The organism is Neisseria gonorrhoeae, assembly GCF_003315235.1.
Lineage (GTDB): Bacteria > Pseudomonadota > Gammaproteobacteria > Burkholderiales > Neisseriaceae > Neisseria > Neisseria gonorrhoeae.
In genome coordinates this window covers 1-57,457 of sequence record NZ_QNRU01000003.1, presented here as the reverse complement: position 1 = coordinate 57,457, position 57,457 = coordinate 1, and the positions used below count along the sequence as shown (strand labels likewise).

Annotated in this window: 54 protein-coding genes, 1 other RNA gene and 8 pseudogenes (1 of these 63 cut by a window edge); 40 read left to right on the top strand and 23 right to left on the bottom strand. The window is 52.2% G+C overall.

Annotated features, from left to right (window positions below; genetic code table 11):
- The 8 genes from bioB to DFR77_RS02340 form a co-directional block, all read right to left on the bottom strand.
- Positions 1-561 carry the 5' portion of a biotin synthase BioB gene (gene bioB / locus DFR77_RS02380; RefSeq protein ID WP_010358160.1) on the bottom strand. The gene continues 492 nt to the left of window position 1, outside the view, so the window shows 561 of its 1,053 coding nt (coding positions 1-561); its start codon is at positions 559-561; its stop codon lies off the left edge, out of view.
- Positions 562-767: 206 nt separating this feature from the next.
- The gene (gene mpl, locus DFR77_RS02370; RefSeq protein ID WP_003688594.1) at positions 768-2,144 is read right to left on the bottom strand and encodes a UDP-N-acetylmuramate:L-alanyl-gamma-D-glutamyl-meso-diaminopimelate ligase; all 1,377 of its coding nucleotides are present in this window, start codon (positions 2,142-2,144) and stop codon (positions 768-770) included.
- Positions 2,145-2,205: 61 nt separating this feature from the next.
- Positions 2,206-2,511: a DUF4124 domain-containing protein gene (locus DFR77_RS02365; protein WP_003688593.1), complete on the bottom strand. Its 306-nt coding sequence runs from the start codon at positions 2,509-2,511 to the stop codon at positions 2,206-2,208.
- 11 nt (positions 2,512-2,522) lie between these two features.
- Positions 2,523-2,876: a hypothetical protein gene (locus tag DFR77_RS02360; RefSeq protein ID WP_003688592.1), complete on the bottom strand. Its 354-nt coding sequence runs from the start codon at positions 2,874-2,876 to the stop codon at positions 2,523-2,525.
- A gap of 261 nt (positions 2,877-3,137) precedes the next feature.
- Positions 3,138-3,335: a hypothetical protein gene (locus tag DFR77_RS02355; RefSeq protein ID WP_012503601.1), complete on the bottom strand. Its 198-nt coding sequence runs from the start codon at positions 3,333-3,335 to the stop codon at positions 3,138-3,140.
- 9 nt (positions 3,336-3,344) lie between these two features.
- Complete coding sequence (locus tag DFR77_RS02350) at positions 3,345-4,130, bottom strand: TrmH family RNA methyltransferase (RefSeq protein WP_003688590.1); 786 nt, start codon at positions 4,128-4,130, stop codon at positions 3,345-3,347.
- Positions 4,131-4,203: 73 nt separating this feature from the next.
- Complete coding sequence (gene tilS, locus DFR77_RS02345) at positions 4,204-5,514, bottom strand: tRNA lysidine(34) synthetase TilS (RefSeq protein ID WP_003688589.1); 1,311 nt, start codon at positions 5,512-5,514, stop codon at positions 4,204-4,206.
- Between the two features lie 66 nt (positions 5,515-5,580).
- Positions 5,581-6,540 (bottom strand): acetyl-CoA carboxylase carboxyltransferase subunit alpha, encoded by a 960-nt coding sequence (locus tag DFR77_RS02340; RefSeq protein WP_003691155.1) that lies wholly within the window; start codon positions 6,538-6,540, stop codon positions 5,581-5,583.
- A gap of 211 nt (positions 6,541-6,751) precedes the next feature.
- Between DFR77_RS02340 and DFR77_RS02335 the strand changes: the two genes are divergently transcribed.
- The gene (locus DFR77_RS02335) at positions 6,752-7,153 is read left to right on the top strand and encodes an RNA-binding S4 domain-containing protein (RefSeq protein ID WP_003693238.1); all 402 of its coding nucleotides are present in this window, start codon (positions 6,752-6,754) and stop codon (positions 7,151-7,153) included.
- A gap of 67 nt (positions 7,154-7,220) precedes the next feature.
- On the opposite strand, the gene iscX is transcribed toward DFR77_RS02335, so the two are convergent.
- Positions 7,221-7,418, bottom strand: coding sequence for a Fe-S cluster assembly protein IscX (gene iscX, locus DFR77_RS02330; RefSeq protein WP_003688584.1), 198 nt, complete (start codon positions 7,416-7,418; stop codon positions 7,221-7,223).
- A gap of 212 nt (positions 7,419-7,630) precedes the next feature.
- Between iscX and DFR77_RS13245 the strand changes: the two are divergent.
- Positions 7,631-8,171: pseudogene (locus DFR77_RS13245) on the top strand (amino acid permease).
- 59 nt (positions 8,172-8,230) lie between these two features.
- On the opposite strand, the gene fdx reads toward DFR77_RS13245, so the two are convergent.
- From fdx to hscA, 4 genes and pseudogenes are all read right to left on the bottom strand, one after another.
- Positions 8,231-8,572 (bottom strand): ISC system 2Fe-2S type ferredoxin, encoded by a 342-nt coding sequence (fdx, locus tag DFR77_RS02310; protein WP_003688580.1) that lies wholly within the window; start codon positions 8,570-8,572, stop codon positions 8,231-8,233.
- Between the two features lie 55 nt (positions 8,573-8,627).
- The gene (locus tag DFR77_RS02305) at positions 8,628-9,389 is read right to left on the bottom strand and encodes a DUF2314 domain-containing protein (RefSeq protein ID WP_003691147.1); all 762 of its coding nucleotides are present in this window, start codon (positions 9,387-9,389) and stop codon (positions 8,628-8,630) included.
- Between the two features lie 35 nt (positions 9,390-9,424).
- A pseudogene (locus DFR77_RS02300) lies at positions 9,425-10,197 on the bottom strand (GIY-YIG nuclease family protein).
- A 61-nt stretch (positions 10,198-10,258) separates the two neighbouring features.
- Positions 10,259-12,121, bottom strand: a complete 1,863-nt coding sequence (gene hscA / locus DFR77_RS02290; RefSeq protein WP_025456113.1) for a Fe-S protein assembly chaperone HscA — start codon at positions 12,119-12,121, stop codon at positions 10,259-10,261.
- A 170-nt stretch (positions 12,122-12,291) separates the two neighbouring features.
- Between hscA and hpnD the strand changes: the two genes are divergently transcribed.
- From hpnD to DFR77_RS02240, 10 genes and pseudogenes are all read left to right on the top strand, one after another.
- On the top strand, positions 12,292-13,164 hold the full coding sequence (gene hpnD, locus DFR77_RS02285; RefSeq protein WP_003688576.1) for a presqualene diphosphate synthase HpnD: 873 nt from the start codon (positions 12,292-12,294) through the stop codon (positions 13,162-13,164).
- Between the two features lie 74 nt (positions 13,165-13,238).
- Complete coding sequence (gene hpnE / locus DFR77_RS02280) at positions 13,239-14,552, top strand: hydroxysqualene dehydroxylase HpnE (protein WP_003688575.1); 1,314 nt, start codon at positions 13,239-13,241, stop codon at positions 14,550-14,552.
- Positions 14,553-14,633: 81 nt separating this feature from the next.
- On the top strand, positions 14,634-15,353 hold the full coding sequence (locus DFR77_RS02275) for an SDR family oxidoreductase (protein WP_003688574.1): 720 nt from the start codon (positions 14,634-14,636) through the stop codon (positions 15,351-15,353).
- Positions 15,354-15,518: 165 nt separating this feature from the next.
- Positions 15,519-16,190: a CsgG/HfaB family protein gene (locus DFR77_RS02270; protein WP_003693243.1), complete on the top strand. Its 672-nt coding sequence runs from the start codon at positions 15,519-15,521 to the stop codon at positions 16,188-16,190.
- A 133-nt stretch (positions 16,191-16,323) separates the two neighbouring features.
- Positions 16,324-16,488, top strand: coding sequence for a hypothetical protein (locus DFR77_RS14740; RefSeq protein WP_465119384.1), 165 nt, complete (start codon positions 16,324-16,326; stop codon positions 16,486-16,488).
- Complete coding sequence (locus DFR77_RS13940) at positions 16,433-16,567, top strand: DUF4810 domain-containing protein (protein WP_349814389.1); 135 nt, start codon at positions 16,433-16,435, stop codon at positions 16,565-16,567. Before DFR77_RS14740 ends, DFR77_RS13940 begins: the two co-directional genes overlap by 56 nt.
- Positions 16,564-17,211: a DUF799 domain-containing protein gene (locus DFR77_RS02260; protein WP_003688570.1), complete on the top strand. Its 648-nt coding sequence runs from the start codon at positions 16,564-16,566 to the stop codon at positions 17,209-17,211. The genes DFR77_RS13940 and DFR77_RS02260 overlap by 4 nt, the downstream gene beginning before the upstream one ends.
- 392 nt (positions 17,212-17,603) lie before the next feature.
- A pseudogene (locus DFR77_RS02250) lies at positions 17,604-19,367 on the top strand (ABC transporter ATP-binding protein/permease).
- A gap of 103 nt (positions 19,368-19,470) precedes the next feature.
- Positions 19,471-20,139 (top strand): DnaA regulatory inactivator Hda, encoded by a 669-nt coding sequence (gene hda, locus DFR77_RS02245; RefSeq protein WP_003693249.1) that lies wholly within the window; start codon positions 19,471-19,473, stop codon positions 20,137-20,139.
- Entirely contained in the window at positions 20,136-20,804 is a 669-nt protein-coding gene (locus DFR77_RS02240; RefSeq protein ID WP_003688561.1) for a histidinol-phosphatase, read from the top strand. Before hda ends, DFR77_RS02240 begins: the two co-directional genes overlap by 4 nt.
- Before the next feature lie 552 nt (positions 20,805-21,356).
- On the opposite strand, the gene argB is transcribed toward DFR77_RS02240, so the two are convergent.
- Complete coding sequence (gene argB, locus DFR77_RS02225) at positions 21,357-22,253, bottom strand: acetylglutamate kinase (protein WP_003688559.1); 897 nt, start codon at positions 22,251-22,253, stop codon at positions 21,357-21,359.
- A gap of 169 nt (positions 22,254-22,422) precedes the next feature.
- Between argB and DFR77_RS02220 the strand changes: the two genes are divergently transcribed.
- Positions 22,423-23,553 carry a M14 family metallopeptidase gene (locus tag DFR77_RS02220; protein WP_003691128.1) on the top strand — a complete coding sequence of 377 codons (1,131 nt, stop codon included), beginning with the start codon at positions 22,423-22,425 and terminating at the stop codon, positions 23,551-23,553.
- 73 nt (positions 23,554-23,626) lie between these two features.
- The gene (lgt, locus tag DFR77_RS02215) at positions 23,627-24,478 is read left to right on the top strand and encodes a prolipoprotein diacylglyceryl transferase (protein ID WP_003688557.1); all 852 of its coding nucleotides are present in this window, start codon (positions 23,627-23,629) and stop codon (positions 24,476-24,478) included.
- An 84-nt stretch (positions 24,479-24,562) separates the two neighbouring features.
- Here the strand turns inward: lgt and DFR77_RS02210 are convergent, their stop codons facing one another.
- Positions 24,563-25,225, bottom strand: a complete 663-nt coding sequence (locus DFR77_RS02210) for a YecA/YgfB family protein (protein ID WP_003688556.1) — start codon at positions 25,223-25,225, stop codon at positions 24,563-24,565.
- 33 nt (positions 25,226-25,258) lie between these two features.
- Between DFR77_RS02210 and DFR77_RS13635 the strand changes: the two are divergent.
- Positions 25,259-25,365, top strand: a pseudogene (locus DFR77_RS13635) (IS5/IS1182 family transposase); the annotation flags it as partial.
- 58 nt (positions 25,366-25,423) lie between these two features.
- Here the strand turns inward: DFR77_RS13635 and DFR77_RS02205 are convergent.
- Complete coding sequence (locus DFR77_RS02205) at positions 25,424-27,217, bottom strand: 2-isopropylmalate synthase (protein WP_010358189.1); 1,794 nt, start codon at positions 27,215-27,217, stop codon at positions 25,424-25,426.
- 245 nt (positions 27,218-27,462) lie between these two features.
- Between DFR77_RS02205 and proB the strand changes: the two genes are divergently transcribed.
- Together proB and DFR77_RS02190 are read left to right on the top strand one after the other, a co-directional pair.
- Positions 27,463-28,572 carry a glutamate 5-kinase gene (proB, locus tag DFR77_RS02195; protein WP_003691125.1) on the top strand — a complete coding sequence of 370 codons (1,110 nt, stop codon included), beginning with the start codon at positions 27,463-27,465 and terminating at the stop codon, positions 28,570-28,572.
- A gap of 12 nt (positions 28,573-28,584) precedes the next feature.
- Positions 28,585-29,847: a glutamate-5-semialdehyde dehydrogenase gene (locus tag DFR77_RS02190; RefSeq protein WP_003693256.1), complete on the top strand. Its 1,263-nt coding sequence runs from the start codon at positions 28,585-28,587 to the stop codon at positions 29,845-29,847.
- A gap of 175 nt (positions 29,848-30,022) precedes the next feature.
- On the opposite strand, the gene DFR77_RS02180 is transcribed toward DFR77_RS02190, so the two are convergent.
- Positions 30,023-33,067 carry a DNA translocase FtsK gene (locus DFR77_RS02180; protein WP_003688550.1) on the bottom strand — a complete coding sequence of 1,015 codons (3,045 nt, stop codon included), beginning with the start codon at positions 33,065-33,067 and terminating at the stop codon, positions 30,023-30,025.
- Positions 33,068-33,231: 164 nt separating this feature from the next.
- On the opposite strand from DFR77_RS02180, the gene DFR77_RS02170 reads away from it, so the two are divergent.
- From DFR77_RS02170 to DFR77_RS13630, 3 genes and pseudogenes are all read left to right on the top strand, one after another.
- The gene (locus tag DFR77_RS02170; protein WP_003691122.1) at positions 33,232-33,912 is read left to right on the top strand and encodes a membrane protein; all 681 of its coding nucleotides are present in this window, start codon (positions 33,232-33,234) and stop codon (positions 33,910-33,912) included.
- 28 nt (positions 33,913-33,940) lie between these two features.
- Positions 33,941-34,300 carry a CrcB family protein gene (locus DFR77_RS02165; RefSeq protein ID WP_003688548.1) on the top strand — a complete coding sequence of 120 codons (360 nt, stop codon included), beginning with the start codon at positions 33,941-33,943 and terminating at the stop codon, positions 34,298-34,300.
- A gap of 77 nt (positions 34,301-34,377) precedes the next feature.
- Positions 34,378-34,511 (top strand): annotated as a pseudogene (locus DFR77_RS13630) (IS5/IS1182 family transposase); the annotation flags it as partial.
- A 393-nt stretch (positions 34,512-34,904) separates the two neighbouring features.
- On the opposite strand, the gene DFR77_RS02155 reads toward DFR77_RS13630, so the two are convergent.
- Positions 34,905-35,441: an NUDIX hydrolase gene (locus tag DFR77_RS02155; RefSeq protein ID WP_003688546.1), complete on the bottom strand. Its 537-nt coding sequence runs from the start codon at positions 35,439-35,441 to the stop codon at positions 34,905-34,907.
- Positions 35,442-35,474: 33 nt separating this feature from the next.
- Complete coding sequence (gene folB, locus DFR77_RS02150; RefSeq protein ID WP_003688545.1) at positions 35,475-35,831, bottom strand: dihydroneopterin aldolase; 357 nt, start codon at positions 35,829-35,831, stop codon at positions 35,475-35,477.
- Between the two features lie 55 nt (positions 35,832-35,886).
- Between folB and plsY the strand changes: the two genes are divergently transcribed.
- Positions 35,887-36,489, top strand: coding sequence for a glycerol-3-phosphate 1-O-acyltransferase PlsY (gene plsY / locus DFR77_RS02145; protein ID WP_003691121.1), 603 nt, complete (start codon positions 35,887-35,889; stop codon positions 36,487-36,489).
- Between the two features lie 91 nt (positions 36,490-36,580).
- The gene (locus tag DFR77_RS02140; RefSeq protein WP_003698377.1) at positions 36,581-37,426 is read left to right on the top strand and encodes a 23S rRNA (adenine(2030)-N(6))-methyltransferase RlmJ; all 846 of its coding nucleotides are present in this window, start codon (positions 36,581-36,583) and stop codon (positions 37,424-37,426) included.
- 108 nt (positions 37,427-37,534) lie between these two features.
- Here DFR77_RS02140 and DFR77_RS02135 read toward each other — a convergent pair whose 3' ends face one another.
- Complete coding sequence (locus DFR77_RS02135; protein ID WP_003688540.1) at positions 37,535-37,867, bottom strand: NGK_0946 family protein; 333 nt, start codon at positions 37,865-37,867, stop codon at positions 37,535-37,537.
- Between the two features lie 49 nt (positions 37,868-37,916).
- Entirely contained in the window at positions 37,917-38,165 is a 249-nt protein-coding gene (locus tag DFR77_RS02130; protein ID WP_003688538.1) for a hypothetical protein, read from the bottom strand.
- 242 nt (positions 38,166-38,407) lie between these two features.
- Here DFR77_RS02130 and DFR77_RS02125 point away from each other — a divergent pair, with 242 nt between their 5' ends.
- Complete coding sequence (locus tag DFR77_RS02125; protein ID WP_003691115.1) at positions 38,408-39,382, top strand: class 1 fructose-bisphosphatase; 975 nt, start codon at positions 38,408-38,410, stop codon at positions 39,380-39,382.
- Between the two features lie 158 nt (positions 39,383-39,540).
- Here the strand turns inward: DFR77_RS02125 and DFR77_RS02120 are convergent, their stop codons facing one another.
- Positions 39,541-39,759, bottom strand: a complete 219-nt coding sequence (locus DFR77_RS02120) for an HP1242/YdcH family protein (RefSeq protein WP_003688536.1) — start codon at positions 39,757-39,759, stop codon at positions 39,541-39,543.
- A 193-nt stretch (positions 39,760-39,952) separates the two neighbouring features.
- On the opposite strand from DFR77_RS02120, the gene DFR77_RS02115 reads away from it, so the two are divergent.
- The 5 genes and pseudogenes from DFR77_RS02115 (at position 39,953) to glyA (ending at position 43,856) form a co-directional block, all read left to right on the top strand.
- Complete coding sequence (locus DFR77_RS02115; RefSeq protein ID WP_017146830.1) at positions 39,953-40,216, top strand: glutaredoxin family protein; 264 nt, start codon at positions 39,953-39,955, stop codon at positions 40,214-40,216.
- Positions 40,217-40,338: 122 nt separating this feature from the next.
- A pseudogene (ggt, locus tag DFR77_RS02110) lies at positions 40,339-42,124 on the top strand (gamma-glutamyltransferase).
- A 63-nt stretch (positions 42,125-42,187) separates the two neighbouring features.
- The gene (locus DFR77_RS13240) at positions 42,188-42,352 is read left to right on the top strand and encodes a hypothetical protein (RefSeq protein ID WP_162098117.1); all 165 of its coding nucleotides are present in this window, start codon (positions 42,188-42,190) and stop codon (positions 42,350-42,352) included.
- Positions 42,297-42,539 carry a hypothetical protein gene (locus DFR77_RS02105; protein WP_003704095.1) on the top strand — a complete coding sequence of 81 codons (243 nt, stop codon included), beginning with the start codon at positions 42,297-42,299 and terminating at the stop codon, positions 42,537-42,539. The genes DFR77_RS13240 and DFR77_RS02105 overlap by 56 nt, the downstream gene beginning before the upstream one ends.
- A gap of 66 nt (positions 42,540-42,605) precedes the next feature.
- On the top strand, positions 42,606-43,856 hold the full coding sequence (gene glyA / locus DFR77_RS02100) for a serine hydroxymethyltransferase (RefSeq protein ID WP_003691112.1): 1,251 nt from the start codon (positions 42,606-42,608) through the stop codon (positions 43,854-43,856).
- Between the two features lie 72 nt (positions 43,857-43,928).
- Here glyA and DFR77_RS02095 read toward each other — a convergent pair whose 3' ends face one another.
- On the bottom strand, positions 43,929-44,318 hold the full coding sequence (locus tag DFR77_RS02095) for a helix-turn-helix domain-containing protein (RefSeq protein ID WP_003688532.1): 390 nt from the start codon (positions 44,316-44,318) through the stop codon (positions 43,929-43,931).
- Positions 44,319-45,257: 939 nt separating this feature from the next.
- Between DFR77_RS02095 and DFR77_RS02085 the strand changes: the two genes are divergently transcribed.
- The 12 genes and pseudogenes from DFR77_RS02085 (at position 45,258) to ssrA (ending at position 57,077) form a co-directional block, all read left to right on the top strand.
- Positions 45,258-46,049: an outer membrane beta-barrel protein gene (locus tag DFR77_RS02085; RefSeq protein ID WP_003688530.1), complete on the top strand. Its 792-nt coding sequence runs from the start codon at positions 45,258-45,260 to the stop codon at positions 46,047-46,049.
- A gap of 150 nt (positions 46,050-46,199) precedes the next feature.
- Positions 46,200-46,844 (top strand): DedA family protein, encoded by a 645-nt coding sequence (locus tag DFR77_RS02080; RefSeq protein ID WP_003688528.1) that lies wholly within the window; start codon positions 46,200-46,202, stop codon positions 46,842-46,844.
- Positions 46,845-46,862: 18 nt separating this feature from the next.
- Positions 46,863-48,773, top strand: coding sequence for an ATP-binding cassette domain-containing protein (locus tag DFR77_RS02075; RefSeq protein ID WP_003691108.1), 1,911 nt, complete (start codon positions 46,863-46,865; stop codon positions 48,771-48,773).
- A gap of 21 nt (positions 48,774-48,794) precedes the next feature.
- Positions 48,795-49,161: pseudogene (locus tag DFR77_RS02070) on the top strand (hypothetical protein).
- A 111-nt stretch (positions 49,162-49,272) separates the two neighbouring features.
- Positions 49,273-50,748, top strand: coding sequence for an anthranilate synthase component I (trpE, locus tag DFR77_RS02065; protein WP_010360232.1), 1,476 nt, complete (start codon positions 49,273-49,275; stop codon positions 50,746-50,748).
- An 83-nt stretch (positions 50,749-50,831) separates the two neighbouring features.
- Complete coding sequence (locus tag DFR77_RS02060; protein ID WP_003693270.1) at positions 50,832-51,770, top strand: DNA cytosine methyltransferase; 939 nt, start codon at positions 50,832-50,834, stop codon at positions 51,768-51,770.
- The gene (locus DFR77_RS02055; RefSeq protein WP_003699882.1) at positions 51,771-52,631 is read left to right on the top strand and encodes an NgoMIV family type II restriction endonuclease; all 861 of its coding nucleotides are present in this window, start codon (positions 51,771-51,773) and stop codon (positions 52,629-52,631) included.
- 16 nt (positions 52,632-52,647) lie between these two features.
- A complete protein-coding gene (locus DFR77_RS02050) occupies positions 52,648-53,784 on the top strand; it encodes a 5-(carboxyamino)imidazole ribonucleotide synthase (RefSeq protein ID WP_003688516.1) in 1,137 nt (378 codons plus the stop codon).
- 46 nt (positions 53,785-53,830) lie between these two features.
- Positions 53,831-54,313, top strand: coding sequence for a GNAT family N-acetyltransferase (locus DFR77_RS02045; RefSeq protein ID WP_003688513.1), 483 nt, complete (start codon positions 53,831-53,833; stop codon positions 54,311-54,313).
- A 105-nt stretch (positions 54,314-54,418) separates the two neighbouring features.
- Positions 54,419-55,467: pseudogene (locus DFR77_RS02040) on the top strand (sulfate ABC transporter substrate-binding protein).
- 579 nt (positions 55,468-56,046) lie between these two features.
- A complete protein-coding gene (locus DFR77_RS02025; protein WP_003688503.1) occupies positions 56,047-56,652 on the top strand; it encodes a Smr/MutS family protein in 606 nt (201 codons plus the stop codon).
- A 62-nt stretch (positions 56,653-56,714) separates the two neighbouring features.
- Positions 56,715-57,077: a transfer-messenger RNA gene (gene ssrA / locus DFR77_RS02020) on the top strand.
- The last annotated feature ends 380 nt before the right edge of the window (positions 57,078-57,457 follow it).

Genomic DNA, 57,457 nt, shown 5'->3' with positions numbered 1-57,457 from the left:
TTCGTGCCGGCGTGTGTGGATGATGTCGTTGTAGCGGTCGGGGTCGGTGTCGAGGTTGTGGTTGTAATAATCCAAGCCCGCCTCTTTCAAGTCTTCCGCCATACCTTCTTCGAGCATACCGAACGTGCCGCAGGTTTCCATACCTAAGCCCTTGACGGCTTTGATGATTGCGGAAACCGTCTCCACGTCTTTGGGTTTGGGGCCGCGCCATGCCGCGCCCATACAAAACCGGCTTGCGCCGCGCGATTTGGCGATTTTGGCTTTTTCGACGATTTCATCCACATCCATCATCTGCTCTTTGCCCAAATTGGTGTTGTGGTGCGCTGATTGCGGACAGTAGGCGCAATCTTCGGGACAACCGCCGGTTTTGATGGACAACAGCGTGGAAAGCTGGATTTCGCGCGGGTTGAAATTTTGGCGGTGGACTTCTGCCGCCTGATAGACAAGTTCTAAAAACGGCAGTCCGAAAAGTGCCTCGACATCGCATTTTTTCCAATAGCGCGCGGTGGGATGAGGCTTGCACTCGGTCTTACGGCGCAAGGCGACGGGGGATACGGTCATAATGTGTTCTTTCGTATTTACAGCGGCGCAATGACGCTGACAGGCAAACCGCCGGCGCAATGACGGCGGTTGCGGGTAATCAAATGGCTGAAAACAGCGGCGGCAAGTGTAACGCGTTTGAAAATACGGGGCAAACGGTTTTTCCGCCTTTGTGCCGCGCAGCCGGGCAATGCCGTCTAAAGGGCTTTCAGACGGCATTGCCCGGGCTATCTCAAAGCGTCCAGCAGTTTGGTGTGTATTCCGCCGAAACCGCCGTTGCTCATCACCAAAATATGGTCGCCGGTTCGGGCGTTTTTCACAATTTCGGCAACGAAGGTATCGAAATCTTTACCGACGCGCAGCCTGCAGCCCAAAGGCGCGAGGGCTTCGGCAACGTCCCAGTCCGCGCCGCCGGCGTAGCAGAACACTTGGTCGGCTTCTTTGAGGCTTGCGGGCAGGGCGGACTTCATCGTGCCGAGTTTCATGGTGTTGGAACGCGGCTCGAGGACGGCGAGGATGCGCGCGCCGCCGACACGTTGGCGCAAACCTTGAATCGTGGTTTCGATGGCGGTCGGGTGGTGGGCGAAATCGTCGTAAACGGTGATGCCGTTTGCCGTGCCTTTGATTTCCATGCGGCGTTTGACGTTTTTAAACGCACCCAAGGCTTCGCAGGCCGTCTGAACATCGACTCCGGCATGGCGTGCGGCAGCGATGACGGCGAGCGCGTTCATGCGGTTGTGTCCGCCCATCAAATCCCATGCGACGTGTCCGGCTTTTTTGCCGTCAAGCAATACGTCGAACGAGCCGTCGGCATTGACTTCACCAATCTGCCAGCCGTGTCCGGTGCCGAATTTTTCCACCGGCGTCCAGCAGCCTTTGTCCAAAGTATCTTGCAGGCTTTGCTGCTGTCCGTTGCAGACGATGAGGCCTTCGGATGGTACGGTGCGCACGAGGTGGTGGAACTGGGTCTGTATCGCGCCCAAGTCGGCGAAGATGTCGGCGTGGTCGAATTCCAGATTGTTCAACACGGCGGTACGCGGGCGATAATGCACGAATTTGGAGCGTTTGTCGAAAAAGGCGGTGTCGTATTCGTCGGCTTCGATGACGAAAAACGGCGATTTGCTGTTCGGGTCTTGACGCGGCGTTTGCGGTAGGCGGGCGGAAACGCCGAAATTTTCCGGTACACCGCCGATGAGGAAGCCCGGCGCGAGTCCGGCATATTCCAAGACCCAGGCGAGCATGGACGCGGTGGTCGTTTTGCCGTGCGTCCCTGCCACGCCGAGTACCCAATGATGGTGCAGCACGTTTTCAGCCAGCCATTGCGGGCCGGAAATATAAGGCAGCCCACGGTTCAAAATCGCCTCGACCACATCCATCCCGCGCCTGGCGACATTGCCGATGACGTAAATATCGGCTTGAAATTCTTCCAACTGCGCGGCATCGAAGCCTTCGTGTACGCCTATGCCCAAGGCTTCGAGCTGGGTGCTCATCGGCGGATACATCTTCGCGTCGCAACCGCTGACTTTGAACCCGGCTTCTTTGGCAATGGCGGCAATCCCGCCCATAAACGTGCCGCCGATACCGATAATGTGGATGTGTTTCATCAGAGTTCCCTAATCGTTCAAATTCTATTGTTCAACACCGTAATGGTTGATTCGGTTTCAATCAATGCGGTCTGATGCCGGCATCCGAACCGTCTTTCTGTGCATTCCCTTTCGGATTTTGGACGGCTTCGTCCCTCACCGTGTCCGAATAATCGCCAACTCCTGCGTCTTCCGCCCTGTCTTTCACGGCAGGCCTGACCGAACTGTACACCCGATCCCGCCCCAAACCCGCGTTGGTACAATCTTTTCCCGGAGTTTGGCTGTAACTGGTTTTACCATTATGGCGGCACTCGTAAACATTTGCCGAAAATACGGTCTGAACCGCTGCAACAAGCAATATACTTCCAATCATTTTAGATACGCGCATATTAAACTCCTTTATTGTTCCTCTTCAAAAAAAGGAATGTATTTCAATAGAACTTCATCTAATTCTTTCATTCCTTGCTCATAATTGAACGGGTATTCCCAACCATCCCCTACTTTGATTTCAGAAATGTCTTTAAACTTCCGCTTAAGGGCGGACACTTTGTCCATATCGTCATCAATTTCCTGTTTGCCGAACGGTATTTTCCGCTTTTCCAAAACCTCGTCATAATAACAAGGTAAATTCAGCAATAGCCCCCAAGCGCTATTTGCGATTACGACTAATCTATGTTTTTCCCTAGTTAAGTAATCTGCACCGCTATCATAGATTGCCCTTGTCGGATCATAAAAAAATTCGCAATTTTTCATAGCGTCCCCACACTTTAACCGATTCGCAATTTTATATCCGCGATTTTGCAAGCTGCCCATAAAAACCGATTGCCTGCCAAGCCGACACTACTTGTTAAAGATGCCCGATAATGCCGCAACTCTTCCGTATTTACCGACAAACGCCCTATTTGCTTAGAGCTGTTTTGTTTTCCACAAAACTTTAATCCGTTGATTTAACAAATTTTTTACCAAATTCTTTATTTGTTCGGATTCCATTAGCACGATTTTGAGCAATATCTGTCAAAACCATTTCCACCATATCCAAAACAAAACCGCCGCCGCCACGGCATTGGACGATAAGATGAGTTTCCACTGCCCGTCCTTCCGCAATGCCGCCTTCTTGGGCTTCAAAGCACCCGCATAAAAAAACGGTGACAGCAGCATAGAAGCGATACATAAGAAAATCAATACGCCGTAATAGATTTTTTCAGACGGCATTTCTCTTCCTCAATACGCCGCCCGTTGGCGCATCTGTTCAAACAGGCAGATTGTCGCCGCCATCGCGACATTTAAAGACTCGGTTGCATCGTGCATCGGTATCCTGACACACTTGTCCGCCCTGTCTAAAACTGCTTTACCGACACCCGCGCCTTCGTTGCCGAACACCCAAGCTGTCGGTTCGCACAAATCTTCGCCGTACAAAACCGCCTGCTTTTCCTCGCGCAACGCGGTGGCAAACACACGGTCTTCATAGTGCGCCAACCATATTTCCAAATCCGCCTGCGAATAAATGTCCAACAAGAAATGCGCGCCCATACCCGCGCGTAATACCTTGGGCGACCACGCGTCCGCACAACCCCTGCCCAAAACGACCGTACCTACCCCTGCCGCCGCCGCACTCCGTAAGACGGTGCCGACATTGCCCGGATCTTGCACGCCGTCCAAAACCGCACAGTCGCCTTTGTCCGGCAAGGTTCCGCCCAATGGGATATCAATCAGTGTAAGTATCTCGTCTGCACAACTCAAGCTGCTGATTTTTTTCAATATGCCGTCTGAAACGGAAAAAATCCCGTCTTCCGGCAAAACTGCTGTCAATTTAAGGACTTCTTCAGACGGCATTTTAGCTTCGGGAATATATACCCCGACCGGCTTTCTGCCGGATTGCAGGAAAACCTGAAGCAGGTGCACGCCCTCCAAAACGGTTTGGGCATACTGCCGTCTGAACTTTCCTTGCGACAACAGGCGGTGCAGGTGTCTGATATGTTCATTATTGGTCGAACTGATGTGTTTCACTTCACAAGCCTTTTAGAAATATGCAACCGGACAATACCCGACTGAACGCCGCCGAAATCTGTTTGCGATATTATCAAAATAAAATGGGAAAGTCAGGATGTACGGGCAAAATGCCGTCTGAAACCGAGATTTGAAAATCCGCACAACAGTTTGCCAACGCCAATGGACGGTTTCCGCTGTCGGCAACGAGCGGCCAAATTGGGCGCAGGAAAGGCAGAACCCGTTTCCCCTGAAGGATTTTTTTCACATTTTTATGGATGCCGCCGACAGCCAACGTATCCGATGCCGCTACCGTCCTCAAAATCCCGTCCTGTTCCAACATGGCTTCAGGAAGTCCGAACGGATGCCGCTTCAACACAAATCTATGTTCTGTCAGTATTTTTTTGAGATTTCCGCTTATCGTCCCATCTTTCAGAAAAGCCGGTTTTGCCAACTGTTCCGACGCAAACACAAACAGCCTGCCTGCATAATGATGCAATTCAAAGCCTTGCAAGTTCCAACGTCCGGTTTTTGCCTCCGTCAAAACGCGGGCAATGTCGGCAAGTGCGTTCTGATTCGGCACGGGGATGCCGTTTTCCTTTAGAAAATTCCGCAAAATATGGGTTTTCCGGCGCGGGGAAAACGTCAGCCACCGCGCCGTATCGAAATAACCGGCCCCGCAAACCCAACGGCAGTCTTGAACGACGACCTCTTCCAACAAAGCCAAATCTTCCTGCAAAGCGCGGACATTGTTCAGCACATGCCGCCCAAAATGGGGAATCTGCGCCGAAAGTTCGGGCAAAATACGGTGCCGGAAGCGGTTTCGCAAATAAGCCGTATCGGTATTGCTTTCATCCTCGATATTCGGCAAACCGTGTTTTCGGGCATAATCCCATATGTCTTGGCGCGAAAAAGGCAGCAAAGGCCGCCAGATAATGCCGTTTTCCCCCAAAGGGCGGACGGCGGGCATAGCCGCCAAAGCGCGCAAACCTCCGCCGCGCGCGACTGCCAGCATAAAGGTTTCGATTTGATCGTCCCTGTGGTGCGCCAACGCCAAAACGTCAAAGCCTTTTTCGGCAAACTCGGCATAACGCTTTTGCCTTGCCGCCGCCTCGATGCCCAAACCGTTTTTTTCCACGCAGACCTTAACCGTTTCCAGCCCCACCCCTAGCATATCGCAATAATTCCGGCAGAAATCCGCCCAATCGTCGGCTCGGGGACTCAAGCCGTGATGGATGTGCAATGCCTCCGGCACAAATCCTGCCCGCTTCCCGGCACAAACCAGCAGATGCAGCAAAACGACGGAATCCAAGCCGCCGCTTAATGCCACTGCTGTTTTTTTTCCATTCAGACCTTGAGGAAAACAATCCTTCAAGCATTGCTCAAACGCATCTAAAGTCAGCACGGCTTCATCCCGATAAAGAAAAAGCAAGCAGTTTCAGACAACTGCTTGCTGCTTGTTCTACCCGAATTATTGTTCCGAAAATTTGCCGTAAGCCATAATGCGGTCGAAACGGCGCGAAAGCAAATCGGCAAGCGGGATGCTTTGCGCTTCGTGCAGTTGTTTTTCCAAAACGGCTTTTACGTTTTTCATGGTTTGCCCGAAATCCCTATGAGCACCACCCAAAGGCTCTTTAATGACGGTATCGACCAAGTCCAGCTTTTGCAGGCGGTCGGCAGTAATACCCAAAGCCTGTGCCGCATCAGCCGCCTTTTCGGCGGTTTTCCACAAAATCGAAGCACAGCCTTCGGGGGAAATAACGGAATAGGTCGAATATTGCAGCATATTGACGTAATCGCCTACGGCGACCGCCAACGCACCGCCCGAACCGCCTTCGCCGATGACGGTACACAAAACGGGAACGCGCAGTCGGGTCAGTTCGTACAGGTTTTTGCCGATGGCTTCCGACTGCCCGCGTTCTTCCGCGCCGATGCCGGGATACGCGCCCGGCGTATCGATAAAGGTCATGACGGGCAAGCCGAATTTTTCCGCCGTTTTCATCAGGCGCAGGGCTTTGCGGTAGCCTTCAGGACGGGGCATACCGAAGTTGCGGCGGATTTTTTCTTTGGTGTCGCGCCCTTTCTGATGCCCGACGACCACAACGCTTTGTCCGTTGAAACGCGCCAATCCGCCGACAATCGCATGATCGTCGGCAAAGTGGCGGTCGCCGTGCAGCTCTTCAAAATCGGTAAACAGCGCGTCAATGTAATCCAAAGTATAGGGACGCTGCGGATGCCGGGAAACCTGTGAAATTTGAGCGGGTGTGAGTTTGCTGAAAATCGATTTGGTCAAATCGTTGCTTTTTTTCTGCAAACGGTGTATTTCGTCCGAAATATCGACGGCAGACTCGTCTTGGACGAAACGCAGCTCATCGATTTTGTTGGTCAGTTCGGCTATGGGTTGTTCAAAATCCAAAAAAACAGGTTTCATAAAATGAAGCTCTCATCAACAGATTCTGCCGCTATCATACGCTATTTGTGCATATTCCGCAGTTAATTTATTGTCCAAAACGGCTTTTCCACACCCTCTTTTTGTGTTCGGACAGCATGGAAAACAGCGGATTAGTGCATATATACTAGTTATAAGGCGATGTATCTTATGCTAAACTCGAAACAAATTCAATTATTTCAAACAAAATCGTATGAAAGACAAGCACGATTCTTCCGCCATGCGGCTGGACAAATGGCTTTGGGCGGCACGTTTTTTCAAGACCCGTTCCCTTGCGCAAAAGCATATCGAACTGGGTAGGGTTCAAGTAAACGGCTCGAAAGTCAAAAACAGTAAAACCATAGACATCGGCGATATTATCGACCTGACGCTCAATTCCCTTCCCCATAAAATCAAGGTTAAAGGTTTGAACCACCAACGCCGCCCGGCACACGAGGCGCGGCTTCTGTATGAAGAAGACGCGAAAACGGCAGCATTGAGGGAAGAGTGCAAACAGCTCGACCAATTCAGCCGCATCACTTCCGCCCATCCCGACGGCAGACCGACCAAGCGCGACCGCCGCCAACTGGACAGGCTGAAAAAAGGAGACTGGTAAAACCATTCCCGCTGCAAACAGAAGCACGAACCGCGTACCGCCGCATTTCAGACGGCATTCCTGAAACTTATTCCGCCTCGTCTATCCATGCCTGCTGCACGGCTTCAAGGATGCGTTCGCCGCAACGGGCGGGATCGTCGTCAAATTCGGGCAATGCCATAATCAGGTCGCGCAGTTGGGTAAAGCGCACGGTTTTGGGATCGATGGCTTCGCCGTGCAGGTCGTAGAGTTCTTCGGCGATGCGCCGGGTATCGGTCCATTTCATATAAATTTCCTTTTATCGTCCGGCATTGAAGCCGTGTAGAATATGTTTCGGCAAAACTGCCGCCCCTTGAGGATGGCTGAATGTTTCAACTCGCCGGACGGCACATCAAGCACCACCTTATGTGTCGTCCTGATCCGGGAGGAGTTACCCCTCCCAAACAAATCTGATTCTACCGCCCTGAAGAGCGGGGTTTCAACCGATAAGGAAGATTGATGAACAATATGTTTGCCGCAAAATTGTCCGAACTGGTTTATACCGCTTCCGACCATCCCGACTCCCTGTCGGAGATGGAGGAGTTTGACCGCCTGATTCTGCTGATACGCAAACTGTATCAAATATTGGACGGGCAACATACCCTCTACAGAGTAACGGTTTGCCTTAACTACCGGAGCAGGCGCGGTCTGATTGCTTTGGATAAAGCGGCTGTCGGTTGCGATGCGGCAATGTTGCGCGCCCGGCGTTGGCGCATCTGCATGCAGATTGCGGAACGCCTTTCCGAGTCGGTCGGGCGGCTTCACGGTTGCGGCAGAAAGCGTGTCCGCCGCCTGCCCCGAGCTTGAAGGACGCTATCTCGACCTTGTCCGCCGCGCCGCCGTCTCTTTCGGTTTCGCGCAAGGACAGGCAAATCCGGCAGGCGGGCAGGAAGAAACGCAAGCCGCCTCAGATGCCGTATCGGGTCGTTCCGTCAAAAAACCGATAAAAATCAATATAGAATCGAAAGTTCCGTCTTCACAAACGTCTGTTTTTCGGTAATTGCGCCTTATCCGCGCAACAATGCCGTCTGAAGCGTGCCGGCTTCAGACGGCCTGTTTTCAGTGTTCTTCGCGCGCGTGGTTGATGGTGTATTTGGGGATTTCCACAATCAAATCCTCGCCGGCAACAACCGCCTGACAACTCAGGCGCGAATCGGCTTCCAAACCCCAAGCCTGATCGAGCAGGTCTTCTTCCAATTCGGCCGGCTCTTCCAAACTGTCGAAACCTTTGCGGATAATCACGTGGCAGGTGGTGCAGGCGCAGGATTTTTCGCAGGCGTGATCGACTTCGATGTCGTGGTCGAGCAGCACGTCGAGGACGGTTTTGCCTTCGGGCGCGTTATCGATGACTGCACCCTCGGGGCATAATGTTGCGTGTGGAAGTACGGTGATTTTGGGCATTTTTATTGTCTTTCTGTAAAAAGTATTTGTGTCCGTTTTTAGGAAAACTGTCTGCCTAATGTCGCGGTTCGAGCAGGTCGGCAACATTTTGCCAGCCCGTCAGGCGGGCAAAATCGAGGGCGGTATAGCCTTCCGATGTCTTTGAGGCAGGATTTGCGCCGTATTCAAGCATGGCTTGAACCATAAGTGCATTTCCTGCCATGGCTTCATGATGAAGCGGCGTATAGCCGTCTTCGTCCTGCTCATGCAGAAAATCCGGATTTTGGGACAACTGTTGCCGAAAATCGTCAATACAGTTCCGGCACATCGGATGCTCTTCCAAATTTTCGGGATGTTCTTTTTCTTCATACACCGGCAATACCTGCCCGGGATCGCCGAAATCGATTCCCCAGGCGGTATCGTGTTCGGTACGCTCCTCTTCCGTCATCTGTCCGCGCATTGCCTGTACGGTAAAGCCGCCGTAGGGGATGCCGTTGCACACGAACATCCAGTCGCTGATGTCGCCAACCGGAACGCAAACGCTTTCGCCTTGTTCGACATTGGTCAGTCCGCCGGGTTCATTGTTCAGCACACCGTAAATATAAAGACCGTCAAAATAAATATCGTCGATCCACATATGTTCGCAAATTTCGCCGTCTTCGCCGTCTTGGAAAAAAGGGACTTTGACCATGGCAAAATCCAAGGCGGAAATAATGCGGCGGCGTTCCCAAAAAAGCTCGCGCCAAAAGTATTTGAATGTTTTACGGGCGCGTTCGCCGGCACGGTTTACCGGTTCGTCTGCCTGTTCTACATAATAAATGACGGAATCGCCCATCATACTGCTCCTCAACGTGTACGGTATCTGTTTGCACCTTACCGCGGTTTTCTACCTCCGGCATCCGATTCGGATTTGAAAAGTTCCAAATATTCGGAATAGGCTTTTTCCAAATCCGCCCGCGAAAAACAGGTGTAAATATGGATGCCGTCTGCAATTTCGTCGGTCAGCCTCGTGCCGCTTTTGCCGAAATATGCTTCTTTAAAAAGGCGGATTTTCGATTTTTTCGGCTTGTAGGATGCCGCGTCCGCCAAAAGCCGGGGCAGCGCGTAAGGGTATTCCCGGTGTCCGCGCCGTACCAAATCAAGCAGTTGTTTGCGGCCGGACCCGGCATTCCCTTCCTGCCGGCGTTCGTGGACGCTTTTTTCAAATTCCGATTCCGCCGTTTCGTTTTTCGGGAACACGATTTCGCCGCGAAGCGATAAAAACAAACGTTTCACAAGGTTTTCGTCCACGGCGAACAATTCGGTATCGCCTATCCTGCTTTTGCTGAAAATTTCATGGAGCAGGTTTTTTTTCTTTGTAATTGTCGGTTTTGACGGCGAGGAGGCGTTCCAACCCGGCAACGTTCGCATAGCCGTTGTTTTCCAAATGGCGCATTCTGCCTTCAAAATTGCTTACGTCCGAAATGCCGATTTTATATAGTGAATTAACAAAAATCAGGACAAGGCGGCGAGCCGCAGACAGTACAAATAGTACGGCAAGGCGAGCCAACGCCGTACCGGTTTAAATTTAATTCACTATACACGCCCTTGATGACGGTTTTCATCGAATAGACAATGCCTGACTTTTCCATATCGATGTTTTTCAAGTGTTTTCGATCCTTCAGACGGCATCAGGTTATATCTATGCCGTCTGAAACCGTTTAAGTATCAAATATTATCGACACTCTGACCTGTCAGCGCACGTTGGATGTTGCGGTTCATGCGCTTGGCGGCGAAATTGTCGGTGCTGCGGCTGAGTTTGGCGACAGCTGCACGGATGTCTTCAGCTTTACCGTCTTTCAGACGGCCTTGCAAATCGGCGATGTCTCGCTGGATTTGTGCAAACTCTTCGGCATCCAGCAAATCGCTGTCCAACTCGAGGGCGGCGTTGACGGCATCGGTCAGGCTTTCGGCTTCGATCACGGCTTCGGCGCGGGCGCGGGCCGCCATATCTTCGGCGGCGTTGCCCATGCTGTCTTTGAGCATTTGGGTGATGGTGTCATCGTCCAAACCGTAGGAGGGTTTGACTTCGATTTGCGCCTGTACGCCGGTGCTTTGTTCTTGGGCGGAAACGGACAGCAAACCGTCGGCATCGATTTGGAAGGTAACGCGGATACGCGCCGCACCCGCCGCCATAGGCGGAATGCCGCGCAGGGTAAATTTGGCAAGGCTGCGGCAGTCGGAAACGAGCTCGCGTTCGCCTTGCACGACGTGTATCGTCATCGCGGTCTGACCGTCTTTGAAGGTGGTAAAGTCCTGCGCGCGCGCGGTGGGGATGGTGGAATTGCGCGGGATGATTTTTTCCGCCAAGCCGCCGTAGGTTTCCAAACCGAGCGACAAGGGGGTAACGTCCAACAGCAGCCATTCGCCGTCGGCTTTGTTGCCTGCGAGGACGTTTGCCTGTATGGCTGCGCCGAGCGCGACGACTTCGTCGGGATTGAGGTTGTTCAGCGGGGTTTGTCCGAAAAAGGTGGCGACTGCCTGTTGGACGTGCGGCATACGGGTCGAACCGCCGACCATAACCACGCCTTTGACTTCGTTTTTACCGACACCGGCATCTTTCAACGCCTGTTTGACCGGCTCGAGCGTTTTCATCACCAAATGCTGCGTCAGGTTGTGGAACTCGGCGCGACTGATGCTTGTGTCGATTGCCATACCGTCTGAAAGCGTCGCCTGAATGCGCGCTTCGGTTTGCGTGGTCAATTGTTCTTTGGCGGCGCGGACGAGCGAGAGCAGGAGTTGGCTGTCTTGTTCGTTGAGTTGGGAGAGTCTGTTTTGTTCGAGCAGGCGGCAGAACAGGCGGTGGTCGAAGTCATCGCCGCCCAACGCGCTGTTGCCGCCGGTGGCTTTGACTTCAAACAGTCCTTTGGTCAGTTGCAACACGGATACGTCGAATGTGCCGCCGCCCAAATCGTACACGACAAACGTGCCTTCCGAGGCGTTGTCCAGCCCGTAGGCGATTGCGGCGGCGGTAGGTTCGTTGAGCAGGCGCAATACGTTCAAACCGGCCAGACGCGCGGCATCTTTGGTGGCCTGGCGTTGCGCGTCGTCGAAATAGGCGGGGACGGTAATCACCACGCCGACCAAATCGCCGCCCAAGGTTTCTTCGGCACGCAATTTGAGGGTTTTGAGGATTTCCGCCGACACTTCGACAGGCGTTTTCATCCCCTGCCGCGTATGCAGTTCGATAAAGCGTTGATTGTCGCCGAAACGGTAAGGCAGGTAATGCGTATTTTGATGCAGATCGGCAAGAGTCCGCCCGATAAGGCGTTTGGCGGAGCTGACGGTGTTCAGCGGGTCGGTTTTTTGGGCGGACAGGGCGGTTTTGCCGACTTCAATGCCGCCGTTTTCCAGATAGCGGACGACGGAAGGCAGGGTAACGCGCCCGTCGGCATCGGGCAGGCAGGCGGCACTGCCGCTGCGGACGGTGGCGACCAAGCTGTTGGTCGTACCCAAATCGATGCCTGCCGCCAAACGGTGCCGGTGCGGGGCGGCGGACATACCCGGTTCTGAAATCTGCAAAAGAGCCATAAATTCTGCCTGTCGGTGCGGTGTGTAAAGGAAGGAAGGCGGCATTTTAACAGAATTTGCGCCGATAGTTGAGCAAACGGCTAAGGATTGGGCCGTGCCGCCGAAATTGCCCTCTACCGCCAAATACCGATAAAATCCGCCTTTCCCGCCCATCATTAGGAATATAAATCGTGAAAGGACTCGACTATTGCCGCCAAAAAGCAGAGGAAAGCCGCTCCAGTTTTTTGTCGGGCTTCCGTTTCCTGACTCAGGAAAAACAGGATGCGGTAACGGTTCTGTATGCCTTTTGCCGCGAATTGGACGATGTGGTTGACGAATGTTCCAACCCCGATGTTGCACAGGCAACATTGAACTGGTGGCGCGGCGATTTGGACAATGCGTTCGGCGGCGCGATGCCGGAACACCCCGTCAATCAGGCCTTGCGGCAGGTTAAGGAAACCTTCAAGCTGCCGAAATATGAACTGGAAGCCTTAATCGACGGGATGCAGATGGATTTGGTTCAGGCGCGTTACGGCAGTTTTGAGGAATTGAAACTGTATTGCCGCCGCGTCGCGGGCGTGGTCGGCTGCCTGATTGCGCGGATTTTGGGGTTTTCAGACGGCAAAACGCTGGAATACGCGGATAAAATGGGTCTTGCGCTGCAACTGACCAACATCATCCGCGATGTCGGCGAAGATGCGCGCAGGGGACGGATTTACCTGCCGATGGAGGAAATGCAGCGGTTTGACGTACCCGCAAGCGTGATTTTGCAATGCAGCCCGACGGGCAATTTTGCCGAATTGATGGCGTTCCAAATCAAACGCGCCCGTGAAACCTACCGCGAAGCCGTATCGCTGCTGCCTGATGCCGATAAAAAAGCCCAAAAAGTCGGACTGGTTATGGCGGCGGTTTATTACGCGCTGTTGAACGAAATCGACCGAGACGGCGCGCAAAACGTCCTCAAATACAAAATCGCCCTCCCTTCGCCGCGCAAAAAACGCATTGCCCTGAAAACCTGGTTATTCGGATTCAAACCGCGCCCCGGCACGCCGGAACGGGCATAAGGCGCATACTGCCCTTCAGGAAAACCCAACCCCCGCCGCCCCGAAAAACGGGGTTTCAACCATTGGAGGAATAAATGATGAACACGCCGCATCCGCGCCCGAAAATCGCCGTCATCGGCGCAGGCTGGGCCGGCTTGTCCGCCGCCGTCACCTTGGCGCGGCACGCCGACGTTACCCTGTTTGAAGCCGGCCGGCAGGCGGGCGGAAGGGCGCGCACACTGGCCGGAAATACCGACGGTTTCGGTTTTTTGGACAACGGGCAGCACATTTTGCTCGGCGCATACCGGGGCGTGTTGCGCCTGATGAAAACCATCGGTTCAGACCCCCGTGCCGCCTTTTTGCGCGTACCGCTGCACTGGCATATGCACGGCGGTTTGCAGTTCCGCGCCCTCCCCCTGCCCGCGCCGCTGCATATTTTGGGCGGCGTGCTGCTTGCCCGGCGCGTACCGTCCGCATTCAAAGCCAAACTGCTTGCCGATATGTCCGATTTGCAGAAGTCCGCACGCCTCGGACAGCCCGACACGACAGTTGCACAATGGCTGAAACAGCGGAACGTGCCGCGTGCCGCCGTAATGCAGTTTTGGCAGCCCTTGGTCTGGGGCGCGCTCAACACGCCTTTGGAAACCGCAAGCCTGCGCGTGTTGTGCAACGTTTTGTCCGACGGCGTGCTGACGAAAAAATCCGGCAGCGACTATCTCCTACCCAAACAGGATTTGGGCGCAATCGTCGCCGAACCCGCCTTGGCGGAGCTTCAACGGCTCGGCGCGGACATCCGCCTCGAAACGCGCGTATGCCGTCTGAACACCCTCCCGGACGGAAAAGTCCTCGTCAACGGCGAAGCCTTCGATGCCGCCATACTTGCCACCGCGCCCTACCACGCCGCCGCGCTCCTGCCCGAAGGCACGCCCGAACACGTTCAGACGGCATATCAAAACCTTCGCTACCACGCCATCACCACCGTCTATCTGCGCTACGCCGAACCCGTCCGCCTGCCCGCCCCGCTGACCGGCATTGCCGACGGCACGGCACAATGGCTGCTTTGCCGGGGCAGGCTCGGACTGCCCGAAAACGAAGTCTCCGCCGTCATTAGCGTTTCCGACCGCGTCGGCGCGTTTGCAAACCGGGCGTGGGCGGACAAAGCCCACGCCGACCTCAAACGCATCCTTCCGCATTTGGGCGAACCCGAAGCCGTGCGCGTCATCACCGAAAAACGCGCCACAACCGCAACCGATGCCCCGCCGCCGGATTTGTCGTGGCTGCACCGGCACCGTATCTTCCCCGCCGGCGACTACCTCCACCCGCACTACCCCGCCACGCTCGAAGCCGCCGTACAATCAGGTTTCGCGTCGGCGGAAGCCTGCCTGCAAAGCCTGAACGATGCCGTCTGAAAACGCCGGCCGGCATCGGGACGCTTTACAAGGTGCGGCAAAACGCTAAAATACATTAACCGTCAAACCCAAAGGACAACCATGCCGACACTGACCGACAAAACCATCTTAGTTACCGGCGCATCGCAAGGCTTGGGCGAACAGGTCGCCAAAGCCTACGCCGCCGAAGGGGCGACCGTAATTCTGGTGGCACGCCATCAGAAAAAACTGGAAAAAGCCTATGACGCGATTGTCGAAGCCGGACACCCCGAACCCTTCGCCATCCGTTTCGACCTGATGAGTGCGGAAGAAAAAGAATTCGAACGGTTTGCCGCCACCATTGCCGAAGCCACGCAAGGCAAACTGGACGGCATCGTCCACTGCGCCGGCTATTTTTACGCCCTCTCGCCGCTGGATTTCCAAACCGTCGCCGAATGGGTCAACCAATACCGCATCAACACCGTCGCCCCGATGGGGCTGACCCGCGCCCTGTTCCCGCTGCTGAAGCAGTCGCCCGACGCGTCCGTCATCTTCGTCGGCGAAAGCCACGGCGAAACACCCAAAGCCTACTGGGGCGGCTTCGGCGCGTCCAAAGCCGCGTTGAACTACCTGTGCAAAGTCGCCGCCGACGAATGGGAACGCTTCGGCAACCTGCGCGCCAACGTCCTCGTCCCCGGCCCCATCAATTCCCCGCAACGCATCAAATCCCATCCGGGCGAAGCCGGAAGCGAACGCAAAAGCTACGGGGACGTACTGCCCGCATTTGTCTGGTGGGCAAGTGCCGAAAGCAAAGGGCGGAGCGGCGAAATCGTTTACCTCTAAATCCGGAAAAGGCAGGCATCCCGCCCGCGCCGCGCTTCCGTTTTGAAAAATATCCGTACCTTCCGCGCGCATCCGTCCCGCACAGACAAACACCTTGACTTAAATTTACATAAGGACAATAATGATAACCCGTTATTTCCCTAACTGGACCTTAGGGTAAATTTTATGAAAACCGTTTCCGCCGCCATCGCTTTTGCCGCCGCTGCCGTTTCACTGACCGGCTGTGCGACCGAGTCCTCACGCAGCCTCGAGGTTGCAAAAGTCGCCTCCTGCAATACGCAATATCACGGTGTTCGCACCCCGATTTCCGTCGGAACATTCGACAACCGCTCCAGCTTCCAAAAAGGCATTTTCTCCGACAGTGAAGACCGTCTGGGCAGCCAGGCAAAAACCATCCTGGTAACACACCTGCAACAAACCAACCGCTTCAACGTACTGAACCGCACCAACCTTAGCGCATTGAAACAGGAATCCGGCATTTCCGGCAAAGCGCAGAACCTGAAAGGCGCAGATTATGTCGTTACCGGCGATGTAACCGAATTCGGACGCAGAGATGTCGGCGATCATCAGCTCTTCGGCATTTTGGGTCGCGGCAAATCGCAAATCGCCTATGCAAAAGTGGCTCTGAATATCGTCAACGTCAATACTTCCGAAATCGTCTATTCCACACAGGGCGCGGGCGAATACGCACTTTCCAACCGCGAAATCATCGGTTTCGGCGGCACTTCCGGCTACGATGCGACTTTGAACGGCAAAGTTTTAGACTTGGCAATCCGCGAAGCCGTCGACAACTTGGTTCAGGCTGTCGACAACGGCGCATGGCAATCCAACCGTTAAGGAGAAATGATGAATCCGAAAACCTTGGGCCGTTTGTCGCTGTGTGCGGCGGTCTTGGCTCTGACCGCCTGCCGGCGGCGGGCATAAAAACCTGTATTATTACGGCGGTTATCCCGATACCGTCTATGAAGGTTTGAAAAACGACGACACTTCGTTGGGCAAGCAGACCGAAAAGATGGAAAAATACTTTGCGGAAGCCGCCAACAAAAAAAATGAATGCCGCCCCGGGTGCGCACGCCCATTTGGGACTGCTGCTTTCCCGTTCGGGAGACAAAGAGGGCGCGTTCCGCCAATTTGAAGAAGAGAAAAGGCTGTTTCCCGAATCGGGCGTATTTATGGACTTCCTGATGAAAACCGGTAAAGGAGGCAAGCGATGAAACCTTTGATTTTAGGGCTTGCCGCCGTGTTGGCTCTGTCTGCCTGCCAAGTTCGAAAAGCTCCCGACCTCGACTACACGTCATTCAAAGAAAGCAAACCGGCTTCAATTTTGGTGGTTCCGCCGCTGAACGAGTCGCCTGATGTCAACGGCACTTGGGGGATGCTGGCTTCGACCGCCGCGCCGATTTCCGAAGCCGGCTATTACGTCTTTCCCGCCGCAGTCGTGGAGGAAACCTTCAAAGAAAACGGCTTGACCAATGCCGCCGATATTCACGCCGTCCGGCCGGAAAAACTGCATCAAATTTTCGGCAATGATGCGGTTTTGTACATTACGGTTACCGAATACGGCACTTCATATCAAATTTTAGACAGCGTGACGACCGTATCCGCCAAAGCACGGCTGGTCGATTCCCGCAACGGGAAAGAGTTGTGGTCGGGTTCGGCCAGCATCCGCGAAGGCAGCAACAACAGCAACAGCGGCCTGTTGGGGGCTTTGGTCGGCGCAGTGGTCAATCAGATTGCCAACAGCCTGACCGACCGCGGTTATCAGGTTTCCAAAACCGCCGCATACAACCTACTGTCGCCCTATTCCCGCAACGGTATCTTGAAAGGTCCGAGATTCGTCGAAGAGCAGCCCAAATAAGCATATGCCGTCTGAACCTCTCCGAGCTTCAGACGGCATATGCGAATCTTGATACTTGCAAGCCGCACCGCCCAAAATCAGGCGACCGGTTTCAATATCCGAACAAGGTTCGGGTTCTGTATTTTGCAGAACCCGAACCTTTTATTCAAATTTAAACTTAATTCCGGCGTGGTTGTATGGTAAATTATAGTGGATTAAATTTAAACCAGTACGGCGTTGCCTCGCCTTGCCGTACTATCTGTACTGTCTGCGGCTTCGCCGCCTTGTCCTGATTTTTGTTAATCCACTATAACAAGCAATATGCCCTGACCGGCAAAACTTCCCCAAACTTCATCAAAAAATCAACTGTACCCGTCTTTTTCAGACGGCATTGATACCGTAAGAGATTTCCCATGCAAAACCGGCAAACCGAGCTTTATTCCACGCCGTCTTGGCTGTTGCAGACCTTATTGATGATTACCGCCGCCTCGGCGGTGATTCTGTTTTTCGCGCGCAACACGCGCTTGGGGCGGGAGTTTGCCTATATCCTGCGCCTTTGCCTGACACCGAAAAGCACGGTCAAAGTATTGCTGCTGATTACGGCAATGGTTACGCTGCTGTTAACCGAAGTGCGGTTGAATGTGTTGAGTACCTTCATGTCCAAAGGACTTTACGATTCGATGCAGGATTTGAATGCTTCGGCATTTTGGATGTTTGCAGCGATGAACGCCGGCGTGGTACTGATACGGGCGTTTAACAACGTCGTTAACGACTTTCTCGATTAAGGCTTGGCGATTAAATGGTCGGAACGGCTCAATGAAGTTTTGACTTCGCGCTGGCTTGCCGACAAAAACTACTACCGCCTGCAAATGCGCCGCCACGCGCCGGACAACATCGACCAGCGTATCCAACAGGATGCGCAGGAATTCATCGCTTCGACCATCGAATTTGTGCGCGGCATGGTCAATTCGGTCGTTACTTCTCTGGAATTTGCCGTTGTTTTGTGGGGCTTGGCAGGCATCCTGACCGTGTTCGGCTTCGACATTCCGCACGGCATTGTTTGGTTTGTCTTTATTTTCATGATTTTGGCGATCTTTATCGCCATGTGGATAGGCAACCCTTTGATTCGTTACAATTATGAAAACAAAAAACTCAACGGCGACTACCGTTATTCCCTCATCCTCGTACGCGACCACGCCGAAAGCGTGGCGTTTTACAGCGGCGAACAACACGAACACGACCGGCTTTCCGACCGCTTTAAAGCCATTATCCGCAACCGTTGGCGCATCGCGCGGCAAAGCGTCTGCTTAAGCGGCTTTAACGATATGTTCACCAACGGCATCAAACTCTTCCTGATTATTTTGCAAGCTCCGCGCCTGTTTGCCGGACAAATCAAAATCGGCGACATCCAGCAGACCGTCCAAGCCTTCGCGCGACTGCAAAACGCGCTGTCTTTCTTCCGAATGTTCTACAACAAATTCACCGCCTGCCACGCCCGACTGGAGCGTCTGTACGGCTTTTTGCTGAGTACCGAAGAACAACACGGCGCGCAGCAACCCGAGATTAGCGAAGTTTCAGACGGCATTGCACTGGAAAACGTCGCCCTGTTCCGCCACAACGGCGAAGTTTTATTGGACGGCATCAACATCAAACTCAAAAGCGGCGATTCCCTGCTGATACGCGGCCCGAGCGGTTTAGGCAAAACCTCGCTGCTGCGCGCGCTGGCGGGGCTTTGGCCGTTCGGCAGCAGCGGCAAAGTCAGCCGTCCGCCGCATCAAGGCATCCTCTTCCTGCCGCAACGCCCGTACACGGCACAAGGCAGCCTGCGCGACGCGGTTTGTTACCCCGATATCGACAAACAGCATCCCGAGTTAGCCGAAGCCATGAACACCTGCCGCTTGGGTTATCTGATTGACAAATTGGATAAAACAGACGGCTGGCAGCACAAACTCTCCCCCGGCGAACTGCAACGCGTCGCCTTCGTCCGCGCCCTGCTCTCCAAGCCCAAAATCGTCCTGCTCGACGAAGCCGCCGCCTTGGACGAACCGGCCGAAGCCTAGCTCTACCGCGCCTTAAAGCAAAAACTGCCCGACAGCATCATCAGTATCGGACACCGAAGTACGCTCAACGCGTTCCGCAATATGCACCTCGATGTCGGCAACGCTGCCTGCGGCTGAACGATGCCGTCTGAAGCCGTTTTCAGACGGCATCGTTCAAATTGGAAAGACACGCGAAAACAACGTACAATAAACCCGATTCCAACCCATCCGGTATGCCTTTGTGAACCAGCTTATTTTCGACTTTGCCGCACACGACTATCCGAGTTTCGACAAATTCCTCGGCACGGAAAATGCCGAACTGGTCTATGTGTTACAGCATAAACACGACCCGTTTATCTACGTCTGGGGCGAAGAAGGCGCGGGCAAAAGCCATCTGTTGCAGGCGTGGGTCGCACAGGCGCTCGAAGCCGGCAAAAACGCCGCCTATATCGATGCCGCCTCCATGCCGCTGACCGATGCCGCGTTTGAGGCAGAATACCTCGCCGTCGATCAAGTCGAAAAACTGGGCAACGAAGAACAAGCCCTGCTTTTTTCCATCTTCAACCGCTTCCGCAACAACGGCAAAGGCTTTTTGCTGCTCGGTTCGGAATACACGCCCCAGCAGCTCGTCATCCGCGAAGATTTGCGGACGCGTATGGCATACTGCCTCGTTTACGAAGTCAAGCCCCTAACCGACCCAGAAAAAATCGACGCGCTCGCCAATATGGCGGCGGCACGCCAAGTAACCGTCGATTCCGAAATTTTCGAATACCTGCTCAAACACTGGCGGCGCGATATGGACAGCCTGATGATGATGCTCGACACGCTGGACAACTACGCCGTAACCATGGGCAAACGCATTACCCTGCCGCTGCTTCGCCAGCTTTTGAAACAACAGGAAACCCAATGAAAAACCTCGCCATCTTCGACCTCGACAACACCCTCATCAACACCGATTCCGACCACGCCTGGCCGCAATACCTCATCAAAAAAGGGTTGGTTGACGCTGCCGAAACCGAAGCGCAAAACGAAAAATTCTACCGCGACTACCAAAACGGCTGCCTCGACATCGACGCATTCCTCAAACTCCACCTCGCCCCGCTCGCCCGTTACAGCAAAGAAGAGCTGGCGGAGTTTCACCGCGAATTTATGGCGGAATACATCATCCCCCACATCTCGCCTATGCAGCGTATGCTGGTGCAGAGCCACCAAATGGCAGGCGACGAAACCCTCGTGATTTCCTCAACCAACGAGTTCATCATCACCCCCGTCTGCCGCCTTTTCGGCATCGCCAACATGATCGGCACACAACTCGAGACCGGTCCCGACGGCCGCTACACCGGCAATTACATCGGCACGCCCAGCCTCAAAGAAGGCAAAATCACCCGTCTGAACCAATGGCTCGCCGAACGCGGCGAAACGCTCGAAAGCTACGGCAAAACCTATTTTTACAGCGACTCCAAAAACGACCTGCCGCTGCTGCGCCTCGTCAGCGAACCCGTCGCCGTCAACCCCGATGCCGAACTGGAAAAAGAAGCCAAAGAAAAAGGCTGGCCGGTTTTGAATTTCAAATGACGCAATGCCGTCTGAAGCCCGATTCGGCGTTCAGACGGCATTGAGGCTGAAATCCCAAAAACCCAAAGCCACAGGAATTCATCGGGAAAAACAACAATCTTTCCACCGTCATTCCCACGAAAGTGGGAATCTTGATCCGTCCGCACGGAAACTTATATTTCGTCATTCCACCAATCCCACACCACCCTTACCGGTTCAAATCCGCACAAAAATCCACATCCCGTCATTCCCACGAAAGTGGGAATCTAGGACGTAAAATCTAAAGAAACCTTTTTTTCCCGATAAGTTTCCGTGCCGACAGGTCTGGATTCCCGCCTGCGCGGGAATGACGAAATTTCAAAGTTATGGCGTTATCGGAAAAACAGAAAATCAAAGCCGGAGAATTTATCCAAAACAACCGGATTTCAAAAAAACCAAATTCCCGGCGGGAATGACGGATTTTAGGTTTCTGTTGTGGTTTCTGTTTTCTCGGGAATAACAACTTAGAAATTGCCCGAAACCCAAAAAGCAGAAACCGGCTTCCCGCCAAAGCCGGCATTTTCCGACTTTGCTTCAGGCATCTTCCCCTCTGCCTAAAATCATCGACCCGATACCGGCATCGGTAAAGATTTCCAGCAAAAGCGCGTTGGGCAACCTGCCGTCGATGATGTGCGTGGCTTTCACACCGTTGGCGGCGGCTTCGACCGCAGAAGCGATTTTCGGCAGCATACCGCCATACAGCGTGCCGTCGGCAATCAGCCCATCAATCCGTTTCGGCGTGAGTTTGGTCAGCAGATTGCCCGTTTTGTCCATCACACCGGCGATATTCGTCATCATCAAGAGTTTTTCGGCGTTCAATTCTTCCGCCAATTTGCCTGCCACCAAATCGGCGTTGATGTTGAACGCTTCGCCTTTTTCACCTACGCCGACGGGGGCGACGACGGGAATGCAGCCGCGTTCTATCAGCCCTTTAACCAAACCGGTATCGATGCTTTCCACCGTACCGACCTGTCCGATGTCCACGCTATTCTGTTCGGGCGTATCGACCAAAAGTTTCTTCGCCTTAATGAAATGGTCGTCGCGCCCGCTCACGCCGACCGCGTGCCCTCCATATGTGTTAATCATCGACACGATTTCCTTGTTGACGTGCCCGCCCAATACCATTTCGACAATATCCATCGTCTCTTTGTCGGTAACGCGCATTCCTTGGACAAATTCGCCCTTTTTGCCGACTTTTTCAAGCATCGCATTGATCTGCGGCCCGCCGCCGTGAACGATGACGGGATGAATGCCGACCAGCTTCAGCAGCACGACATCGCGGGCAAACCCTTCTTTCAAGGCAGGTTCGGTCATCGCGTTGCCGCCATACTTGATGACGGCGACCGAACCGGAAAACCGGCGGATGTAAGGCAGTGCTTCGGCAAGGATACGCGCCTTGTCGGCGGCGGAAATAATGTTTTCAAACTCCATAACGGCTCCATATTGTTGACAATTTCGGCTTATGTTAACGCCAAACGCCGTCTGAAACAATCTTCAGACGGCGTTTGGCACACCTTCGGGCAGGTTGAAGCCTTGCGATACGGGCGGTAAAATCGCGGTTTATCCGGTTCGAGAAACCGGCGACAGCAAGGACTTTCCCATGATTAAAATCAGCACCCGCTTCGATGCCGGCTCGGTCGTCGTCAAAGACCTGACCGACCCTTCCAACATCCGCCTCGCCCTGCGTTCCGACAACGCCTCCGATTTCGCACAATGGTTCTACTTCCGGCTGCAAGGCGCGGCCTATCAAAACTGCATCATGCATTTTGAAAACGCGGCAGAAGCCGCCTACCCGAAAGGCTGGGAAGGCTATCAGGCGTGTGCCTCATACGACCGCCGCAACTGGTTCCGCGTACCGACTTCCTACGAAAACGGCGTACTGACCGTCAATCATACGCCGCTGTCCAACAGCGTGTATTACGCCTATTTCGAACCCTATTCCGAAGAGCAGCACCTCAACCTCCTCGGCGACGCGCAAGGCAGCGGCCTGTGCCGCATCGACGACTTGGGCAGCACCGTGCAAGGCCGCGACATCAATCTGCTGACCATAGGCAACCAAGTCGAAAGCGACATGAAAATCTGGATTACCGCCCGCCAGCACCCGGGAGAAACCATGGCGGAATGGTTTGTCGAAGGGCTGCTCGGCAGGCTGCTCGATTCGCAAGACCCGACAGCACGCACCCTGCTCGACCGCGCCACGTTCTACATCGTCCCCAATATGAATCCCGACGGTTCGGCACTGGGCAACCTTCGTACCAACGCCGCCGGTGCGAACCTCAACCGCGAATGGGAAAACCCGACTTTGGAAAAAAGCCCCGAAGTGTTCTTCGTGCGCGGAAAAATGCTGGAAACCGGCGTGGATTTGTTTTTGGACATCCACGGCGATGAAGGTCTGCCCTTTGTCTTTGTTGCAGGAACGGAAGGTGTGCCGAACTACAATCCGCGCATTTCCGCGTTGGAAGCGCAGTTCAAAACCGCCCTTTTGAACGCCAGCCCCGATTTCCAAGACGAATACGGTTACGAAAAAGACGCGCCGGGCAAAGCGAATATGACCTTGGCGACCAACTGGGTCGGCAACCGTTTCAACTGCCTTGCCTACACGCTGGAAATGCCGTTCAAAGACAACGCCAACCTGCCCGACGACGACTTCGGCTGGAACGGCCAGCGTTCTTTGCGGCTTGGGGAAGCGGTGCTTTCCGCCATTTTGAACGTCGCCGGCGATTTGCGCTGACACTCCCCACTGAAAATGCCGTCTGAAAGCCCTTTTGCGTCTTTCAGACGGCATTTGAAAACGAAAGCCCGTTATGATTATCCATCACCAATTCGATCCCGTCCTCATCAGTATCGGCCCGCTTGCCGTGCGCTGGTATGCCTTAAGCTACATCCTCGGATTTATTCTTTTTACCTTTCTCGGCAGAAGGCGCATCGCGCAAGGCTTGTCCGTTTTTACCAAAGAATCGCTCGACGACTTCCTGACATGGGGCATTTTGGGCGTGATTTTGGGCGGACGCTTGGGCTATGTCCTGTTTTACAAATTCTCCGACTACCTCGCCCATCCGCTTGATATTTTCAAGGTATGGGAAGGCGGAATGTCGTTCCACGGCGGCTTTTTGGGTGTAGTTATTGCCATATGGTTGTTCAGCCGCAAGCACGGCATCGGCTTCCTCAAACTGATGGACACGGTCGCGCCGCTCGTTCCGCTGGGTCTCGCTTCGGGACGTATCGGCAACTTTATCAACGGCGAACTTTGGGGACGCATTACCGACATTAACGCATTTTGGGCAATGGGCTTCCCGCAAGCGCATTACGAAGATGCCGAAGCCGCCGCGCACAATCCGCTTTGGGCAGAATGGCTGCAACAATACGGTATGCTGCCGCGTCATCCCTCGCAGCTTTATCAGTTTGCCCTTGAAGGCATCTGCCTGTTCGCCGTCGTTTGGCTGTTTTCCAAAAAACCGCGCCCGACCGGGCAGACTGCCGCGCTTTTTCTCGGCGGCTACGGCGTGTTCCGCTTTATTGCCGAATTTGCGCGCCAACCCGACGACTATCTCGGGCTGCTGACCTTGGGGCTGTCGATGGGGCAATGGTTGAGCGTCCCGATGATTGTTTTGGGTATCGTCGGCTTTGTCCGGTTCGGCATGAAAAAACAGCACTGACCGCCTGTGAAAAATACCGTCTGAAACATGGAAATCCGGTTTCAGACGGCATTTTTACGTTTGGTTCAGATGAAAACAAACGCTTCAATTCTTACCGCAACACGCCTTGTATTTCCTGCCGCTGCCGCACGGACAGGGATCGTTCCTGCCGGTTTTTTCCCCTTCCCTGCGGACGGTTTGCGGTTTGTTGATGACCGCCTGCCAGTAGCGGTAGATGTCTGCCAGCGCGTAAGGCAGTTCGGACGCAAGTTCCGCCAGCTCGCCTTCGGTGAATTGCAGGCGGATAGCGCCGTTTTCCTCTTCGTCGTAAATGCCGCCCAATGCCATCACGGGGTAAAACAGCTCTTCAAACGCTTCATCATCGGCGGCTTCAAACCAATCGGTCGGCACAATGTCCAAACCGTAAAGATAGGCGTTGCACCAAGTGTAAAAATCGCTGCCGCCCTCGCCGTCGTCGTAGAGCCACAAATCGGGCAGCTTTTTATCCGACATCGCGGCGGTTGTTTCCATCGCCATTGCCAAAACCAGCCGTTCGATTTCGGAACGTTCGGCGGCGGTAAATTGCGATTCGTCGCCCAACACTTCGGGCAGCCAGTCGAGCGGTGCCAATTTGTCCGGCCCGCTCAACAGCGCCGTCATAAAACCTTGAACCTCGTCGCAACGCATCGTGTTGCCTTGTTCGCTTTTGGCATCCAACAATTCGCCCAACCGCCGTTTGGATGCTTCGGTAAATTTTCGGGAATCCATCATTTTCCTTTTCAAATGGGTTTTGCGCCCTATTATAGTGGATTAAATTTAAATCAGGACAAGGCGGCGAGCCGCAGACAGTACAAATAGTACGGCAAGGCGAGGCAACGCCGTACCGGTTTAAATTTAATCCACTATATCGCCGCAATGCCGTCTGAAGCCTTTTTATGCTTCAGACGGCATCGTCTGTTTTCACGCTCAAATCGTACCGCTGCCCTGCGCCTTCGGTTTGGCGGCACTAAATTCCAGCTTGCTCAAAGCGGAAAGGTAAGCTTTGGCGGTCGCCGCCAAAATGTCGGTATCCGCGCCCTGACCGTTGACGACGCGGTTGCCGCGCGCCAAACGGACGCTGGTTTCGCCTTGGCTTTCCGTACCTTGCGTGACGGCGTTGACGGAATAAATCTGCAAAGTCGCGCCGCTTTGCGCCACGCTCTCAATCGCTTTGAAAATTGCATCAACAGGACCGGAGCCGGTTGCGGAAGCGCGTTTTTCTTCGCCTTTGATGCCGAACACGATGTCGGCGCGCGGCTCTTCGCCGGTTTCGGTGCTGATTTTTTGAGAAATGAATTTATAGCTTTCGGCATTCATATTGCCCATTTCGTCCGACACCAGCGCGTGCAGGTCTTCATCGAAGATTTCGCGTTTTTTGTCGGCGAGTTCTTTGAAGCGTGCAAATGCCGCGTTCAGTGCCTCTTCGCTTTCCAACTCGATGCCCAAATCCGCCAGCTTGGTTTTGAAGGCGTTGCGGCCGGACAATTTGCCCAAGCTCAATCGGTTTGCCGACCAACCGACCGATTCGGCAGACATAATCTCGTAAGTTTCGCGGTGTTTCAGCACCCCGTCCTGATGGATGCCCGATTCGTGCGAAAAGGCATTCGCGCCGACAATGGCTTTATTGGGCTGCACGGGATAGCCCGTAATGGTGGACACCAGTTTGGACGAAGGCACGATTTGCGTGGTATCGATGCCGGTTTCCAAGCCGAACAAGTCGTGGCGCACCTTCAACGCCATCACGATTTCTTCAACCGAAGCATTCCCCGCGCGTTCGCCCAAACCGTTAACGGTACATTCCACCTGACGCGCGCCGCCTTTTAATGCGGCAAGCGAATTGGCAACCGCCAAGCCCAAATCGTTGTGGCAGTGTGCCGACCAGACGACTTTGCCGCCGTTGGGCGTTTTGGCAATCAGTTCGCGGAAAAATTCTTCGGTTTTGTACGGGATGGAATAGCCGACGGTATCGGGAATATTGATGGTGGTCGCGCCCGCTTCAATCACCGCGCCGCAGATTTCGGCAAGGAAATCGATTTGCGAACGCAACGCGTCTTCGCAGGAAAATTCCACATCGTCGGTGTATTCACGAGCGATTTTTACCGCTTTGACCGCCGCCTCAATCACCTGCTTCGGCTTCATCTTCAGCTTGTACTCCATATGGATGGGGCTGGTGGCGATGAAGGTGTGGATGCGTTTTTTCGGCGCGGGCGCAACGGCCTTACCCGCCTGACGGATGTCCCGCTCGATGGCGCGGGACAATGAACAGACCGTTGATTTGGTAATGGTTTTCGCAATCGCATTGACCGCCTCGAAATCGCCCGGGCTGGCGGCGGCAAAACCCGCTTCGATGATGTCCGCGCCCAATTTTTCCAACTGGCGGGCAACGCGGATTTTTTCCTCTTTGGTCATAGCGGCGCCGGGCGATTGTTCGCCGTCGCGCAGGGTGGTGTCGAAAATAATAACGCGGTTGGCCTGTGTCATTTCTGTTCTCTCCAGAGATTCGTTTTTTTGTAAAAAAGCATTCAAATCCAGCGGTCTTCCTTGCGATTCGGCAAGCGCGGTCAATTTTTGCAGTTGCGCCAAAGGCAGCGAGCCGCGTGTGCGCCATTTGTAGATGGCGGCGGTCGTCGCGGCATTTTCAGGATCGTGCCGTTTCAACGCTTCGGCAAGCGCGTTCACGCCGCCGAAATAGGCGACCAGACGGTCTATATCTAATTGCATGGTAGTCCTTGTCTAAAATAAATCAGCCCGCAGCAGAAATATGGACAGGATTATACGCATTTTGGACAAAACGGCAATATTAATTTGAAAAAATCTCAATAAGTTGCTATAAATTTTATTAATTTTATACATTTTGTCTATTTTATTGCAGATGCGGCGTGATTGTTGACAATTGCGACAGAACAGGGCAAATTCGGCGGTACAAGGCGGCAACGAGACAGGACAAACCAACAAGGACGGAAACAATGAAATACAAAAGAATCGTATTTAAAGTCGGCACATCTTCGATTACCCATTCGGACGGCAGCCTCTCGCGCGGCAAAATCCAAACCATCACCCGCCAGCTTGCCGCATTGCATCATGCGGGACACGAGCTGGTCTTGGTGTCTTCCGGCGCGGTTGCTGCAGGGTTCGGCGCGCTGGGTTTCAAAAAACGTCCGGTCAAAATCGCCGACAAACAGGCTTCCGCCGCCGTCGGGCAGGGGCTGCTGATGGAAGAATATACGGCAAACCTGTCTTCAGACGGCATCGTGTCCGCACAAATCCTGCTCAGCCGTGCCGACTTTGCCGACAAACGCCGCTACCAAAATGCCGGCGGCGCACTTTCCGTGCTGCTGCAACGCCGCGCGATTCCCATCATCAATGAAAACGACACGGTTTCGGTTGAGGAGTTGAAAATCGGCGACAACGACACATTGAGTGCGCAAGTGGCGGCGATGATACAGGCAGACCTCTTGGTGCTGCTGACCGACATAGACGGTCTTTACACCGGCAACCCGAACAGCAATCCCGATGCCGTACGGCTGGACAAAATCGAACACATCAACCATGAAATCATCGAAATGGCGGGCGGCTCGGGTTCGGCAAACGGCACGGGCGGTATGCTGACCAAAATCAAAGCGGCAACCATCGCCGCCGAATCCGGCGTACCGGTGTATATCTGTTCCTCACTCAAACCCGATTCATTGGCCGAAGCCGCCGAACATCAGGCGGACGGCTCGTTTTTCGTCCCCCGTGCCAAAGGTTTGCGGACACAGAAGCAATGGCTGGCGTTCTATTCCGAAAGCCGGGGCAGCGTTTATGTGGACGAAGGTGCGGAACACGCTTTGTCCGAACAAGGGAAAAGCCTGCTGATGTCGGGCATTGCCGGAATCGAAGGGCATTTTTCCCGTATGGACACCGTAACCGTGTACAGCAAGGCAACCAAACAGCCCCTGGGCAAAGGGCGCGTCCTTTTCGGCTCCGCCGCCGCCGAAGACCTGCTCAAATCGCGTAAGGCGAAAGGCGTGTTCATCCATCGGGACGATTGGATTTCCATCACGCCCGAAATACGCCTGCTTCTGACCGAATTTTAGAAAAGGAAACCCATGTCAAACACACAAAAACAGCTTGCCCTTGCCAAAGCGGCAAAAAAATCCGTCAACACGGCGGATGCGGAAGAAAAAAACCGCGCGCTGCTTGCTATGGCGGACAGTCTGGAAGCGGCGGCGGAAGATATTTTGGCGGCAAACCGTTTGGATTTGAAAGCGGCGGCAGGCAAAATTCCCGACAGCATGACCGACCGCCTTTTGTTGGACGGCAAACGCATTTGCGCGATGGCGGACGGCATCAGGGCGGTTGCCGCGCTGCCCGACCCCGTGGGCGAAATACTGGAAACCTCGACTCTGCCCAACGGCTTGGAAATCGTCAAAAAGCGCGTGGCGATGGGCGTTATCGGCATTATTTACGAAAGCCGCCCGAACGTTACTTCCGATGCGGCGGCTTTGGCACTGAAAAGCGGCAGCGCGGTCGTACTCCGCAGCGGCAAAGATGCATTTCAATCCGCACGCGCCATCGTTGCCGCCCTGAAAACGGGGTTGGCACAAACCCGCATCGACCCCGAAGCCGTACAGCTCATCGAAGACACAGGGCGTGAGGGCAGTTACGAAATGATGAGGGCGAAAGATTATCTAGACCTGCTGATTCCGCGCGGCGGGGCAGGGCTGATACGGGCGGTGGTTGAAAATGCCGTCGTGCCGGTCATTGAAACGGGGACGGGCATCGTCCACATTTATATCGACAAGGACGCGGATTGGGACAAGGCACTCCGTATCGTGTACAACGCCAAAACCGGCCGCCCGTCCGTGTGCAACTCGATGGAAGTGCTGCTGGTGCATGAAGGCATTGCTGCCGACTTCCTGCCCAAGCTCGAACGGCTGTTGGTTCGCGGCCGTATAGAAGCCGGACTGCCGCCCGTCCGCTTCCGTTTGGATCCGCAGGCGGCGCGGTATATCGGCGGCGAAGCGGCGGGTGCAGACGATTTCGATACCGAGTTTTTAGACTACATCCTCGCCGTGAAAACCGTCGCTTCGGTTGAAGAGGCGGTCGGGCACATCGAAGCCCGCGGCACGCACCATTCAGACGGCATCGTTACCGAAAACCGCCACGCTGCGGACTATTTCACGACCCATATCGATTCTGCCGCCGTGTATATCAACGCGTCCACGCGCTTCACCGACGGCGGCGAATTCGGCTTGGGTTGCGAAATGGGCATCTCCACGCAAAAACTCCACGCCCGGGGCCCGATGGGTTTGAAAGAGCTGACGAGTTACAAATACATCGTACAAGGCACGGGACAGGTTAGGGAATAATCCGAATTCAAACGTCTGATATAGTGGATTAAATTTAAACCGGTACGGCGTTGCCTCGCCTTGCCGTACTATCTGTACTGTCTGCGGCTTCGCCGCCTTGTCCTGATTTTTGTTAATCCACTATAAAAATGCCGTCTGAAACAGTCTTCAGACGGCATTTTTATTTGCAAAAAAATCAAGCATTGTCCAAGGGGACGAGAATCGTACGGTTGCCGTTGTGTTCCGGTGCGGACACAATGCCTTCCGCTTCCATTTGGTCAATCAGACGCGCGGCGCGGTTGTAGCCGATACGCAAGGCGCGCTGTACGCCCGAAATGCTGGCTTTGCGCGTTTTCAGGACAACGGATACGGCCTCGTCGTACATCGGATCGGTTTCGCCGTCGCCGCTGCGCCCGATACCGGGCAGCTCTTCGCTGCCGCCGCCGCTCAAAATATCGTCAACATAGTCCGGCTCGCCAAACTGCTTCAGATATTCGACCACGCGGTGCACCTCTTCATCCGAGGCAAACGCGCCGTGAACGCGCTGCGGATAGGCAGTACCCGGCGGCAGGAACAGCATATCGCCCTGACCGAGCAGGTTTTCCGCGCCCATTTGGTCGAGAATCGTGCGGCTGTCGATTTTGCTGGACACTTGGAACGCGATACGCGTCGGGATGTTCGCCTTAATCAGACCCGTGATGACATCGACGCTGGGGCGTTGTGTGGCAAGGATAAGGTGGATGCCTGCCGCGCGGGCTTTTTGGGCGAGGCGCGCAATCAGTTCTTCGATTTTCTTGCCTGCCGTCATCATCAAATCGGCAAACTCATCGACCACGACCACGATAAACGGCAGTTTTTCCAAAGGTTCGGGATCGTCGGGCGTGAGGCTGAACGGATTGCCGATTTTTTCTCCCCTTGCTGCGGCTTCGGCGGTTTTTTGGTTGAAGCCCGCAAGATTGCGCACGCCCATAAAGCTCATCAGGCGGTAGCGTTTTTCCATTTCGTTAACACACCAGTTCAGCGCGTTTGCCGCCAGCTTCATATCGGTAACGACAGGGGCGAGCAGGTGCGTGATGCCTTCGTAAATGCTCAATTCCAGCATTTTCGGATCGATCATAATCATACGCACGTCTTCCGGCGCGGCTTTGAAAAGCATAGACAGAATCATCGCGTTGACACCCACCGATTTGCCCGAACCGGTCGTGCCGGCAACCAGCAAATGCGGTGCTTTGCCCAAGTCGGTTACGACGGGCTGTCCGGTAATGTCCTGACCGAGCGCGAGCGTCAGCTTGGATTTGGATTCGGCAAACTCGGGCGAATTGAAAATTTCGCTCAGGCGTATCATTTGGCGTTTCGGGTTCGGAAGTTCCAAACCCATGCAGGTTTTGCCGGGGATGGTTTCGACAACGCGGATGGAAGCCACGCCGAGCGAACGCGCCAAGTCTTTTTCCAAATTCAGAACGGAATTGCCGCGCACGCCGACATCGGGTTCGATTTCATAACGCGTAATCACGGGGCCGGAATAAGAATCGACAACCTTGACCTTGACTTTGAACTCCGCCAATTTTTCTTCGATGGTGATGCTGTTTTCCAACAGTTCTTCTTCGGTTTGCGTCGCCTCGGGATTGAACAGCGGAGGCAGAAGCAGGTCGGTTGTCGGCAGGTGTTCGGATACCGCACCGGTCTCTTCCGATTGGAACGCCCCTTCATCCGCTTCCGTATCCGATACCCGGCAGGACGGGCGTTCAGACGGCACATCTTCAAACGGACAAACCGCCTGACTGTCATGCCCGAACGCTTCGGTTTCCGACAGATATTGCCCGCTTGACCGCTCTGCCGCACCCTCACTGCCGTCATCTGCAATAGCGGCGGTTTCCTCCTGCCAACCTCCATTCAAAACATCAGCGGCAAGATGGTCGGTTTCGGCAATGCGGCTGCGTTGCGCCTGCTCGAATCCTGCCGGCGGCTCATAGGTACGGTTGTAGATTTCCGATACGGGAGGCGGCGGCAGAATATCGATTTCGGGTACGGCTACCTCCGGCACTTCGGGTGGTTCGACCACCCAAGCATCGGGCGCGGCAGGCTCTTCAATATGGATATCGGCAGCTTCATCATAAACCGGACCGCCGTATCCCACAGACGAAACGGTTTCCGTGAAAACATTTTCGGTTTCAGACGGCATTTCGACATCCCGTTTCCCGACAACCGTCCGACTTTCCGGAATCAGGCGCGAAATCCGCGCCTCCGCAGAAACCGTTGCCTTGTTCGGTTCTTTCAAATTGACGGAAACGCGGCGGCGGGCATCGCGGACGGCTGTGCCGTCTGAAACGGACTGCCCTTGGGAAACATCCGGGGATTTTGCCTCCGCCTGCCCTTTCTCCTGCCCTGCATGACGGCGGAACGGCGCATTCCGTGCATTTTCGGCTTTGACTGCAGAAAAGGCAGACGGATGCTGCTTCTCAAAATACGGCTCAAATCCGTAATCCGCAGACTCGGAAAACGCTTCTTTGTCCGCATCAAACATACGGGAATACGTGCGTTGAAGCACAGGGTCGTCCAAACCGATAATCTGCAGCCCTTCCATCGGGGTATCGGACACGCGTACTTTGGGGACGGCTGTTCCGTTTTTCTCAAATGCATCGATATAGCGTTTTTTCGTTTCCCTTAAAGCCGCGCTGCTTAAAGCACGCGTTGCTTCTTCCAAAGTGATTTCCTTAAAAACCGGACGGACGGGCGAAGTTTTGCTTTCAGACTGCATCAACCCTTCAGCAATACTCCGGTCGAATGGGATGCGGCGGTTGTCGATTACGGCAGTTGCAATGTCTTCCGTATCGGCAGCCTCTTCCTCCGCAGCTTCTGCTGCTTCCGTTTCCGCTTCTTCCGTCCCGTTTCCACTGTCTGAATACCCGTCGGATGCGGTCGGAACATCCGCACGGTTTGCAGAAGCAGGCGGAACGGGCCTGTCCGGTTCGGATTCGTGCGCCAGATAGTTTCGGCAGAAACGGACGACACCGACAAACAGCCAATACACTGCCGTTTTGACGGCATGGAAAAGCATCAGGGAAAACTCGGGAAAATCGGGCATACCGTCTTTGATTTCAGGCAGCTCCGCCTGTTTTTCCCCTTTCTTTTCCTGCCACGCAGAAACCTCGCGCATCCACTCGCGTTCGGATTGTGCGCGGACAAAAAACAGGCCGGCAAGCGCAAGCAACAAAATAACGATCAAAACTATCCAAAACATATGCCGTTTCCCGCAAGACAAACGATTAACCGAGTTTATTTTAACGTGTTTCCAGCCCAAAAAAAACAACCGGCCGACAATTCTGCCGAAACCGATTCGGCTTTCGGTTTGCCCCCGCCGACAGTATAATAGCCGCCCCTTCCCTTAATCTTTGCGGCATTACCATGATTTTCCAAACAGTCTGGTTTTCAGATGTGGTACTGTCGGTTTCGTGGATTGTCCTTATCCTGATACTGGCAGCTTCCGCGCCGTCGGCATTCCGTTCGCTTGCCCGCTACCGTTCCGCCCTTCCCCTGTGTACCGTAATTTTTTCCGCAGCATGGTGTCTGAACGCCTCTGTCGGCGGCGGACAGCTTGCCCAGATGAACTACCACCTGCTTGCCGTCAATCTGGTTACACTGATGGTGGATACCTCCGCCGCCCTTTGGCTTGCCGCGCTGCTGATGCTGCCCTACTGCCTGCTGTTTGCCGGTTCTGCCGGCGCATATCCGCCGAACGCTTTGGTGCTGATACTGCCCGCGCTTGTCGTCAACCGCCTGTCGCGTATGCTGGTCAACCGTCTGCCGCCCAATATTTTCATCTTTATTTTCGTCAACGGCTTTCTCGCTTCCGCCGCCGGCATTCTGCTGACCGGGCTGGTGCTGATCGGTATTTTGGATGCCGCAAACGCTTTTCCGTCCGAAATATTGTGGACGACCGCCCTGCCCGTCTTTATTCTGCTGGCGTGGGCGGAAGCCTTCCTCAGCGGCATTTCAACTGCCATTTTCGTGGCACTGAAGCCCCATTGGATCAACACTTTCGACGACAACCGCTATCTGAAGTCCGAGCGCGGCATATGGCTGTAGCCTTCAGACGGCATAGGCAGACAAAACCATGCTTTCCAACATCCTCCCCCTTTCCATCGGTGCAATATTCGGCACAACGGCGCGTTGGCTGCTCAACCTCGCCGTCCCCGCATCGTTGTCTCCCGCCACAGGCAACCTGTTTGCCAACTGGACGGGCGCGCTGCTCATCGGCATCTTTGCCGAAACCGTCAGCCATCCGCAATGGAAGCTGCTGCTGATTACCGGTTTTTTCGGCAGCCTGACCACGCTTTCCGGATTTTCACTGGAAACCGTAACCCTGCTCCAATCGAACCGTCCCGCTTCGGCACTTGCCAATATTTTCCTACACACGGCAGGTTCGCTGCTGCTGACTTGGCTCGGGCTGAAGATAGGGACGGCAGTCAAATAACCGCAAAAAATTGCTTCCTTTGGTTTTGACATAATCTATAAATTGGCTTCGCTTGTTTAAATACTGCCTGTGCCAATTATAGTGGATTAAATTTAAATCAGGACAAGGCGGCGAGCCGCAGACAGTACAGATAGTACGGCAAGGCGAGGCAACGCCGTACCGGTTTAAATTTAATCCACTATACCGTTCTCAAATTCAAATTGGGCTTTTAGGTCTATAACAAAGAAAAAGCCTTGGGAGGATAAACCTACCAAGGCTTTTTCTTAAAAAACGCTCTATCACTGTGCCTAAAAATGCAAAAAAGTAACCGTCATAATCCTTTTGCCAAAATCAATATCATCATCCGATGAATGAACGGACGGTATATAAGAAAGCGTTAATAAACTCATAAACCAGTAAGAAAAATCAGTAACGAAGATATTCATTATTACCCATTCTTAAAAATTATCACGTTCGTTTGGGTAATTATCATACCCTTTTCCCTCTTATTACTAAAGCACGAATTACTTTAAAGTACGCACCCAGAGACAAGCCGAAAAGGCATATCCGATCCGCCAAACAAAATGCCCGCCGACTTACTCCGGCGGGCGGTTCCAACATCCTGTCAATCCTTCATCAGCCAGTATTGCAAACCGATTAATGTTTTACCGTCTTTAATTTCATCGTTTGCCAATGCCTGACGGACTTCATCTTTCGACATCAGCACGGTTTCCGTTATTTCATCTTCATCATTAGAAAGCGTACTGCCCAAGCGCACGCCTTCCGCCTCGAACAGATACATTTTTTCATTGCAAAAACCGACCGCCGTATAAAAACTGTACAGCAGGCGCACGCTGTCGGCAACATAAGGCGTTTCCTCCGCCAATTCTCGCAGCGCACACGCTGCCATATCCTCGCCCGCCACATCCAGCTTGCCCGCAGGAAGTTCCAATGTCGCCTGATTTGCCGCATAACGCCACTGCCGCACCAAAACGACCTTTTCGTCATCCGTTACCGCCAACACGCACGCCGCGCCCGGATGCCGGATGACGATGCGCTGCCCTTCATTGCCGTTGGGCAGCCTGACCTTATCCCTGCTGATACTGACGAAACCGCCCTCGTAAATGGTTTCGCCGCCTAATTTTACTTCCCTCAAATCCACTTCATATCTCCTTTCCGTTTCCTATTCTGCCGTTCAATCTTCACGCTTGCCGCGCTCGATTTCCACTCCAACCTCGCGCACGCCTTCCAAAATACCCGGCTTGACGATTTTCACGTGCACCCACACCGCGCCGAAATATCCCAAAACCAAATCGGCAATATATTCCGCCAACGCTTCCAAAAGCAGGAAATCCTGTTCTTTCAGATGTCGGCGCAGCGTTTCGCATACCTCGGCATAATGCACCGTATTGGCAATATCGTCGTCCGAACCCGCTTTCTCGGGAACGCCGATGTCCAAATCGACAATCAGGGTCTGCAACCGTTCGCGTTCCCAGCCGTACACGCCGATAAGCGTATCCGCCTTCATGCCGTGCAAAAAGATTTTATCCATAATCCGCCCCGTTTTTTGCTAAAATAACCGCACCATTCTAAGTAAAGTACCGCAAATGTTCAACATACCGGCCGTCGCCGTTTCCTATTTAATCGGTTCACTTTCTTTCGCCGTCATCGTTTCCAAGTATTACGGGATGGACGACCCGCGCACCTACGGATCGGGCAATCCCGGCGCGACCAATGTTTTACGCAGCGGCAAAAAAAAGGCGGCCGCGCTGACGCTCTTGGGCGATGCCGCCAAAGGTTTGGTTGCCGTTTTGCTTGCACGCGTGCTTCAAGAACCGCTCGGTTTATCCGACAGCGCAATCGCCGCCGTCGCACTCGCCGCGCTGGTCGGGCATATGTGGCCGGTGTTTTTCGGATTTAAGGGCGGCAAAGGCGTGGCAACGGCATTGGGCGTGCTTCTGGCACTCTCTCCTGCAACTGCCTTGGTCTGCGCGTTGATTTGGCTTGTGATGGCATTCGGCTTCAAAGTATCCTCCCTTGCCGCGCTGGTCGCCACAACCGCCGCCCCCCTTGCCGCACTGTTTTTTATGCCGCATACTTCTTGGATTTTCGCAACCCTCGCAATCGCCATATTGGTGTTGCTCCGCCATAAGAGCAACATCCTCAACCTGATTAAAGGCAAAGAAAGCAAAATCGGCGAAAAACGCTGATTCGGCATTTGTTTTCCATTACGTCATGCCGTCTGAAACCATGTTCCCGCGTTCAGACGGCATTTCCGCACAAACGGCTTTCATACATACCATGCTCAGTTACAGACACGCATTTCACGCCGGCAACCACGCCGATATGCTCAAACACTTCACCTTGTTTTTAGTGCTGCAATATTTCAACCGCAAAGACAAGCCCTACTGGTACATCGACACGCACGGCGGCGCGGGTTTGTACAATCTCGAAGGCAGCGAGGCGCAGAAAGTCGGCGAATACCGGCAAGGCATCGCCCTGCTCCGACAGGCGCAAAACCTGCCTGCCGAACTCTCTGACTTTGCCGCGCACATACAAAAAATCCTGCCCTCGCCCGAACTTTACTGCGGCTCTCCGTGGCTGGCGCAATCGCTGATCCGCATCGGCGACAAATTGCGCCTGTTTGAGCTGCACCCCACCGACTTTGTCCATCTGCAAAACAATATGGGCGAAGCGGGATTGGGCAAACGCGGACAAGTGTTGCGCGAAGACGGTTACAAAGGGCTGATTTCCCTGCTGCCGCCCCCGCCGCGACGCGCTGTTATTCTCATCGACCCGCCCTATGAGGAAAAACAGGACTACCGGCGTGTAACGGAAACGCTGAAAGCCGCTTTAAAACGGTTTGAGTCCGGCTGTTATCTCATTTGGTATCCCTGCCTCAGCCGCGAAGAAAGCCGCAAGCTGCCGGAAGAATTGAAAAAACTCCTGCCCGACAACTACCTTTACGCCGAACTGCACGTCCACGCGCCGAAAACCGACGGTTTCGGTATGCACGGCAGCGGAATGTTCGTGATTAATCCCCCTTACCTTTTAGCCGAACAATTGGCGGCAAACCTCCCCGCCCTGACACGGCTGCTGGCGCAAGACGAAGGCGCGCGCTACCTGTTGGACAACAAAATCCGCTGACCCCGATGCCGTCTGAAACCCTTCAGACGGCATCTTCCGTCAAACAAACAAAACCGGGCGATACACACTCCATATCGTCCGGTTCTGCATAAAACCAGTATTCAAAAATCAGAACACGCTTTTCATTACACCCACGGTACCAACCACACCGTTCAGCAGCATCAGACCACCGGCAGCCGTACCCATACCTTGACGGATTGCGTCATGCTTATTGGCACGTTTTTCACGTTCCAAAGCCAACTCCTCAGAAACATTTTTACGTTGACGGCGGTGTTGCGCCAGTTCCGCACGGCTAATTCGCGCTTCGGCACGGTTACGACCAGCCTTGATTACGGCCGAATCGTCGCCGATAGCATAGTTGGCTACAGAATTTTCAGAAGCGCAGGCAGCAAGCAAAACGGCACACACAGCAACAACGGAAATATTTTTCAAGTTTTTCATACCTGTCCTATTATCTCAAAATAAAGAAAAAACTAATCCAACTGGAGTTTTATCGGATAAAATAAATATTGGGTGAATTTTCGTTTGCCTTTTTGATGGCGCGTGCCGCATCCATCATTTCTTCCCGGCGTTCTTTACGGTATTCGGCACGCTCGGCACGCTCGCTTATCTGAATGGCACGACTTTTCGCCTGTATTTCCGCTGCAGATTCTTGAGTTACAAAACGGCGGTCTGCGTAAGTACATGCCGTCACCAACATCGCAGCCACCGACAACAAAATCAGTTTCTTCATTTTCATCTACCTATATTTAAGTTTATTTGTAAAATATGTTATCACTATATATATATATAATGTCAATATTTTTTAAAAATAAATTTGGCATCTTGTACTTCTCGATCCGCCTGCCGCGTTCCGACTTGCCCCGCGCCGTTTTTTTCCACTACAATCCCACGCGATATCCGGCGAAACGCACCAAAGGAACGCCCCGCAGCAATCTGCCGCCTTTCAGACGGCACAAACCTTTCCGAAACGAGCAAACCATGGACACACTGACCCGATTCCTCCCCGAACACCTGCAACAAAACCAACTGCCCGAAGCACTCGGCGGCGTTTTGCTGTCCGTCGTTTCCGCCTGTACCGAAATCAACGCCAAAGTCCGCCTCGGCGCACTTGCCGGCGTATTGGGTATGGCGGGCACGGGCAATATTCAGGGTGAAGACCAGAAAAAACTGGATGTTATCGCCAACAACATTATGATTGACACACTCAAAGCCAACCCTGCCGTTGCCGGTTTGGCAAGCGAGGAAGAAGACACTTTCGTAAGTGCCGGTGAAAACGGACGCTATCTCGTCCTATTCGACCCTTTAGACGGATCGTCCAATATTGATGTCAACATTTCCGTCGGTACGATTTTCTCCATTCTCGCCAAACCCGAAGGCGCATTGGCAACCGAATCATTCCTTCAAACGGGCAGACAGCAGCTTGCCGCAGGCTATGTCCTCTACGGGCCTCAAACCCAGCTCGTATTCACATTCGGACACGGCGTGTACGTATTTACACTCAATGCCGAAAACGAATTTGTGCTGACCAAAGAAAACCCGAAAGTACCCGAAAGTACCAAAGAATTCGCCATCAATATGTCTAACCGCCGCCACTGGCTACCCCCCGTTCAACAATACGTCGACGAGCTCTTGGCGGGCGAAACCGGTACGCGCGGCAAAAACTACAATATGCGCTGGGTAGCCAGTATGGTTGCCGAAATCCACCGCATCCTGATGCGCGGCGGCGTGTTCATGTATCTGCAAGACAAACGCGACCCGTCCAAACCCGGCAAACTGCGCCTGATGTACGAAGCCAACCCTATGGCCCTGATACTCGAACAGGCGGGCGCATCGGCAAGCAACGCATATCAAGCCATGCTCGATATACAGCCCGAAAGCCTGCACCAACGCGTCGCCGTCATTATGGGCAGCAGCGAAGAAGTGGATTACCTCAACCGTCTGCATTCAAAATAGGCAGAGACCGTACTGATAAAGACCGGCGGCAGCGTGAATCCGATACTGCGCCGATATTTCAAGCATACCCTCCGGAAAAACAGAAAACTGCCTTTCCGAACGATAAAAATACCGTCTGAAAAATTTTCAGACGGTATTTTAAAAATTAAAGCTCAAATTTATTTGCCCGCCGCTTTTTGCAGGATGGCGTACAACTCGTCTTTCAGTTTCAATTTGGCTTTTTTCAGCTCATCGATGGTTTCCGCACCGCTGGTAACCGGATTGTTGGCCAGACCGGTAATTTTATCGTCCAGCTCGTTATGCTCGTCGAACAGACGGGCGAAGCGGGAATTTTCCTGTTTCAATTTGGAAATCAAATCACGGTATTCTGGGAACATAATCGCTTTCCTCTCTTGGTTTACGGTTAAAAAGTCAAATTGAATCTTTACATTAATTATAACAAAGATAATATTTTTATCCAGTGTTTTGTTATACACGGCAACACCGTCCGCAGAAAACCGCCCCACCGTCCGATAAAATCGTTGACAATCTTCCGCTTTACGCATAAATTTTCAGCCCTTCCTACTGCATATGAAAGGCACGCCCCAGTTTCCCCAATGTGGATTTTCAGCGCGCGCAGTAGAGGTGCCGACCCAAATTGGCAGACCCTTTGCTTTTGTTAATATCCTAGAAAATCCAGAAATTCGCAGTACTCTACCACTCATCGCCAATTGGCCAACCTTTCCACGGCTTTGGGTTAATGGTGAGTTAATCGGTGGTAGTGATATTATCCTACAAATGTACCAATCAGGTGAGCTAAAACCACTCATTGAAGAGCATAGCCCAAAGGTCTGATTACTTAATATCTTAAAATAAATATCAAAAAAGACTGCTGATGACATTAGCGGTCTTTTTTTGATGGTCAAGATTGATAGTTTGGATTGAATTATTTAGCCATATTACATACAATAATCAGCATGCTTTGTATGAATTATCAATCAAACTCAGGCGAAGGAGTGCTTGTAGCTAAAACATATTTATTGACTGCATTGATAATGTCTATGGTAATCTCCGGATGTCAAGTCATCCATGCCAATCAAGGTAAGGTTAATACTAATTCTGCTGTCATCGCAGGTGCAGACGCTCACACGCCTGAACATGTAACGGGACTGACCGAACAAAAGCAGGTGATTGCAAGTGATTTTATAGTAGCGTCAGCCAATCCATTAGCAACACAAGCTGGCTATGATATCTTAAAGCAAGGCGGTAGCGCTGCAGATGCGATGGTGGCGGTGCAGACGACACTAAGCTTGGTAGAGCCACAGTCGTCAGGCTTGGGCGGTGGTGCATTTGTGTTGTATTGGGACAATACCGCCAAAACATTGACCACATTTGATGGGCGTGAGACGGCACCGATGCGTGCGACGCCAGAATTATTTTTGGATAAAGATGGTTAACCATTGAAATTTATGGAAGCGGTGGTCGCTCGGTAGGTACGCCTGCTATCCCTAAACTGACGGAGACAATACATCAGCGATACGGTGTATTGCCTTGGGGAAAATTATTTGATACGCCGATCCACTTGGCAAAACAAGGCTTTGAGGTGTCGCCAAGGCTTGCCATCTCGGTTGAGCAAAATCAGCAGCATTTGGCACGCTATCCAAAAACAGCCGCTTATTTTTTGCCGAATGGTGTGCCGCTACAAGCAGGCAGCTTGCTGAAAAATTTAGAATTTGCTGACAGTGTTCAGGCGTTAGCAGCTCAAGGTGCAAAAGCTCTGCATACTGGTAAATATGCCCAAAATATTGTTTCAGTTGTCCAAAATGCTAAGGATAACCCCGGTCAATTATCCTTGCAAGATTTATCTGATTATCAAGTGGTGGAACGCCCGCCTGTTTGTGTGACTTATCGTATTTATGAAGTATGCGGTATGGGTGCACCAAGCTCAGGTGGGATTGCTATGGGTCAGATTTTGGGGATTTTAAATGAATTTTCACCCAATCGGGTGGGGTATGATGCTGAAGGTTTGCGTTTGCGGATCGTGATGTATATTTGGGCGACCCTGATTTTGTACCAGTACCCATTCGCCAGTTGATTTCTAAAGACTACCTAAAACATCGCAGCCAGCTGCTTGAGCAGTCGGATAAGGCATTGCCTAGCGTATCTGCAGGCGATTTTATTCATGAGTGGGCGTCCTCACAAGCGATTGAGTTACCTTCTACCAGTCATATATCAATTGTGGATAAGGCGGGCAATGTGCTATCAATGACGACTTCCATTGAAAATGCGTTTGGCTCAACTTTGATGGCAAATGGCTACCTGCTGAATAATGAGCTGACAGACTTTAGTTTTGAGCCAATAAAGCAGGGCAAACAGGTCGCCAATCGTGTCGAGCCTGGCAAGAGACCACGCTCCTCAATGGCACCAACCATCGTATTTAAAGCAGGCAAGCCTTATATGGCAATCGGCTCTCCAGGTGGTAGCCGTATCATTGGCTATGTCGCTAAGACGATTGTGGCACATAGTGACTGGAATATGGATATCCAAGATGCCATCAGTGCACCCAATTTATTAAATCGCTTTGGTAGCTATGAACTAGAAACGGGTACAACCGCCGTCCAGTGGCAACAAACATTAAATGATTTGGGCTATAAGACTGATGTGCGTGAGCTAAATTCAGGTGTTCAAGCCATTATTATCGAGCCAAGCAGGCTGGTTGGTGGTGTCGATCCACGCCGAGAAGGTCGAGTGACGGGTGATTAGAGGTGAAGCTTGTATTTTGTGAATTTGACCGCATTAAGTTAATTATTAAAATAGGGGGAAATTGTGAGTAATCAAACAAAAATACAAGCCATCAAGCAAACTTCTGAGCAGATCTTGGCAATTTGTGAGACGCCAAACACAGCATTACAAGCCATTCATCTGATTTTAAGACATGGCGGGGCAGGAAGAATTGTCTTGGCAAGTGGTGTATCAGCGGGTTATGGCTGATAAAGATGTGGTTGGTGCTGGTTATTTGATTGATTTTGCACAAACTGCCGAAAATTTACCATTTGATGTATTGCCTTTGATTAGCCTTGTGCTAAATAAAGGTGATGAGACGCTAAAAACCGGCATGTTAAATAAATTACCTGATAATGCCAAAGAAAATTTACGCATTATGGGCTATCTGCCTTAGGTTTTGAAGTATTTTTTTATACGAAAAACGCTCATGATACCCTGATTACACAAAGGAGCCGAGAATATGTTTTCAAAAAGCGTTACCCTCGCACAATATGACCCCGATTTGGCAGCAGCCATTGCCCAAGAAGACCGACGCCAGCAAGACCACGTCGAGCTGATTGCCTCTGAAAACTACGTCAGCTGCGCCGTGATGGAGGCACAAGGTTCGCAATTGACCAACAAATACGCCGAAGGCTATCCCGCAAAACGCTACTACGGCGGCTGCGAATACGTCGATATTGTCGAACAATTGGCAATCGACCGCGTAAAAGAACTGTTTGGCGCAGCCTATGCCAACGTTCAACCGCACTCCGGTTCCCAAGCCAACCAAGCCGTATATGCTTCCGTTTTAAAACCGGGCGACACCATTTTGGGTATGTCTCTGGCGCACGGCGGACACCTGACCCACGGCGCGAGCGTTAATATTTCCGGCAAACTCTACAATGCCGTTACTTATGGCTTGGATGAAAACGAAGTCCTCGATTATGCCGAAGTCGAACGCCTCGCGCTCGAACACAAACCCAAAATGATTGTGGCGGGCGCGTCTGCCTACGCGTTGCAAATCGACTGGGCAAAATTCCGCGAAATCGCCGATAAAGTCGGCGCATACCTCTTTGTCGACATGGCGCACTATGCCGGACTGGTTGCCGGCGGCGAATATCCTAACCCCGTGCCATTCTGCGACTTCGTAACCACTACCACCCACAAAACCCTACGCGGCCCTCGTGGCGGTGTGATTTTGTGCCGTGACAATACCCACGAAAAAGCGCTGAACTCTTCCATCTTCCCAAGCCTGCAAGGCGGTCCGTTGATGCACGTTATCGCCGCCAAAGCCGTAGCGTTTAAAGAAGCGTTGCAACCCGAGTTCAAACAATACGCAAAACAAGTGAAAATCAATGCTGCCGTCATGGCGGAAGAGTTGGTTAAACGCGGTTTGCGCATCGTTTCCGGCCGCACCGAAAGCCACGTTTTCCTCGTCGACCTGCAACCGATGAAAATCACCGGCAAAGCCGCCGAAGCCGCTTTGGGCAAAGCGCACATCACCGTCAACAAAAACGCCATCCCGAACGATCCGGAAAAACCGTTCGTTACCTCCGGCATCCGCATCGGTTCCGCCGCCATGACCACTCGCGGCTTTAACGAAACCGACGCTCGCGTATTGTCGAACTTGGTTGCCGATGTATTGGCTAATCCCGAAGACGAAGCCAACCTCGCCAAAGTCCGCGGACAAGTGACTGCCTTGTGCGACAAATACCCCGTTTACGGAAACTAAACGCCCGATGTTTCCATACAAAATGCCGTCTGAACATTTTCCAGACGGCATTTTTTGTTTTCGGTAACATTGCTATTTTTTCTCTTCCAGCAAAATGACCAACTTTTTCAATACTGCGATTTCACTATCTTTCTGCCTGATCAATTCATCCTTTGCATCCAGCAGCGACCTCAATTTTTCATTTTCAAACACCAGCATTTCATCAGAGCCGATAATATTATGATGGTTATTGGTATTGTCGCCGATAGAGAAGAAAAACGATCGGTTCTGCTCCGCCAGCAGCTCAACCACATCGATATTGAAAATCTGGGCAATCTGGCGCAGCTTGTCGAGATTGATACCGCTTTTCCCGCGTTCTATTTTCGAATACCCGTTAACCGACATTTCCAATTTTTCCGCCATCTCTTCCTGCGTCCACTGATTGACTTCCCTTAACGTCCGAATCTTGTCATGCACTTCCATCCTGCCCTCCAAGGTTAATTTTCACCACTCAAACAACCGTAACCGGTATCTTCAGTTGATGGTCGGATATTTTAAAAATAAATAATATAACACAATAGTATTTTGATAAAAATTTACCTAACGAGGTACAGACATGTATTCAGAAAACAAGCCTAAACGCACCGTAAAAATGAAAAAATACTGGCAGCCTGCACCCTTTCCCTGTCCCTTTCTGCCTGTACTTCGACTCAAGTAACTTCTTTTGTCGAGGGACTCTCCGAGGGACTCGTAGATGTCAGCGAAGCCTTTATCACAACAAAGGCAGAATCATATTCTGCCCCGTCTCTTCAGGATAAGCAAATTTTCATAAATCGCGTCTCAGAACGAGCACAAAAAAATTACAAAGAAAGAAGGAAAAAGAAAGAAGCAGACTTACTAAATTCAGCATCGTTATTAAATGAATCAACATCAGAAGCCCTATCTGCCCTTAAAAACGCTATCGTAATTCCTAAACGCCCTAAACGCTCCTTGGGCAAAAAATATAAAAACGGTTTTCATCCTGTAAATACGTGTGCGGATGTGGAAGCTCGGTGGGCAAACGGAGCAATGAGAGATGTTAGGGACATAGAAAGGCTAATAAGCCGAAACGTCCCTTTACGTCGTATCGGAGACGCCATTCAAAACATGTGCATGGAAACCAATGTGTCCATTAGGATGTATCGCCAGGAGTGTCGTTCAGAATCGTCAGATTTTTATGACGAAATGCTTGAGCATCACGAGAATTTCATAGGATCCTCCAAATCATTCGCATCATCACTTCTTCCCCTTAGCGTTACAAACTTTACAACAGACATGGCGTGTACTCCCGAATTTTAATCTAATCACACTCCACAACTCCCTATCAATATAACTGCTACTTCTCTGAGTAGTATCAACCAACCCTTAACAAAGGACTAAAAAATGAAAAAAGCACTGCTTGCACTGACTATTGCCGCCATCTCCGGTACTGCTATGGCCCAGTTGCCCGACTTTCTGGGTAAAGGCGAATATACCGTCCGTACAGACATCTCCAAACAAACGCTGAAAAATGCCGATTTGAAAGAAAAACACAAAGTACAAAAAAACATCGGTTTCCGTGCCGATATGCCGTTTGACGATATTCACCACGGCATGCGTTTCGAAGTATCACACAGCCGAGACAAAAAAGACATGTACGTTGTGACCGAAAGTACTACTAAACCATTCGGCAAAGACGTTAAAGAAAAACGCACCGACGTGTATGCCGGTTACACCTACACCCAACCGCTCAGTGAAGCCACCAAACTGCGTGCCGGTTTAGGTTTGGGCTATGAAAAATACAAAGATGCGGTAGCTAATGAGAAAGGAACAGTCAGCACCGAGCGCGAAGCCTTCTATACCAAAGCGCACGCCGACCTGACTTCCGATTTGGGCGGCGGCTGGTATCTGAATCCTTGGGCAGAGGTTAAGGTTGACCTGGACGCCAAATTGAAACACAACGCAACTGTAGCCGGTGTCTCAGCCGACATTAACGCAAAAACACGCGGATGGGGCGTGGGCGTAGGTGCGAATATCGGCAAACAAATTACCGATACCGTCGGCATCGAAGCCGGTCCGTTCTACAAACACCGTCACTTCAAAGCATCCGGCAGCTTCGTTTTAGACGGCGGGAACATCCGAGTCGATCCTACCAAAATCAACGAATACGGTGTTCGTGTCGGCGTGAAATTCTAATCGCGGCGATATGCCCCAGACACAAAACCGCAAGCCTTTTGGTTTGCGGTTTTTGATGTTGTAGCAGACCCTAATACCGTCTGAAACTTTTCAGACGGCATTTTTCCAATCGGTTAAAATACCGCCTCGACATTGTGTTTTGGAAAACCCGTGCTTGCTTCTGTGATTGATTTTATCCTGCATATCGACCAACACCTGCTCAGCCTGTCGGCGCAATACGGTGTGTGGATTTATGCGATTCTGTTTTTGATTGTTTTTTGCGAAACCGGTCTGATTGTTACGCCCTTCCTGCCCGGCGATTCGCTCTTGTTTGCCGCCGGCGGGATTGCCGCGCTGGGCGGTATGGATATTCATTTGATGGTTGCATTATTAAGCCTTGCCGCCATACTCGGCGACGCGCTCAATTTTACCGTCGGCAAATATTTCGGCGGCAGGCTGTTCGCCAACCCCGATTCTAAAATCTTCCGGTGCGAATACCTCGGCAAAACCCGCCGTTTTTACGAAAAACACGGCGGCAAAACGATTATCATCGCGCGCTTCGTGCCCATCGTCCGCACCTTCGCCCCCTTCGTCGCCGGTATGGGAAAAATGCACTATGCCAAATTTATCCGCTACAACATCATCGGCGGCTTGTTGTGGGTTATCTTGTTTTCTTACGCGGGCTATTTCTTTGCCAACTTCCCCGTCGTAAAAAACAATCTGGGCTTGGTGATGGGCGGCATCATTATTGTTTCCGTCCTGCCCGGCATCATCGAAATCGCCCGCGCCAAACTTGCGGCAAAATCCGAACGTTAATTGTTGGAAATTGACATTATGAATATATTATCCGTAGAAAACGCTTCCTTTGCCGTCGGACATGTCGCCCTGCTCGACAAAACGTCCTTCCAACTCGACAGCGGCGAAAAAGTCGGCTTGATCGGACGCAACGGCGCAGGCAAGTCTTCGTTTTTAAAAATCCTCACCGGCGTGCAAAAACTCGACGACGGGCAGATTATTGTTCAAAACAATCTCAAAATCGTTTATGTGCCGCAGGAGTCCTTTTTTGATAAGGACGCAACCGTATTTGATACTGTTGCCGAAGGTTTGGGCGAAATTCGCGATTTATTGCGCCGTTATCATCATGTCAGCCATGAGTTGGAAAATGGTTCGAGTGAGCTCTTATTGAAAGAGCTTAACGAATTGCAACTTGAAATCGAAGCGAAGGACGGTTGGAAACTGGATGCGGCAGTCAAGCAGACTTTGGGGGAACTCGGTTTGCCGGAAAACGAAAAAATCGGCAACCTTTCCGGCGGTCAGAAAAAACGCGTCGCCTTAGCGCAGGCTTGGGTACAGAAGCCCGATGTATTGTTACTGGACGAACCGACCAACCATTTGGATATCGACGCGATTATTTGGTTGGAAAACCTGCTCAAAGCGTTTGAAGGCAGCTTGGTCGTGATTACCCACGACCGCCGTTTTTTGGACAATATCGCCACGCGCATTGTCGAACTCGATCGCGGTATTTTGCGCTCCTATCCCGGCTCGTTCTCCAAATACAGCGAGAAAAAAGCGCAAGAGTTGGCGGTTGAAGCCGAACACAACCGCCTCTTCGACAAATTCCACGCGCAGGAAGAGGCGTGGATACGCAAAGGCATCGAAGCGCGCCGTACCCGCAACGAAGGCCGCGTGCGCCGTTTGGAAGAACTGCGCCGCCAGCGTGCCGAACGCCGCAATGTACAAGGACAGGTCAACTTCAAACTCGACAGCGGCAAGAAAAGCGGCAAAATCATCGCCGAACTGGAACACGCTTCGTTTGCCTATGACGACAAAGTTATCATGGATAAATTTTCCGCCATCTTGCAGCGCGGCGACAAAATCGGCTTAATCGGCCCAAACGGTATCGGCAAAACCACCTTCCTTAAGCTGATTTTGGGCGAATTGCAGCCGACCTACGGCAGAATCCGTATCGGCAGCAAGCAGGAAGTCGCCTATTTCGACCAGTTCCGCAGCGCCTTGAATGAAAACGATACTGTGTTTTACACGCTCGGACAGGGCAACGATTACGTCGAAGTCGGCGGCAAGAAAAAGCATGTGATGAGCTATTTGGAAGATTTCCTGTTCCCCCCTGCCCGCGCGCAAAGTCCTGTTTCTTCACTCTCCGGCGGCGAACGCAACCGCCTTTTGCTGGCAAAACTCTTTACTCGTCCCGCCAATATTTTGGTTTTGGACGAACCGACCAACGACTTGGACATCGACACCCAAGAATTGCTTGAAGATCTGTTGCGCGATTACCAAGGCACGGTCTTCCTCGTCTCGCACGACCGTATGTTCCTCGACAATGTAATTACCCAAAGCATTGTTTTCGAAGGACAAGGCCGTCTGAAAGAATACATCGGCGGCTATCAGGACTATATCGACGCAAAATCGCGGGAAAATAAAATTCAGACGGCATCCGCACCCAAAGCATCCGATGTCGAACCCGCCAAAGAAAAACCCAAAGCCAACCGTACGGTCAAACTTTCCTACAAAGAACAGCGCGAACTCGACGCCCTGCCCGACGAAATCGCCGCCTTGGAAACCGAACAGGCAGAAATCAACGCGCAGCTTTCCGATCCCGGAATTTTCAAAGATTACGAAAAAGCAGGAGCATTGCAAAACCGCGCCGAAGAAATCGAAATGCTGCTTTTGGAAAAGCTGGAACGCTGGGAGCTGCTGGAAACCAAACAGAACGGCAATGCCGTCTGAAATCAAACAGGAAGAAAAAAAATGTTCAAACGACCTGAAGAAATCATCGTCCTGATACTTGCCGTCCTCTGGATTGCCGGTACGTATTTTCTCGCCGCCCTGTTTGGAGCGGATGCTTATACCGTGTTAAAAATCACTGCCCTTACCCTGCTTTGGTCTGCCGCATCATTCCTCCTTTGGCAAAAAAAACCTCAGCCGGCATATCTGGCCGCTGCTGCTCGGCTGCCTGACTGCCTGTTGGTGGCCGTATCTGAATCAATCGGTCGCACCCGGTTCTTTACCTTGGCATGCATCATGGACGTTCAAAACCATCTTAGCCCTGATTCCCGCAACCGCAGGTTATCTGTTTAAATGGAAACAATACCGGCAGCGCAAAACAAAGCCGTAAGCCCGTCTTTTTTCAGACGCCATCTCCGGTCAGACTGTCAACAATTCCGATAAAATGTTATACTCGCGCCCGTTGCCGCGCCGTCCGAAACCGCCTTTTGGGAAAGCAGAAATGATCAGCAAACAAGAATACCAAGCCCAAGCCGCCCAAGGCTACAACCGCATCCCGCTCGTGCAAGAACTCCTTGCCGACTTGGATACGCCGCTTTCCCTCTATCTCAAACTCGCCAACCGCCCCTATACCTACCTGCTCGAATCCGTTGTCGGCGGCGAACGTTTCGGCCGCTATTCCTTTATCGGCCTGCCTTGCAGCCACTATCTCAAAGCCGGCGGCAAACACGTCGATGTTTATCAAAACGGCGAAATCGTCGAACAATACGACGGCAATCCGCTACCCTTTATCGAAGCTTTCCACAACCGTTTCAAAACACCCGAAATCCCAAGCCTGCCGCGCTTTACCGGCGGCTTGGTCGGCTACTTCGGTTACGAAACCGTCTACAATTTCGAACACTTCGCCCACCGCCTGAAAAACACCGCCAAAGCCAACCCGCTCGGCACGCCCGATATTTTGCTGATGCTGTCGCAAGAGTTGGCGGTAATCGACAATTTGAGCGGCAAAATCCACCTCATCGTTTATGCTGATCCCTCGCAGCCCGACAGCTACGAACGCGCCCGCGAACGCCTCGAAGACATCCGCACCCAGTTGCGCCAAAGCTGCGCCATCCCACTTTCCCTCGGCAGCAAACAAACCCAAGCAGTCAGCGAGTTCGGCGAAGAACCTTTCAAAGCCTGCGTCGATAAAATCAAAGACTACATTTTCGCAGGCGACTGTATGCAGGTCGTCCCCAGCCAACGCATGAGCATGGAATTTACCGACAATCCGCTTGCCCTCTACCGCGCCCTGCGCACGCTCAACCCTTCGCCTTACCTCTTTTACTACGATTTCGGCGATTTCCACATCGTCGGTTCCTCGCCCGAAATCCTCGTCCGCCGCGAACGCGACGACGTCATCGTCCGCCCCATCGCCGGCACGCGCCTGCGCGGCAAAACCCCCGCCGAAGACCTTGCCAACGAACAAGATTTGTTAAGCGACGCCAAAGAAATCGCCGAACACGTTATGCTTATCGATTTGGGGCGCAACGATGTCGGACGCATCAGCAAAACAGGCGAAGTCAAAGTCACCGACAAAATGGTGATTGAAAAATACTCCCATGTGATGCACATCGTTTCCAACGTCGAAGGCTGTCTGAAAGAGGGCGTTACCAATATGGACATCCTCGCCGCCACCTTCCCTGCCGGCACACTCTCCGGCGCGCCAAAAGTCCGCGCGATGGAAATCATCGAAGAAATCGAACCGGAGAAACGCGGCATCTACGGCGGCGCCGTCGGCGTATGGGGCTTCAACAACGATATGGATTTGGCAATCGCCATCCGCACCGCCGTGATTAAAAACAATACCCTCTTCATCCAAAGCGGCGCGGGCGTGGTTGCCGACTCCGACCCAACTTCCGAATGGCAGGAAACTCAAAACAAAGCCCGCGCAGTGGTTCGGGCGGCGCAGATGGTGCAGGAAGGGTTGGATAAATAAATTTCAGACAACCTTTGCAGATGAAAAGAAGGTCGTCTGAAAATCACAAAACAACATCAGAGATACTTACATAAAAAATCACAATGCAATTCACATCATTAGAAATTTGTGCCGGAGCAGGCGGACAGGCTTTGGGCTTAGAAAGGGCAGGCTTTTCCCATGTTGCGTTAATCGAAATCGAACCGTCGGCTTGTCAAACCCTACGTTTAAACCGTCCTGATTGGAACGTTATTGAAGGAGATGTCCGCTTGTTTCAGGGCGAAGGATATGACGGTATTGATTTATTGGCCGGCGGCGTGCCTTGCCCTCCTTTTTCCAAAGCTGGAAAACAACTGGGAAAAGATGATGAACGCGATTTATTCCCTGAGGCTATTCGTCTAGCTAAGGAAACTGACCCTAAAGCCATCATGTTAGAAAATGTGCGGGGGTTACTTGACCCAAAATTTGAAAATTATCGCAACCATATTACAGAACAATTTGCCAAGTTGGGTTACCTTGGACAATGGAAACTACTTTATGCTGCCGATTACGGAGTATCGCAACTCAGACCCAGGGTTTTATTTGTTGCGTTGAAAAACGAATACACCAATTTTTTCAAATGGCCTGAACCAAATTCGGAACAACCGAAAACCGTTGGAGAACTGCTTTTTGACTTAATGTCAGAAAATAACTGGCAGGGGGCGCATAACTGGCGTTTGAAGGCCGCGCAGATTGCACCGACCTTGGTCGGCGGTTCAAAAAAACACGGCGGTGCTGACTTGGGGCCTACACGATCCAAACGCGCATGGGCGGAGTTGGGTGTGGATGGTTCAGGTTTGTGGGATAGTGCGCCGCCTGAAGACTTTTCGGGAATGCCTAGATTGACTGTCCGAATGACGGCGCGTATCCAAGGATTTCCTGATGACTGGCAATTTTTTGGTAAAAAAACGCCTATGTACCGCCAAATCGGCAACGCTTTTCCCCCGCCGGTAGCCGAAGCGGTGGGCAGGCAGATTATCAAAGCCTTAAAAAAGGAAAATTGAATGAATCCGCTTTTTACCCAAGAACGCAGGATTTTCCATAAGAAATTATTGGATGGCAATATTCTTGCAACCAACAATAGAGGCGTAGTCAGCAATGCGGATGGGAGCAATACCCGAAGTTTCAATATAGCCAAGGGGATTGCCGACTTACTGCATTCGGAAACGGTTTCGGAAAGATTACCCGGTCAGACATCGGGAAATGCTTTTGAAGCAATATGCAGTGAGTTTGTCCAATCTGCTTTTGAGAAATTGCAGCATATCAGACCCGGCGACTGGAATGTTAAGCAGGTCGGTTCTCGCAACCGTCTGGAAATCGCACGTTATCAGCAATACGCACATCTGACAGCCTTAGCCAAGGCTGCCGAAGAAAACCCCGAATTGGCTGCCGCCTTGGGCAGTGATTACACCATTACTCCCGATATTATCGTTACCAGAAATTTGATTGCAGATGCAGAAATCAACCGTAATGAATTTTTAGTTGATGAAAATATTGCCACATATGCCAGTTTGCGTGCGGGTAATGGCAATATGCCGCTGCTCCACGCCAGTATCTCTTGTAAATGGACGATTCGCAGCGACAGGGCTCAAAATGCCCGTTCTGAAGGATTGAATTTGGTTAGAAACAGAAAAGGCAGACTGCCGCACATTGTTGTCGTAACGGCAGAACCAACGCCAAGCCGCATTTCATCTATTGCCTTGGGTACAGGGGAAATAGATTGCATTTACCATTTTGCCTTATATGAGCTGGAACAAATTTTACAATCATTGAATTATGAAGACGCTTTGGATTTGTTTTACATCATGGTCAATGGTAAACGATTAAAAGATATTTCCGACCTTCCCTTAGATTTGGCAGTTTAAACAGAATTATTCCACTATGAACACACCCCCCATCCTTCCTCCCGCCATGCTCGGCATCCTCGGCGGCGGACAATTAGGCAGAATGTTTGCCGTTGCCGCTAAAACCATGGGCTACAAAGTAACCGTTCTCGATCCCGACCCGAATGCGCCGGCGGCGGAATTTGCCGACCGCCATTTGTGCGCGCCGTTTGACGACCGGGCCGCGTTGGACGAATTGGCAAAATGCGCGGCGGTTACGACCGAATTTGAAAACGTCAATGCCGACGCGATGCGCTCTCTGGCAAAGCATACCAACGTTTCCCCCAGCGGCGACTGCGTGTCCATTGCACAAAACCGCATTCAGGAAAAAGCGTGGATACGCAAAGCAGGCTTGCAAACCGCGCCGTATCAGGCGGTTTGCAAGGCCGAAGACATTACTGAAGCAAGCGCGCAATTTTTGCCCGGCATCCTGAAAACGGCTACGTTGGGCTACGACGGCAAAGGTCAAATCCGCGTCAAAACGTTGGACGAACTCAAAGCCGCGTTTGCCGAACACGGCGGCGTGGATTGCGTTTTGGAAAAAATGGTGGACTTGCGCGGCGAGATTTCCGTGATCGTATGCCGTCTGAACGATGAAAACGTGCAAACCTTCGACCCCGCCGAAAACATCCACGAAAACGGCATCTTGGCTTATTCCATCGTCCCCGCGCGGCTGAGTGCCGACGTGCAGCAACAGGCGCGGCAGACGGCGCAACGCTTGGCGGACGAATTGGATTATGTCGGCGTATTGGCGGTAGAAATGTTTGTTGTCGGCGACACACATGAATTGCTCGTCAATGAAACCGCCCCGCGCACGCACAATTCCGGCCACCATACGATAGATGCCTGCGCCGCAGACCAGTTCCAACAGCAGGTACGCATTATGTGCAACCTGCCGCCCGCCGACACCAAATTATTATCCCCTTGCTGTATGGCGAATATTTTGGGCGACGTTTGGCAGGAAGATGGCGGCGAACCGGATTGGCTGCCGTTGCAAAGCCGGCCGAATGCACACCTGCACCTATACGGAAAAAAAACCGCACAGAAAGGTCGGAAAATGGGACACTTTACCGTTTTGACCACCGATTCGGACACCGCATTTCAAGAAGCAAAAAAACTGCATCAGTCCCTATAATCCGACCAACGGCACAGATGCCGTCTGAAGCCGCCGACATACCGCCATGAGCCTGCTGACACTGTTACGCCCCGCCACCGTGCAAGACTGCAAAGACATCTTCAAAGTCCACCTGCACTCCGTCCAATACACCTGCATCCTCAGCTACAACGAACACGCCCTAAAAGTATGGGAAGGCTTGTTAAACACAGAAAGCTACCTGCCGACCATTTCCGATCCCGACAAAGCACTTTGGGTTGCCGAATACAAAGGCAACATACAGGGATTTTTCCAAATCGACTGCCAAGAAGCACAACTCGATGCGCTTTACGTCCACCCCCTGTTCCACAATCTCGGACTGGGCACTGCCCTGCTCCGTCAGGCAGAAACCATCGCCCACAAATCCGGTTTGAGCTTTCTGAAACTCTACGCATCTCTCAACTCCGTCCCGTTTTACCTTCTCAACCGCTACGAATCGCTCGGTTCGGCAGTATTGCAGCTTGACCCCAGCATCAAAATCAAATGCGAACTGATGCGCAAACACCTCTAATCCCGCCTTATAACCAAAACTGATAATCTTCAAATCAAACATTATTTCCACAAGCGCAGACAGCCGTATAAAGTTGCCCCATCTACCAACCGACAGGACAAGCATATGAAAACCTACGCACAGGCACTCTATACCGCAGCCCTGCTTACCGCCTGCAGCCCCGCAGCCGATTCAAACCATCCGTCCGGACAAAATGCCCCGGCCAATACCGAATCCGACGGAAAAAACATTACCCTGCTCAATGCCTCATACGATGTGACACGGTATTTTTACAAAGAATACAACCACTTATTTATCAAAACATACCAATCCGAACACCCCGGCACATCCGTCAGCATCCAACAATCCCACGGCGGCTTCAGCAAACAGGCATTATCCGTAGCCAACGGCCTTCAAGCCGATGTCGTAACCATGAACCAATCTTCCGACATCGACCTGCTCGAAAAAAAGGACTGGTAGAAAAAGGCTGGCAACAAGCCCTCCCCGATCACGCCGCACCCTACACCAGCACTATGGTTTTCCTTGTCCGAAAAAACAACCCCAAACAGATCCGCGATTGGAACGACCTTGCCAAAGACGGCGTTAACATCGTCATCGCCAAGACCTCGGGCAACGGACGCTACGCCTTCCTCGGCGCATACGGTTACGGTCTGAAAGCCAACAACGGCAACGAGCAGGAAGCCCAAAAACTCGTCGCATCCATCCTCAAAAACACACCCGTTTTTGAAAACGGCGGACGCGCCGCCGCCACCACCTTCACACAACGCAACATCGGCGACGTACTCATCACTTTTGAAAACGAAGCCAACTACGTCAGCAAAAAACTGACCCAAGGACAGTTTGAAATCGTCTATCCGAGCTACACCATTTCCGCCGAAAGCCCCGTTGCCGTCGTCAACAGCGTCGTCGCGAAAAAAGGCACGCAAAAAACCGCCCGCGCCTATCTCGAATACCTTTGGAGCGAACCGGCGCAAGAACTCGCCGCCTCACTCTACCTGCGTCCCCGCAACCCCGAAGTATTGGCACGACACAAAGCCGACTTCCCCGACTTAGACACCTTCCCTCCCGAAGAAAAATTCGGCGGATGGGACAACATCATGAAAACCTACTTCGCCGACGGCGGCGTATTCGACCGCCTGACCGCACAAAAATGACCATTATGCCGTCTGAACCGCCTTTCAGACGGCATTTCACACATCAAAACAGAAAACCGCACCCAAAATCATCATCACAAGACACAACGGCAAACCGGATACAAAACCCAACACCGCCGCCAAAATGCCGTCTGAAGCCGTCGGCGCAACCATCCTTATCTGGGGCGCGCCTCATCAAAGGGGCGCATAACTTTCCTTAACCATCCCTTTTGACAGCCAAATAAACAGTGCTTTTGCCTGTCAGAAACAAAACCAATATTTTGCGGTTCGTATCGGAACATTTATAAAACATCAGATTTCCGTGTTTCGCGTTTCCGGCAATTCAAGATTAGCAAAACCATTAACCTGCTTCGCAAGGCAGGTTTTTAAAACTTTATCAGGCGTTCGAGCATATCGGTTCGACCGACCCGCATTTCCGGCAATCAACACTGCCGACGGTTGCCGCATTTCTTTTTGATATACAATCACACTTTCAAAAAACATACGACGGCAACAAAATCATCCTCCCCCCGCTTGGCAAACATCCGGCAAATTAAAACCCCGCCCGAAACAGCCATCGGACAAATAACAGGAAAAAATATGAATACCGACTTCCAAAAGATCCTCAAACAACTGGGCAAACAGGCCAAAAAAGAAGCGGCAGAAAAACAGGAAGCCGAAAAAAACAAGCAAAAACAAGAATATGATTTGGATTTTTCACAAGCAGTCGGACAAGTCTCCCCATTAAAAAACCGGCAGCAATATTATGCGCAGTCCGACAAAACCCCCATCAAAGCCCGTCCCAAAGACAACCGCACCGACGAAGAAAACTACTTCTACATAGGCAGCACATACAACGACCCACCCGCCAGCTTCTGCAAAAACGGACAGGGAAAAAACGACATCCAACGCCTGAAAAACGGATACTATCCCGTCGTTACCGATGTCGACCTGCACGGCTACACCCAAGAAGAAGCACAAAAAGTCCTCAACGAATTCATCGCATTCACCCAAAAACGCGGCGTATGCGGCGAAATCATCCACGGCAGCGGATTAGGTTCCAAAGGCTACAAACCCGTTCTGAAAAACATGACCCGAAACTGGCTGATGCAACACCCCGACGTACTCGCCTACGTCGAACCCCGGGAAGGCAACGACGGCTGCGTCCGCATCCTGCTCAAACGCAAATTAAGGCAGCAAGACTGACAAATTTCTCCGACAGACTTGGCAGCACCGCACAATATCCGTATAATTTGCAAACCATTTCTGGGGGCGACCTTGGTTTCGACGGGGGTTGCGAAGCAGATGCGGGCATACCGGGGTCTCAGATTCCCGTAAAACACTGAATTCAAATAGTCGCAAACGACGAAACTTACGCTTTAGCCGCTTAAGGCTAGCCGTTGCAGCAGTCGGTCAATGGGCTGTGTGGCGAAAGCCACCGCAACGTCATCTTACATTGACTGGTTTCCAGCCGGGTTACTTGGCAGGAAATAAGACTTAAGGTAACTGGTTTCCAAAAGGCCTGTTGGTCGGCATGATGGAAATAAGATTTTCAAATAGACACAACTAAGTATGTAGAACGCTTTGTAGAGGACTTTCGGACGGGGGTTCGATTCCCCCCGCCTCCACCATGCCCTATTTTCAGCAGTATCCTGCAACACAAAAAATCCTTGAACTTCAAAAGTTTCAAGGCTTTTTTATTGCCTTGAATATGATGGCGTATGCTTGAGTTTTCGCAATTTATGGGGTAACTTTTGGGGTAACTTTTCAGGAATCACCCTAAAAAATATCTTAAAAATACAAAAGCCATCACGCATTTTTTAAAAAGGTTACCCAAAACTTAAATGAAGCCTTTATTTATAAGGCTTGCAGCTTTCCAAACAAGTTACCCCCAAACGGATAAAAAATGCCGAAGCTGAACTGCACCCCAAAAAGTCGGACAGTTTAATCAAGCGGCTTTCAGGGACTGAATTCTGTACTGAACAGGGCTCAGTCCTTTTAATTTCAACTT

Bases quoted from the DNA above. Each gene is read 5' to 3' on its own strand.
- glyA (WP_003691112.1), top strand. From the start codon at position 42,606: ATGTTTTCAAAAAGCGTTACCCTCGCACAATATGACCCCGATTTGGCA.
- fdx (WP_003688580.1), bottom strand. From the start codon at position 8,572: ATGCCCAAAATCACCGTACTTCCACACGCAACATTATGCCCCGAGGGT.
- DFR77_RS02335 (WP_003693238.1), top strand. From the start codon at position 6,752: ATGAAAGACAAGCACGATTCTTCCGCCATGCGGCTGGACAAATGGCTT.
- argB (WP_003688559.1), bottom strand. From the start codon at position 22,253: ATGGAGTTTGAAAACATTATTTCCGCCGCCGACAAGGCGCGTATCCTT.
- DFR77_RS02115 (WP_017146830.1), top strand. From the start codon at position 39,953: ATGAAAGGCACGCCCCAGTTTCCCCAATGTGGATTTTCAGCGCGCGCA.
- DFR77_RS02055 (WP_003699882.1), top strand. From the start codon at position 51,771: ATGAATCCGCTTTTTACCCAAGAACGCAGGATTTTCCATAAGAAATTA.
- hpnE (WP_003688575.1), top strand. From the start codon at position 13,239: ATGATGAACACGCCGCATCCGCGCCCGAAAATCGCCGTCATCGGCGCA.
- iscX (WP_003688584.1), bottom strand. From the start codon at position 7,418: ATGAAATGGACCGATACCCGGCGCATCGCCGAAGAACTCTACGACCTG.
- mpl (WP_003688594.1), bottom strand. From the start codon at position 2,144: ATGAAACACATCCACATTATCGGTATCGGCGGCACGTTTATGGGCGGG.
- DFR77_RS02360 (WP_003688592.1), bottom strand. From the start codon at position 2,876: ATGAAAAATTGCGAATTTTTTTATGATCCGACAAGGGCAATCTATGAT.
- proB (WP_003691125.1), top strand. From the start codon at position 27,463: ATGAAATACAAAAGAATCGTATTTAAAGTCGGCACATCTTCGATTACC.
- DFR77_RS02275 (WP_003688574.1), top strand. From the start codon at position 14,634: ATGCCGACACTGACCGACAAAACCATCTTAGTTACCGGCGCATCGCAA.
- DFR77_RS02165 (WP_003688548.1), top strand. From the start codon at position 33,941: ATGCTTTCCAACATCCTCCCCCTTTCCATCGGTGCAATATTCGGCACA.
- DFR77_RS02190 (WP_003693256.1), top strand. From the start codon at position 28,585: ATGTCAAACACACAAAAACAGCTTGCCCTTGCCAAAGCGGCAAAAAAA.
- DFR77_RS02205 (WP_010358189.1), bottom strand. From the start codon at position 27,217: ATGCAATTAGATATAGACCGTCTGGTCGCCTATTTCGGCGGCGTGAAC.
- DFR77_RS02095 (WP_003688532.1), bottom strand. From the start codon at position 44,318: ATGGAAGTGCATGACAAGATTCGGACGTTAAGGGAAGTCAATCAGTGG.
- DFR77_RS02120 (WP_003688536.1), bottom strand. From the start codon at position 39,759: ATGTTCCCAGAATACCGTGATTTGATTTCCAAATTGAAACAGGAAAAT.
- DFR77_RS02125 (WP_003691115.1), top strand. From the start codon at position 38,408: ATGGACACACTGACCCGATTCCTCCCCGAACACCTGCAACAAAACCAA.
- DFR77_RS02260 (WP_003688570.1), top strand. From the start codon at position 16,564: ATGAAACCTTTGATTTTAGGGCTTGCCGCCGTGTTGGCTCTGTCTGCC.
- DFR77_RS02140 (WP_003698377.1), top strand. From the start codon at position 36,581: ATGCTCAGTTACAGACACGCATTTCACGCCGGCAACCACGCCGATATG.
- DFR77_RS02085 (WP_003688530.1), top strand. From the start codon at position 45,258: ATGAAAAAAGCACTGCTTGCACTGACTATTGCCGCCATCTCCGGTACT.
- DFR77_RS02045 (WP_003688513.1), top strand. From the start codon at position 53,831: ATGAGCCTGCTGACACTGTTACGCCCCGCCACCGTGCAAGACTGCAAA.
- DFR77_RS02240 (WP_003688561.1), top strand. From the start codon at position 20,136: ATGAAAAACCTCGCCATCTTCGACCTCGACAACACCCTCATCAACACC.
- DFR77_RS02180 (WP_003688550.1), bottom strand. From the start codon at position 33,067: ATGTTTTGGATAGTTTTGATCGTTATTTTGTTGCTTGCGCTTGCCGGC.
- folB (WP_003688545.1), bottom strand. From the start codon at position 35,831: ATGGATAAAATCTTTTTGCACGGCATGAAGGCGGATACGCTTATCGGC.
- DFR77_RS02135 (WP_003688540.1), bottom strand. From the start codon at position 37,867: ATGAAAAACTTGAAAAATATTTCCGTTGTTGCTGTGTGTGCCGTTTTG.
- DFR77_RS02365 (WP_003688593.1), bottom strand. From the start codon at position 2,511: ATGCGCGTATCTAAAATGATTGGAAGTATATTGCTTGTTGCAGCGGTT.
- DFR77_RS02340 (WP_003691155.1), bottom strand. From the start codon at position 6,540: ATGAAACCTGTTTTTTTGGATTTTGAACAACCCATAGCCGAACTGACC.
- DFR77_RS02170 (WP_003691122.1), top strand. From the start codon at position 33,232: ATGATTTTCCAAACAGTCTGGTTTTCAGATGTGGTACTGTCGGTTTCG.
- DFR77_RS02060 (WP_003693270.1), top strand. From the start codon at position 50,832: ATGCAATTCACATCATTAGAAATTTGTGCCGGAGCAGGCGGACAGGCT.
- DFR77_RS02050 (WP_003688516.1), top strand. From the start codon at position 52,648: ATGAACACACCCCCCATCCTTCCTCCCGCCATGCTCGGCATCCTCGGC.
- plsY (WP_003691121.1), top strand. From the start codon at position 35,887: ATGTTCAACATACCGGCCGTCGCCGTTTCCTATTTAATCGGTTCACTT.
- DFR77_RS02210 (WP_003688556.1), bottom strand. From the start codon at position 25,225: ATGGATTCCCGAAAATTTACCGAAGCATCCAAACGGCGGTTGGGCGAA.
- hscA (WP_025456113.1), bottom strand. From the start codon at position 12,121: ATGGCTCTTTTGCAGATTTCAGAACCGGGTATGTCCGCCGCCCCGCAC.
- DFR77_RS02270 (WP_003693243.1), top strand. From the start codon at position 15,519: ATGAAAACCGTTTCCGCCGCCATCGCTTTTGCCGCCGCTGCCGTTTCA.
- DFR77_RS02220 (WP_003691128.1), top strand. From the start codon at position 22,423: ATGATTAAAATCAGCACCCGCTTCGATGCCGGCTCGGTCGTCGTCAAA.
- DFR77_RS02305 (WP_003691147.1), bottom strand. From the start codon at position 9,389: ATGATGGGCGATTCCGTCATTTATTATGTAGAACAGGCAGACGAACCG.
- DFR77_RS02355 (WP_012503601.1), bottom strand. From the start codon at position 3,335: ATGCCGTCTGAAAAAATCTATTACGGCGTATTGATTTTCTTATGTATC.
- DFR77_RS02105 (WP_003704095.1), top strand. From the start codon at position 42,297: ATGGCGGGGCAGGAAGAATTGTCTTGGCAAGTGGTGTATCAGCGGGTT.
- DFR77_RS02075 (WP_003691108.1), top strand. From the start codon at position 46,863: ATGAATATATTATCCGTAGAAAACGCTTCCTTTGCCGTCGGACATGTC.
- DFR77_RS02130 (WP_003688538.1), bottom strand. From the start codon at position 38,165: ATGAAAATGAAGAAACTGATTTTGTTGTCGGTGGCTGCGATGTTGGTG.
- trpE (WP_010360232.1), top strand. From the start codon at position 49,273: ATGATCAGCAAACAAGAATACCAAGCCCAAGCCGCCCAAGGCTACAAC.
- DFR77_RS02025 (WP_003688503.1), top strand. From the start codon at position 56,047: ATGAATACCGACTTCCAAAAGATCCTCAAACAACTGGGCAAACAGGCC.
- lgt (WP_003688557.1), top strand. From the start codon at position 23,627: ATGATTATCCATCACCAATTCGATCCCGTCCTCATCAGTATCGGCCCG.